Here is a 57,671-nt window from a genome sequence, read left to right as displayed (position 1 = left end):
GTTGCTGATTGGAAATCACATTTTTAAATTATTACGATATTAAATTATGAATCAAAACTCTAGCACTAGCGAAGATACAATCGACTTAAAAGAGTTATTTTTTTCTCTGATTGCTCAGTGGAAACTCATTGCTCTTTGTATTATTTTTAGTTTAATTTGTGCATTACTTTATTTAAGAGTCACTCAACCCATTTATGCTACAGATGCGATGGTTCTCGTTGAAGACAGCAAAAGTGCTGCCTCAGCAGCACTATTAGGCGAGTTAAGCCAACTCTCAGGAGCGATGGGGCAAAAATCACCAGCCGATGCAGAAATTGAAGTTCTAAGATCTCGCATGGTTTTGGGACAAGTGATTCGAGATCTCAACCTTGATATTGAAATCAAGGCCCCAGAAGACTCCGCATTTAATCGTTTGATTTCAGAGAAAAAGTCAACAGTTGATTACACTCCAACTGAAGTGGTTTATCAAAATAAATCATCCGTAGTTCAAATTAAACAATTGAATGTCCCTGATTTCTATCTAGATGAACCCCTTCAACTAAAATTCAAAGAATCAAACACATTTCAATTACTACATAAAGATGAAGTTGTTTTTGAAGGCAAAACCAATGTCAAGAATCAAGTGCCTAGTCCGTATGGCTTGTGGCAAGTGTATATTGTAAATAATAACAATCTAGTCCCAGAACTTAAAATCACAAAATACGCTCTACCAACAGCAATGAAAAACCTAATGTTGGATTATGGTGTTGCTGAACGTGGCAAAATGACGGGCGTGATTGGTTTAAATTACCAAGGCACAGATAAAGAACATATCACTAAAGTTCTCAATCATATTTTAAGTGTCTATCACAAACAAAATATTGAGCGGAAATCTCTAGAATCAACGCAAACGCTCGCTTTCTTAGACAAGCAACTGCCTATACTCAAGCAGCAGCTCGAAGACTCTGAAATTCAATTCAATAAATTCCGTGAAAAATATAATACGGTTGATGTGACGCAAGAATCTGAACTGTTATTAAAGCAAAATATTGAACTCGAACGTTTAATGATTGAGCTAAAGCAAAAACAAGCTGAGTTTTCTGCTAAATATACCAGCGACCATCCTTTAATGGCGGAAATTAATGCCCAATTAACGGAATTAAGCAGTAAAAAAGAACAGTTAAATCAAGCTTTGAAGCAACTACCAGAAACTCAACGTTTATATTTACAACTTTATCGTGATGTCAAAGTCAATGCTGAGCAATACACTGCGCTCTTAAATAACTACCAACAACTCAAAATTGCAAATGCAGGTGAGATTGGTAATGTCCGTATTGTTGATACAGCGGTTAAACCGTTTGAGAAGATTAAGCCAAAATCACTGATTGTGCTCATCTTATCCATCTTTGTTGGTGGTTTCCTGGGTACACTCTTGGCATTATTGCGTAACATGATGCGTACAGGCATTAAAGATTCAGCTCAAATTGAAAATGAGTTAGATTTACCGGTTTATGCGACTGTTCCTCGTTCTCCAGTACAGGAAAGCCGTATCAACATTCTGAAAAAGAAAAAGAATATTCCTATTTTAGCTGTTAAAAATAGTGATGATATTGCCATTGAAAGCTTACGTAGCATGCGTACTGCCATTCATTTTGCGCTCAGCTCTGCTAGGAATAATTTGATTACCATTTCAGGTCCAGCACCCGAAGTTGGAAAATCCTTTATTTCAACCAACTTAGCCGCAATTTTGGCGCAAAGTAATAAGCGCGTATTGATTATTGATGCAGATATGCGTCGCGGTTATTTGCATAAATATTTCAACACTGAAAATACCCCTGGTCTTGCTGATTACTTAAATAACCAACAGAATCTAGATGCGATTATCAAACCATCTGAAATTTCTGGCTTAAGTGTAATTACTCGTGGCAAGAGCCCAACGAATCCATCTGAACTTTTAAGCTCTGCACAATTTAAAGCGTTATTAGATCAGTTGTCGGAGAAATTTGACCATGTGATTATTGATACCCCGCCAATCTTAGCAGTGACGGATGGCATCATTATTTCTCAATACACAGGTGTTAACTTAGTGATTGCCCGTTATGCGAAAACGCAGATGAAGGAGCTTGAATTGACCCTGAATCGCTTCGAACAAGCTGGTGTGAAAGTCAATGGATTCATTCTAAACGATATTCAGCGTTCAAGTGCAGGCTATGGCTATGGCTATAACTATGCTTATGCCTATAAAGCCAATAAAGCCAATAAAGAATCAGACTAAATACATTCTCTAACCGATAAAAAGCCAGAACTTGATTTCTGGCTTTTTATTTTGTATGACAAACGTTTATATATTCAAATCCTTATAGTTTTTTTAAGGACTTCGGCATATATTAATTTGAAAATGTACTGGTGGTACAAAACACGTCATTCATGAAGTCTGCTAAGATGCTAAAAAACTTTTTGAATGTAATAGAATTAGGAAAAATTTCACATGAGTAAAGCCTTACCCATTGCTGTAGCTGTTATTCTAGGCGGTGCGGCACTTGTTCCCGTTTATTATGCATCTCAACACCCAGCTTCAGCCGAAGCCCAAGTTTCAAAAAATGCATCTGCCGTAGAAAAAATTAGCTATGCACTGGGTTATGAGGTTGCTCATCAAACTCCACCAGAACTCGATATTAACAGTTTTGTAACCGGTGTCCGCGCAGGTCATGCCCGTAGCCAACCCGCCTATAGCGAAGAAGAATTAAAACAAGCCTATGAGCAGTTCCAACAAGAAATGCAGCAAAAACAGGCCAATGATGCGAAGCAAGCACAAACAACCAGCGACAGCTTCTTAACTGAAAATGCGAAAAAACCTGGGGTGAAAACCACAGCGTCAGGCTTACAGTTCAAAATCACGCAAGAAGGCACAGGCAAGCAACCCACTGCCAGCTCTATCGTGACCGTGCATTACAAAGGCCAACTGGTCGACGGTAAAGTCTTTGATAGCTCACTTGAACGTGGCGAGCCAATTGAGTTCCCATTAAACCAAGTAATTCCAGGTTGGACTGAAGGTCTACAACTCATGAAAGAAGGTGGGAAAGCGACACTTTACATCCCTTCTAACTTAGGCTACGGCCCACAAGGTGTACCCGGCATGATCCCAGCCAACAGCACGCTTATTTTTGATGTTGAACTGATCAAAGTAAAATAAGACAAGTCAATCAAAGGAGAGCTTTTGCTCTCCTCTTTTTATTGAGAATACGATATGAAAATTCAAACAACATTACTCTGTGGCTTGTTACTTTCTACACCTGTTTTTGCAGCACCGATTAATAATAAAAGCAGTATCAACCAACAAGTCGGTTATAGCTTTGGCTACCTCATGGGTCGTAGCAATGCTGAATCAATTCAAGATTTAGATCTCGATGCTTTTGTACAAGGGTTACGTGAAGCCTCTAAAGGCCAAGCTGCGTCATTAAGCGATGAAGAAATGGCGCGTGTACTCACCCAGTATAAACGCCAAGCCGAGGCAAAACAGTTATTAGAAGTTAAACAACTGGCAGATAAAAATGCCAAAATTGGTGCAGCCTTTTTAGCTGAAAATGCGAAAAAAGCAGATGTAAAAACTACGGCTTCAGGCTTGCAGTATATGGTTTTACAACAAGGCCAAGGCAAGTCACCTAAGGCCAACAGCAAAGTCAAAGTCCATTATGAAGGACGTTTGATTGATCAAACTGTTTTTGACAGCTCGATTGCACGTCAGCAGCCTGCGGAGTTTCAAGTCAGCCAAGTGATTCAAGGTTGGACTGAAGGCTTACAGCTAATGAAAGAAGGCGCAAAATATCGCTTCTTTATTCCCGCTAAACTGGGCTATGGCCAAATTGGTTCAGGCGATGTGATTGAACCGAATAGCACCTTGATTTTTGATGTGGAACTGATTGAAGTGTTGCCAAAATAAGGTAGCAATGCAAAGGCAATGCTATACACAAAATAAAAAGCCTGATCTTCGTGATCAGGCTTTTTATTAATTTCAATCTATTTTCAAATCAAGCACTGCTTATTTTTAAGCTACGTGCTTCGCTTGTCTTTTGAAGCATAAAACAAAGAAGTACCTTGTTTTAGGCTTCATGTTTGAGGTGACGTGGTCTAAAGCCTGTAAGGAGTAAACCAACCGCATAAGCCACAACGCCGACCACGCACAGCCCGATCACTTCGGCAACGCGAATCCACTGTGACACGTCACCATTATACCAAGTCAATGCATACCACAAAGCCGCAATCATCACGGCGTTAGCAATACCAAACTGGATAAACAGTTTTTTCCAGTGTGCACCAAAACGGAAAATATCGCGTTTGTGTAAATAGAAATACAGCATCCCCGCATTCACCAGAGCAGAACCCGAAGAGGCTAAAGCCAAAGCCATATGCTCTGCCTGCCAGTCAATCAGTTTAAAGAAGCCAATAAACACCACGTTTAAAATCGCATTTGCAGCAACGGCCATTAAACCGACACGAACTGGTGTTTTGGTGTCTTGCTGCGCATAAAATCCAGGTGCAAAGACTTTAATCAACATAAATGAAATCACCCCAGCACTCATACATTGCAGCGCTAAAGCTGTCATTTGCGTATCTTCAAGGGTGAATTGACCGCGTTGGAACAGGGCCTGAATAATGGGGGTCGATAACATAAACAGCGCGATACTGGCAGGCACCCCCACCAAAACAATCACCTTCGCAGCCCAATCCATCATGCCACGAAACTTCGACATATCTTGTTCTGCATGACGGGTCGACAATGCGGGTAAAATCACCGTACCAATCGCTACCCCAATCAAGCCCAAAGGTAATTCAGTCATACGTTCCGCACTGTACAACCATGACACTGAACCGTCTTGCATAAACGAAGCCCAAATGGTGTTCAGGAGTAAGTTGATTTGCGTGACAGAAACACCAAATAGTGCAGGCAGCATCAATTTCATGATGCGATCCACCCCTTCATGTTTAAAATCAACTTTCGGCGGAATCAGTAACTTTTTATGCCAAAGTTCAGGAATTTGGATCGCCAGTTGCAATACACCCGCAGCAATCACCGCCCAACCGAGTGCCATAATCGGTTCTGCCATATACGGCGTCAGCCACCATACCCCCGCAATCATCGCAACATTCAGCAATACTGGTGAAAAGGCGGGTGATGCAAAGGAACCATAACTATTTAAAATACTGCTGGCAAATGCCGTCAACGACATAAACAATAAATAAGGAATGGTGAGGCGGAACATTGAAACCGCGAGGTCGAACTTCTCTGGATCGGCATGGAAACCTGGTGCGTATATATATAGCACCGCTGGAGCTGCAACCATGGCAATGAAGGTTAAAGCCGTCATAACCGTCATTAAACAACCAAAGACACGGCTAATCAGAATCTGAACTTCCGCATGGGTACGCCCAGTTTTATATTCGGTCAGTACTGGAATAAACGCCTGTGAGAATGCTCCCTCAGCAAATAGCCGACGGAAGAAGTTCGGGATACGAAAGGCCACCACAAAGGTATCAAAATCTTTCCCCGCACCAAAGACATTTAGTAAGACAATGTCTCGTACCAAACCCAAGACCCGAGAAAGCATGGTCATTGCACTTACAATTACGGTTGACCGCCACAGCGCCATCGTATCCACCTAGTTTTTCATTTGCCGCTATTGTAATGAAACTTCAGCGAATATTTGATTGTTTAATGTTGTTGTCGACTCTCAATTCATTGACTTTTTAACTGCTGCAAACGATTTCGATAGTCTAACCAATCAAAAAATGTGCCTGGATCGGTCTTACGTCCTGGTGCAATATCAGAATGTCCTGCCAAATGCTGCTGAATTTGAGGATAGGCCTGTTGTAAACAGGCCGTCACGTGTACCAATGTTTCATATTGGGCATCTTCAAAAGGCAAGTCATCACTGCCCTCAAGCTCAATGCCAATCGAATAATCATTGCACTCTTTCTTGGCCAGATAGCTTGAGCGTCCTGCATGCCATGCACGGTCGTTAAAATTGACAAATTGTAAGACTTCGCCACTTCTTAAAATCAGTAAATGCGCTGAGACTTGCATGCCTTGAATGGTTTGAAAATATGGATGTACTGACCAATCCAATTGATTTTGAAAAAATTGTTCAATATAACCGCCACCAAACTGTGAGGGAGGCAAACTGATATTATGGATGACAATCAGTTGAATCTCAGTATCAGCAGGGCGTGCATTAAAATTAGGCGATGGAATTTGTCTTGCTCCCAGCAGTTGCCCTGCTTGCACTTGAAACGACGGAATGACCTGCATATTTTTATTCCTCAAACCCATTGCGCCCTTTGGGCAATCTTTTTTAATGTCTCTCATGCTAAATCTTTCCCAGTCATTTCTCAAATTGGTCAGCGTTTGATTCTGAAATTTTCACGCCTTTTTCAGGAAAAATGCTAATATATTGCGCAATTTTCATGGCTTCTATAAAGATACGGACAATCGGATGAGCATATCGCAGCAACTGCTTGAACAATCTATTCAACTGAATATTCAACAGGCATTACAAGAAGACATCGGTGATGGTGACATTACGGCACTTTTGACACCTGAAGATGAACAAGCGACTGCGACCATTATTAGCCGTGAAGACATGATTCTTGCTGGTCAACCTTGGGTTAATGCATTAATTGCAGCTTTTGATCCAAGTGTACAAATCACGTGGCTCAAAAATGATGGCGATCTGGTTCGTGCCAATGAAACCATTTTTAAACTGGCGGGTTCAGCACGCAGCTTACTTACGGTTGAACGCCCTGCACTCAACTTTGTACAAACGCTATCTGCTGTGGCCAGCAAAACTGCGGAATATGTCAAACAGCTCGATGGCTTAAACACCAAGTTGCTCGACACCCGTAAAACCCTACCGGGTCTGCGTATTGCCCAAAAATATGCTGTCGCGGTCGGTGGTGGTCAAAACCACCGTTTAGGTTTATTCGATGCTTTTTTAATTAAAGAAAATCACATCATGGCAGCAGGTGGCATTGCTCAAGCCATTGCCAAAGCGCATCAAATTGCCCCAGGCAAACCTGTCGAAGTCGAAGTTGAAACTTGGGCTGAATTAGACCAAGCATTGGAAGCCCAAGCCGATATCGTGATGTTAGATAACTTTAGCCAGCAACAAATGATTGATGCGGTCAAGCATGTTGCTGGACGTTGTAAACTGGAAGCGTCAGGGAATATCACCATTGCCAACTTGCGTGAAGTCGCAACTACAGGCGTGGATTATATTTCGATGGGTGTATTGACCAAAGATGTCAAAGCAGTCGACCTTTCTATGCGTTTTAATGCTTAGTTTCAACAACTTGTATCAAACGACACCCAATAAAAAACGCACTCTCAAGTGCGTTTTTTTATTTGGTTAAAACTTACCAACCCAGTGCTTGCTGTTGTTTTTTCACCAATTCTTGAATGCCCTTTTCTGCCATTTCTAACATGGCATTGCACTGTACACGGGTAAATGGTTTATCTTCTGCCGTGCCTTGAATTTCAATAAATTCGCCAGCTTGGGTCATGACCACGTTTAAATCAGTTTGGCAGTTTGAGTCTTCTTCATAGCACAAGTCTAAAAGCACTTCGTCTTGGAAAATACCGACTGAAATTGCAGCCACTAAGCCTTTTAATGGATCTTGCTTAATTTTCTTTTTCTCAAGCAACGTATTCATCGCATCAATGAGAGCCACCGCAGCACCAGTGATCGCAGCAGTACGTGTACCGCCATCTGCCTGAATCACATCACAGTCGATGGTAATGGTGTTTTCACCTAATTTTTTTAAATCCACCATGGCGCGTAGACTACGGCCAATCAAACGTTGAATTTCTTGAGTACGACCACTTTGCTTACCACGCGCAGCCTCACGATCACTACGGGTATGCGTCGAACGTGGCAACATGCCATATTCAGCGGTTACCCAACCCTGACCCTTGCCTTTTAAAAAGCGTGGTACTGAGTTATCAATACTTGCCGTACAAAGAACTTTGGTATGACCAAACTCAACCAATACCGAACCTTCCGCATAACGTGTGTAGTTACGAGTAATGGTGACATCACGTAATTGATCTAATGTTCGTTGGTCGATACGCATAATACGCCCTTCATCTGACTTAATAGGTTGGCGCATAGTATAGCAGAAGCAGACCCAAAGCATTTGTAATTGATCGCCTGCTTCCCTACCCATCCATATTCTTTGTTAAACTGAAGCTTAAAAGAGGCTGAGGCAATCATCTATGTCGATTCGGGAAGAACGTAAACAACAAAGCCGCCAAGCTTTGCTGAATGCTGCATTACAACTCAGCACCTCGGGACGTTCCTTTGCTCGCATTAGTCTCCGTGAAGTCACTCGCCAAGTGGGTTTAGTGCCGACCGCTTTTTATCGCCACTTTAATGATTTGGATGAGTTGGGACTTGAACTGGTCGATCAAGCAGCGCTCCACATCAAAAGCATGTTAGCCCAATTGGGACAAAGCTATGTTTATGGTCCACATGCCACGATTGAGCATAGTCTAGACTTATTTTTTCATGCTGTAGAGCAATATCCTGAACAGTGGATTTTCTTGATTGGAGAACGTTGGGGTGGTTCAGCCTTGATCCGTGCTGCCGTTGAGCGAGAAATTGCCTTTTTAATCGATGACTTCGCCCATGAATTAACCCGTATTGAAAGCATGCAACATATCCATGACAGCGAAGACCTCAAAGTTTTGGCCAATATTTTAATGGATGCCTCCTTTAACTGGGCCATGCGCTGGATTGGTTTGAGTCGAGATGTGGCTCCCGAGAAACTACGACAGCAGCAGGCTGCATTTAAACTGCAAACCATCGTGCAGATTCAACTCATGTTCCGTGGAATCTCCAATTGGCAACGACCATCTGCTCAAACCAAACAAGCCAACCCGACCTTACATTAAGCCGCTCGCAGACGCAATTTTGGTGTATTACAAAATTTTTAATGCGCTTTACTCAAACTTGGATGCTTTTTCACTATCATAGAGCCAGTTTTTTCATCTGTAGCTCCTATGCGTTTTTTTCTTTTTTTAGCGGCGAGTGTCTGTATCGCCTTGGCATGGCTATTGCCCATTCATTATCGACCTTGGGTCACCTATACAGGTGAATTGTTTGCATTTTTATCTTTATTTGCACTCTCTGCCTTATTTTTAAAAGAAAAACTCTTGCTCCCTAAAGTGAGCCTGCCGCTATTGCTGTTGAGCCTCGTGCCCTTCATTCAGTACGGTTTTGGCGAGCTGTTCTTTTTCAGCAAAGCGCTAATGTGTGGCTTATATATCTTTGCATTTTGGCTGAGTATGGTTTTAGGTTTTAACCTGAGCCAAAAACCCTTGGAACGTGAGCAATTATTTAGTGGTCTGTGTAGTGTATTTTGGTCGGTCGGTCTGGTAACAGCGCTCATCGCCACTTGCCAATGGCTCAATATTGAACAGTACATTCCCGGCATGACTGCCTTAAAAGGCGATCGTCCTTATGCCAACTTTGCTCAGCCGAACAATATGGCGAGCTTTCTGATTCTATCCTTACTCGGCACACTGTACCTATTTGAAAAGAAAAAATTCAACTCGATTCTGCTGTGCGTCAGTGCTGCATTGATGTTATTTGCGGTAGCCCTGAGTCAGTCCCGTACATCATGGGTCGCAAGCATTTGTGTACTACTCTATTTACTCTATCAACAGTACAAGGGTGTGGTTCAACTGAAGTGGTATAGTGCCCTCGCATGGTTTGCGTTGTTCATTGCATTTACTGCGTTTATTCCACAGCTCAATCACCTGTTGGCTCAGCTGTCTAATGTCGAAGTGACCCAAACCCGTGATGCGGTTGCGCGAGCAACGGGCGATATGTCGCGTCTTGCCATTTGGCAACAGATGCTCCATGCCATTGCTGAGCGACCTTGGTTTGGCTATGGTTGGCATCAAACCAGTGTGGCTTACACCCTAATCAGTGATCAGTTCCAAGGCCCCGTTTGGGTGAAAAGTGCGCACAACTTCATTCTCGACTTTATGTTATGGAATGGATTAGTGATTGCGATTCCATTTTTTGCCTATCTCAGCTATTGGGGCTATCAACTGCAAAAGCATGCGACATCGCTGGAATCTGTGATTGGACTTCTGATGGTCGGCGCTTTACTGATTCACGGTATGCTTGAATTCCCGTTGTTCTATGCTTATTTCTTACTACCACTCGGGTTGATCCTAGGGATCATTCAATCCCAGCAAAAAGTAAAAACGTGGACTTTACCGAGCTTTGCCATGCCGATCACATTTACTGTCTGTGTGGTCTTGATCGCACTGATTATTCGTGACTATGAGTTGATGGTACCAAAGCTGAATCAAGCTTCTCGTTATGAACACACCCCTGAAAAGTTCACCAATCAAGATCACATTTTACTGCTGTCGGAGTTTAACCGCCGCATTGAATGGATTCAGTTAAATCCATACAGCAAAGTCAGCCCTGAGCAAATTCGTGACTATGAGGAAATGGTGCTGAACTACCCGATTCCCTATGATTTGACCAAATTTGCAAAACTCTTGGCCTTTAATGGCTATGAAGCCGAAGCTCGTCATCAACTTTGGCGCTTAAAAACCTTAAGAAAAATTGAGCTACGTTATGAGGATTTATTGCAGCCTGCATCAGCCGCGCAATAAACGTTTTTAACCCATAAAAAAGCCTGCTGACGCAGGCTTTTTAACTTAATAAGGACTTAAAACAGATTCAGCTTATTTGGCAGCACGTTCTTTTTCAATCAAGTAATCCACGACTTGAGTCACTTTAGCATCTTCGCCTTGCACAATATATTTACCATTCACCGTCACCGCAGGAACACCACTGAGTTGATAACGCTTGGCTAAGTCTTGTGCTTGTGCAATTTTTGAAGTGATCGCAAATGATTTATAAGTGCTGTTAAATTTCGCTTCTGGAATACCAAACTGAGTATAGAACTTGGCTAAAGCAGGTTGCTCTAGAATTGGTTGATTTTGATCATGAATGGCATGGAATAACGTCAAGTGGGTCTTTTTACGTACACCCAAGGCCTCAGACACATAATAAGCTCGCGCCGCTTGTTCCCACACTGGATTCATGGCTGCTGGGGTACGCACAAAGCGCACATCTTTCGGTAGTTTTTTCAACCAAGTCTGCATATGCGGTTCAAGTTTAAAGCAGTGACCACAGCCATACCAAAAGAATTCGCGGACTTCAATTTTTCCTGGCACTTCCACCTGTACAGGTGTTGGTACAACGATATAGTCCTGACCTGCCACGAAATTTGCAGCCAATGCGCTGCCCGAAATTGCGAAAACAGCGGTTGCTAATCCACTCAAAAGGAGTTTTTTCATTGAACTTATTGTCCTCAAAATCATTATGATAAGTTTATGCAAATACTATAAATCAAATATGCCAAATTCGTTTTCATTCTGTGAACTTTTTTCAGGCTTTTATCGCTTTTTCTAGAATAAACGCTACACTAAGCCCTATTGAACATTTTAAATATCATGACTTAAATTGAGGTGCCGACGATGTCGCAACTGAATGTTGATCCACAAGAAATTGCCAAATTTGAAGCATTTGCTGCCATATGGTGGGATCAGCACTCGGAATTCCGCCCTTTACATATGATCAATCCACTGCGCTTAAACTGGATTGATGAACATGCAGGTGGACTCAATGGAAAAAAAGTCCTTGATGTCGGCTGTGGTGGCGGAATTTTAGCTGAAAGTATGGCACGTCGTGGTGCAGATGTGCTCGGCATTGATATGGGCGAAGCCCCCCTGAATGTGGCACGTTTACATGCAGAACAAGAAGGTGTTGAGCATATCGAATATCGCCAAATTCCAGTGGAGCAGCTCGCAGAAGAACAAGCGGGACAATACGATATTGTGACCTGCATGGAAATGTTGGAACACGTACCCAATCCAGCCTCAATCATTGAAGCCTGCCATAAACTGGTGAAACCAGGCGGTCATGTATTCTTCTCTACCATTAACCGTAATCCCAAAGCCTACCTGTTTGCCATTATTGGCGCTGAATATGTACTGCGCATGTTAGCCAAAGGCACCCACGATTATCAAAAATTCATTAAGCCATCAGAACTGGCACATGATATTCGCGGCGCAGGGCTCAAACTGAAAGACATGACGGGTTTACATTACAATCCATTAACCAAACGCTATTGGTTAGCGCCAAATGTGGATGTCAATTACATGGTCTATACCGTCAAAGAAGGTGCTGCATGAAAGCCGTCTTATTCGACCTTGACGGCACACTGATCGACACTACCGCCGACTTTATTCGCATTATTCAAGACATGTGCCGTGAAAAAGGCGTCGCTGTGGTCGATGCAGACCTGATCCGTAGCCAAGTCTCTGAAGGTGCACTGGCGATGGTGAAATTGGTTTATCCAGAACTGGAAGTCGAAGACCCGGTTTTTCTGGCACATCGTCAGCGTTTTTTAGATATCTACGGTGCCGATATCGCAGTAGATACTGACCTGTTTTCGGGCATGTATCCGCTACTTGAAAAACTTGAAAGCCAAGAGATTCCTTGGGGCATCGTCACCAATAAACCGCGCTGGCTCAGTGAAACATTATTAGATGCGCTGAATTTGACAGAACGCTGTGCGGTTTTGGTCTGCCCAGAAGATGTCTCGCAGACCAAGCCTGATCCTGAGCCGATGTATTTGGCTGCCAAGCACATCGCGATTGCGCCTGAAGACTGTATCTATGTCGGCGATCATCCACGTGACATCGATGCAGGTCGTAACGCGCAGATGTATACCATTTTGGCGGCTTATGGTTATTTACCATTCGCGCACAAAGATGACTTAACAGCGTGGCAAGCAGATTGTATAGTGAAGTCTGTGGCTGAATTGGACGATGTTATCCAGTCTCTTGTGAGTCAAACTACACCGTCCAACTCACTGAATTGATCACAATTAAAAAATCAAAATAACGAGGAGGTAATGATGAAATATTCAGAATATCAACCTCGCCCCGATCTGCTCAAAGATCGCATCATCTTAATTACAGGTGCGGGCGATGGTATTGGTCGTGCTGCTGCATTAAGTTATGCCCTACACGGCGCAACTGTGGTGCTGCATGGGCGTACCTTAAATAAGCTCGAAGTCATTTATGATGAAATTGAAGGCTTAGGTGCGCCGCAACCTGCAATTTTACCCTTGCAGCTATCGAGCGCCTCTCCTCGTGATTATGAATTACTGGTCGACACTTTAGAGCGCCAATTTGGGCGCCTAGATGGCATTTTGCATAATGCGGGCATCTTGGGTGAGCGCACAGAATTGGAAAATTATCCTGTCGATGTCTGGGATGATGTCATGGCCGTCAACTTGCGTGCGCCATTCGTTATGACTCAAGAGTTAATGTCGCTCCTGAAAAAATCTGAGCATGCCTCCGTGCTTTTTGCCAGCTCAGGTGTCGGACGTGAAACGCGTGAACGTTGGGGCGCATATTCGGTGTCTAAGATCGCGATTGAAGCGGTCAGCCAACTGTTTGCTAAAGAAAATACCTCACCGAATATCCGCTTTAACTGTATCAATCCGGGGGCGACCCGCACTGCAATGCGTGCCAAAGCCTATCCCGATGAAGATCCAAAAACATTGCCAACACCTGAAAATATCATGCCTGCCTATCTGTACTTGATGGGCGATGACAGCTTACATATGAATGGTCAAAGTATTGATGCACAAGACTAAAATGTGTCACTCAAAAGGAAGCTTCGGCTTCCTTTTTTTTATGTATCAAACTGAAGCTTAGTCATCTGTAACATGATCTCAAGTTCAGAAAAGGTTGTCTTTTTTGAATTTTTGCGGATACTGATGTCCAACTCCATTTTTGAAGTATATACCATGACGGACTTGAGCAACATCACTCTACAACCCACTGAAGATGGTATGGTTAGCCTGTTGATTGACCAACAGCCGATTTCAGAAAAATATGGAATGAAGTTTGAAGCCAGTATTGTGGAGGAACTTCAAGCCCTGGAAAATGGCGCCACACTGAAACTTTTCGACCAGTTTGTTTTTGCCCATACCGACTTGAACTTTGAACATAGCTATCACTACGTCACGGTCATTGCTAAGAATGATGAACAATATAAAGCAAAGAAAAGCTTTGTTTATCGCATCAAAATTGACGGTCAGCCCGACATTGAGCATGCCATCAGCAAAAATGGTGAACCGATGACTGCAGCCGATGTACGTGAATTTATCCAAGCGCATGTACAGAAATCATTGACTGATTATACCGACCTCAACTACGCCTATTGACATACTCCCACCACCAAACTAAGAGTTATGGTGGGGGAATCTGTGCGACCTATGCAATCAAATTGATTACACCTTTCGATGCCACACTTGCGCTGACAAGTATTGTGGCATAGGAACTCTTTACACAGCACGAAGCCCTAGTGCATCAGCTAAAGCGAAATTACGGATATTTATACTCGCATTCACATCACGATCTTCAACCAAATTGCAATTTGGACATTCAAACAATCTGACACTTAGCGGTAACTTTTCCATCTTATAGCCACAGCAAGAACAAGTTTTTGAACTTGGAACAAATCTTCCAATTTGTAGAATATTCTTGCCAAACCATTTTGCCTTGTATTGCAATATCGTAAGAAATTGACCCCAAGCTACATCTGAAATAGACTTCGCTAATTTTCGATTCCTTACCATGTTTTTAATTCCTAAATCTTCTACTGCATACGTGGTCGCTTGGTTTTCACAGATCAAGTGATGCGTTAGTTTATGATGTAGGTCTAAGCGTTGCAAACGCACTTTTTCATGGATGAATGCAACACTTAACTTTTGACGCTGATAATTCTTAGATTCTTTCTGTTTTCGGGCAAATATCTTTTGCTGTATAGCTAAGCGGTTTTGAGCCTGCCGTAAGTGTCTTGGATTTTCAACTTTATCACCATTAGATTGAATGAGCATGTGATTCAAACCCATATCAATTCCAATAGTTTGATCGGGTTGAACTGTTGTTGGTGCAACAAGCTCTAACTCAGACTCAACTAAGATAGAAGCATAATACTTACCTGTTGCTGTTTTGCTAATGGTGACAGTTTTAATTTTCCCATCAAATGTCCGACTAAATACAGTTTTTATCCCTTTAATTTTAGGTAGATGTAGTAAACCATGCTCAAAGCTCACCGTTGAGTGCTGAGGGCATTGATAAGACCGTTGAGGTACTTTCTTGGATTTGAACCGTGGATAGCCAACAATATGACTCAATGGGCGTTTTTCATCAAGTTTTGGCTTGTAGCCTTTAATTTTCCTGAATTCAATCTTGCCTTTCTTCAATCGCTGAAAAAAATTGTTATAAGCAGTATGCAGGTGAAGTAATCCACTAAGAAGTGATTGACTGTTTACTTCATTCAACCATTCAAATTCAGGTTGCTTCTTCATTGCAACCAATTGGTCTTGAATATCCTTTTTTGATAATAATTTTTGAGTTTCTGAATGGACTTTGGTTTGAAGAGCTAAAGCCCAATTGAAAATAAAGCGAGTGCATCCGAAGTGCTTTTCAAACTGCACTTTCTGTTGAGAATTTGGATAGATGCGATATTTATACGCTTTCAAAAAAGTTTGTTTCATGGTTATAATTTAACAAATTAATTACTTAGTGTAAATATAATGAAATCACATTATCACTGTGTTTATAAGCTCATATATCATTTAGTGTTAGTAACAAAATATCGCAAGAAATGCCTTTCAAATGAAATGCTCAATCGGCTTGAAGAAATCGTAAAAAAGAACTGTGCCGATTGGGAAATTGACTTGCTTGAGTTTAATGGTGAAGCTGACCACATTCATTTATTACTAGAAATGCACCCGAATATCATGCCAAGCAAATTCATTAACAATCTAAAAACAGTGTCAAGCCGACTGATACGCAAAGAATTTGAGGAAGAACTAAAACCGTATTATTGGAAGCCTGTACTTTGGACGAGAGCATACTGTCTACTTACAACAGGCGGGGCTACAATTGATGTAATTCGGGAATATATAAAAAATCAAGAAAGACCTGAATAACGAAAAGTCGTGCTATCCATCACAATCTAAATCACAGATTATAGATGGAGAATTTCGCATAGTTAGTTAAGCCGAATCAGCCAAGTTGAAAACTCAGCTTGGCTAGTTGGATATTTTAAATCGTATTTTTAAATTATTTTAATAAAAATATTCGGTTTTTAAGATCAATATTTCCTATTTATCATTCTGATTGATCAAGAATTGAAAATAAGGATGCAGCATGGCTGATTTGCAACGTAAACATGACACCATTCGTCATATCCATAATTTACAACTACCCGAAAGCCTGATTTGTGCTTTGGAGGATGCCAAACAAGCTGAAGCAGTGGTTCATTCAATCCGTTCATTACAACATCTAACGCAGCAGTGGAATTAAATAATGCACTATAGTTAAATCACTATAAAACTAATACAAATAAGCCTATGAATTATTTATAGTTTTTTATAATACTGTATGGACAATAAAGTAGTTTGACTATATGCGTTCTTTGACAAAGGGAGATCTGAGCCCTCAAAATGAGTCAAAAATCAGAAGATACCGACTGTTTGCTTTGGCCTTTGGCGCAATTGATGATTTAATTCAGGCTTAGAATTGGGCATAATCTTCTTAATATCTCTGCATTTGTTAATAAATACCCAATTCATCTTCACAGTTTCTCTGCATTTTTTTCGTACATTATAGGAAAGAATGAAATTACCTTAATGAGGATTCAACATGAAAAAGATTTTGACAGTATTGGCAATCTCTTTCAGTGCTTTGATGGCAAGCAGTCTCAGTACTGCTGCCCCTCAGTTTGACCACGATCATCCACGCTATGGCAATGAGCCACGCGGACGTGACTTTCGCGATTCAGGTAATGACGATCAGCAAGATCGTCGACGTATGCGCGAAGAGCGCGGTGTCAAACGTTTACAACAGCATAAATGGCAACAAGGTTATGTCATGCCACAGCATTACCGTGGTAACGGCTATAAAGTCGAATATAAAGACCATAATCTTCCAAAGCCAAACAGAAACCAGCAGTGGTACAAAATCAACAATGACTACATCTTAGTCGACGCAGACAGCAACAATATTCTGCGCATTATGGGGCTTTAATCTGCGCTTCATTTTGTACAACTCCTCGACATTATTCTTGAGACCTGAATCAACACCCTTTCACCCGCTTTAGTACGACTGCATACTCCTCTTAAGAGACCACAGTCAGGCACAGCATGGAAGGCGTTGTTTCAGGTTTTTTTATGTGCCAAAGCTTTTGTTTGCAAGCATTGCAGAAAAACAACAATCTCCTCAGTCTCTTCATACATTTCACAATTCACCTAAATAGCCCTCACGCTTTCTCTAGAGTTATTCGCTAATTTTGAATGATTGAAACAAGACTCATACTGGACGAAAGCAATGAAAAAAATTCTGACTGCAATCACACTCTCTTTAGGCGCGCTCATGGCCACATCTGCAATGGCAGCACCACAATACTATGACCGCTCGCATGATCATGACTCGCGTTGGGATCATCGCGATGACCGCCGTTGGGACAATGACAACCGCTACCAAAACAAACGTGTTAACCCAAGCCGAGACTGGCGCTCAGGTCAAACTTTGCCACGCGGCTATGACTCATCGCGTTATCATGTTAGTGACCGCGAAGCACGTCGCCTACCCAACACTGGACGCTACCAACAGTGGTATAAGGTCAATGGTGACTATGTTTTAGTCAATGAACGCAATAACCGTATCCTACGTATTATCGGTTAATTCTGGCTGGTGTCGCAAAACCAATAGAACACCTGAACATTGCTTCAGGTGTTTTTCTATTTAAGACTTCCTCTTCTGCATTTTTTGATTAAAATCATGCTAAGCAGTTCATTTTGAGACAGGCATGCAAACGAATTCCATCGAAACACATCACAGTACAACTTTGCAGTATGTGCATTGGTTTCGACATTCTGCGCCTTATATCAATGCTCACCGTAATAAAACCTTTGTGATTATGTTCGATGGTGAAGCCGTTCAGCATGATAACTTTCAACATATTATTCACGACATTGCCCTGCTGCATTCACTCGGGATTCGCCTGATCTTGGTGCATGGCGCGCGTCCGCAAATCAACCACAACTTAAAACAAAGCCAACTACAAACGCCATTTCATCAACATCGCCGCGTGACCACGCGAGAATCACTAAGTTGCGTGATGAATGCGGTAGGCTCAATTCGTTTGCAAATTGAAGCCTTACTGTCTATGGGACTGGCCAATTCACCGATGTATGGCGCACGTATTGATGTAGTTTCAGGGAATTTTGTTACAGCCAAGCCCTATGGCATTCGCGATGGGGTCGATTTTCAGTTAACCGGCGAAGTTCGTACGGTCGATACCGATGCCATTCAACGCCATTTGGATAATCACAATATTGTGCTGCTCGGGCCAACTGGATATTCCACCACAGGCGAAGTTTTCAACCTACTGGCAGAGGAAGTGGCGACCCGCACAGCGATTCATCTTAAAGCGGATAAACTGATTTTCTTGGGCAAACAACATGGTCTGCTCAGTGAACATGGTCAGTTGCAACGCGAAATTTCGCCACACAAGCTCGATGCACAAATTGAGAAGTACCAAGATTCGAATCCAGACATTGCCGTGCTTTTACGCGGTGCTAAAAAGGCCTCCACACATGGCGTCCATCGTGTCCATCTGATTTCCTATGCTTATGATGGTGCCTTGGTTGAGGAGCTCTTCACGCGTGATGGTTCGGGCACCATGATTACCGATGCCCATTATGAAGAAGTTCGTATGGCCAACATTCAAGATGTCGGCGGACTGATTAACCTATTACGCCCACTTGAAGAAGAAGGCATTTTGGTTTATCGCTCACGTGAACGTCTCGAAAACGAAATTGGCCAATTTGCGGTGATTGAACGTGATGGCATGATCTTGGCCTGCGCCGCACTCTACCCACTGCCAGCAGCAGAGGGTGAAATCCGCAGCGCTGAAATTGCCTGTGTCGCAGTCGACCCGAGCTATCGCAAATCAAATCGCGGCAGCCAAATTTTGCATTATCTCGAAGGTAAAGCCCGCAGTATAGGCATTCAACAGTTGTTTGTACTGACCACACGTACTGCACATTGGTTCTTAGAACATGGCTTTGAAACGGCTAATGTCGATGAACTTCCCAATGCACGCCAAGCCTTATACAACTATCAGCGCAACTCGCTCGTCTTTAAAAAGCCACTTTAAGTGGCTTTTGCAGGATTATGGATATCTTTATTTCTCATATCTTTATCTAGAAAACACCGCAAAAATCGCTCAAAGCTATATTGCGTGAAACACTAAGCTTATTCCAAAAATAAAAATACCTTTTAAACAATAAATATCAATAAGTTAATCTCAATAAATTTTATATTTTATGTTTTTTATATTGCTGTTTTTTACATAAGTTTTGCACTTTTGTTTTTATCTTTTTTTTTCATGTCTAAAGCCCGATTTCTTATTTTTTCTGAAAAGAAATGCCCATTAGCGTATGTGTTCACCAACTCACTCACCTTATTTATTTGGAGTTATGAAACACATGAGCACTTCTCGAGCACAGTTCTGGATCAAAACAACCGTTCTTTCTGCAGCAGTCGTGGGTGCCATGATGTTATCTGGATGTGGGAAAAAAGAGGCTGAAACCGTCACACTCAATATTGGCTTTCAAAAATATGGCATTTTGCCCATCGTCAAAGAGCGAGGCACTTTAGAAACGGCGCTTAAAGCACAAAATGTCCAAGTCAAATGGGTCGAGTTTCCTGCAGGTCCACAACTCCTCGAAGGTTTAAATGTCGGCAGTGTGGTCTTTGGTGAAGCAGGTGAAGCGCCTCCAATTTTCGCACAAGCTGCAAATTCGAACTTGGTTTACATTGCCAACCAACCTGCTGCACCTAAAGCAGAAGCACTGATCGTACAAAAAGACTCAAAGATTCAGAGCATTCAAGATTTAAAAGGCAAGCGGATCACACTCAACAAAGGTTCAAATGTGCATTACCTGTTACTTAAAGTGTTAGAAGCGAATAACCTGAAACTTTCTGATATTGAAGCGGTGTATCTTCCGCCATCAGATGCACGTGCTGCGTTTGAACGTGGTGCAGTCGATGCTTGGGTGATTTGGGATCCCTTCTTTGCTGCCGCTGAACACCAAATCTCAGCACGTGTGATTGCTACTGGAGAAAACTTGGTGAGTAATCATCAGTTCTATTTGGCCGATCGTAAATTTGCCGAAACCCATCCAGAAGTTTTAAAAACGGTCGTTAATGAACTCAACAACACCACACAGTGGGTCAAACAGAATCAACAACAAGCAGCCAAATTGTTAGAAAAACCGACAGGCTTGTCTTTAGACATTTTACAAACCTCGATTGGTCGTATGGGCTTTGGCGTTCAACCCATTTCAGCCGAAGTCGCAAAAAAACAGCAGTACGTTGCCGATGCTTTCTATCAACAAAAACTCATTCCGAACAAGCTGAATATTGACGCTGCCATTATTAAATAAAAATATAGAGATCATCATGAAAACACTTAAAACAGTTTCTAGTATTGGCATCGTCACCTTGAGTCTTGGACTCGGGGGATGCCAAAAGCAAGACACGGCAGCAACAAATACTTCTGAAAAGCAGGCAACAGATCCGGTTAAAACCCTGTCGATTGGCTATCAAAAGTCGTCTTTAAACCTGTTGGTTGCGCGTGAGCAAAAATTATTTGAGCAACAATTTCCTCAAGCCAAAATTGAATGGAAAGAGTTCCCCGCTGGCCCACAAATGTTAGAAGCCTTGGCCGTCGGTGCAGTTGATTTTGGCTCTGTGGGCAATACCCCACCGATCTTTGCTCAAGCTGCTGACAAAGAACTCAGTTATGTCGGCTATGAACAAGTTCCAGCCAATGCTCAAGCGCTGTTGATTGCTAAAAATAGTACCATTGATTCAATTCAAGACCTAAAAGGTAAGCGGATTGCGGTACAACGCGGCTCAAGCGCACATGAGTTACTGGCGAAAGTCTTACAAAAAGCAGGACTCAGTTGGCAGGACATTCAACCGATTTGGCTGCCCCCTGCGGATGCGCGTGCCGCATTTGATAAACAATCCATCGATGCATGGGCCATTTGGGAGCCCTACCTCAGTGCAGCAGAGCAAGATGCACATGCCAAAGTCTTGATTGATGGCACAGCATTTCCGCAAACCTATTCTTTTTATATTGGTAACCCCAAGTTCATTCAGACCTACCCTGAAGCCACCGCTCAGTTCATTCATGGGCTGAATCAGGCCGATCAATGGGTGCTAAAAAACCAACCGCAAGCACTTTCTGTCTATACCCAAAGTACGGGTTTACAGCCTTCTATTGCTCAACGCGTCATCGACAAACGTCTGAAGCCTTCACCAATTCAAACCCTGACGCCTGAAGTGGTGCAAGCACAACAACAAATTGCGGATTTGTTCCAACAAGTCCAGCTCATTCCGAAACACATTCAAGTTCAAAGTACCGTTTGGGTTGCACCGAGCAAACCTTAAACGACTCTATCTAAGGATTTTTTAAAATGAAAATTTTCTGGTTTATCCCAACTCACGGTGACAGTCGCTACTTAGGTACCAGCAAAGGTGCTCGTCAAGTGGACCATGCATATATGAAACAGATTGCGGTTGCCGTGGATAATTTGGGCTATGAAGGTGTGCTGATTCCAACAGGTCGTTCATGTGAAGACCCATGGTTGACCGCAGCCAGCCTGATTGATGCCACAAAAAAATTAAAATTCCTAGTTGCACTGCGTCCAGGCGTGACCACTCCAGCACTGGCTGCACGGATGGCAGCCACCTTTGACCGTCTCTCCAATGGTCGGGTTTTATTAAACTTGGTGACAGGTGGCGATGAAAAAGAACTGCAAGGCGATGGTGTTTATGAAGACCATTCGACTCGCTATAAAACTGCCAATGAATACGTCAAAATTTGGCGTGAGATTTTAACCCGCTCCCATACAGGTGAAAGCTTTACCTTTCACGGCGAACGTCTAAAGGTAGATGATGCCAAACTGCTGTATCCACCGGTGCAACAACCCTACCCTCCACTTTGGTTTGGCGGCTCATCGGATGATGCCATCGAGTTAGCCACTGATCAGGTCGATACTTATCTGACATGGGGCGAACCCCCTGCTGCTGTTAAAGACAAAATTGACACTGTCCGTGCCAAAGCCGAAGCCAAAGGCCGTACGCTCAACTATGGCATACGTCTGCATGTGATTGTGCGTGAAACCAATGAACAAGCATGGCAAGCGGCGGAAGAGCTCATTCAATATGTCGATGATGCCACCATTGCTGCGGCACAGGCCAAATTTAAGAGCATGGACTCGGTCGGTCAACGTCGCATGGCTGAACTACATAATGGTGACCGCAGCAAACTTGAAGTGTCCCCAAACCTTTGGGTAGGCGTAGGTTTGGTTCGTGGGGGTGCAGGTACGGCATTGGTCGGTGACCCTGAAACGGTTGCAGCCCGTATTCAAGAATATGCCGACTTGGGCATCAGCACTTTTATATTCTCAGGCTATCCACATCTTGAAGAGTCGATTCGTTTTGCCGAATTGGTGTTTCCACTCCTGCCGCTTGAAACTCAAGCAAAGTTGGCTCAGCCAAATTTAACAGGCCCCTTTGGTGAGATTGTGGCAAACAACTACACACCCGATGAAAACAAAAAAGCAAAAGTGATTCAGGAGCCTGCCTAATGTCCAAAATCCTTTCAGTGCAAACCCTCCAGCAGGAAAAGGTTTCACGTGGAACTCAGTTAGGGCAGCTATTGCTGCCTTGGCTCTTTCCTATCGGCTTGATTGTGCTTTGGCAAATTTCCTCCAGCACAGGACTTTTAGAAAGTCGGATTTTACCTGCACCAACGGCGGTGGTTACTGCTTTCTGGCACCTGCTACTGAGTGGTGAACTATGGAAGCATGTGCAAGTTAGTTCAGGCCGTGCCTTACTCGGCCTATTGGTGGGTGGGGGGTTAGGGCTCTTTCTGGGTTTGTTAAATGGTTCATCGAAAACGGCGTCAACCCTACTCGACACCACCCTACAAATGATCCGAAACATTCCTGCACTGGCACTTATTCCGTTGGTGATCTTATGGTTCGGGATTGATGAAACCGCCAAGCTGTTCTTGGTTGCAGTTGGGGTCTTTTTCCCCATTTACATCAACACCTATCACGGCATACGTTCGGTAGATCCACAACTGATTGAAATGGGGAAAAGCTATGGTTTGACCCGTTGGCAATTATACAAAGAAATTATTTTACCAGGTGCGATGCCCTCTATTTTAGTCGGACTACGCTTTTCACTGGGTTTGGTATGGGTCCTGCTGATCGTTGCCGAAACCATTTCAGCCCAAGCCGGCATCGGTTATATGACCATGAATGCACGTGAATTTTTACAGACCGACATCGTCTTGGTGGGGATTTTACTGTATGCCCTACTTGGAAAATTGGCTGATGTACTGGCCGTCACATTAGAAAAATACCTGCTGCGCTGGCATGCAGGATACCAAAAATAAGGAGTTTGAGATGACTGATTTAAGCCTTGGTCGCCATGCCAATATTCCGTCGCTGCCAAATCACAATCAAGACATTAACCCTCAAGCGGTGCTTGGGGCCGAAATTATTATCGAACAACTGCATAAGTTTTATGGTTCAGTTAAAGTCCTTGAAGACTTAGATCTGCATATTCAGCCGGGTGAGTTTTTAGCCATTGTCGGACGCAGTGGTTGTGGTAAAAGTACCCTGCTGCGCCTGATTGCCAACTTAGAACAACAAAGCTACGGCGAAATTAAGTTTAAGTCCGCACGACACCTCCGCGAAGGGATTACCGCAGACGATATACGGGTCATGTTCCAAGATCCACGACTGCTGCCATGGCGCTCCATTGAACAAAACGTACAACTGGGGTTGCCGAAACAACAACATGCCACTGCCTCGGGTTTGCTTGAAAAAGTCGGACTCAAAGAAAAAGCGGGACTTTGGCCTTCACAGCTCTCTGGGGGACAGCGTCAACGGACCGCTTTGGCACGGGCTTTATCGCATAAGCCACGGATTTTATTGCTCGATGAACCTTTGGGAGCACTCGATGCCTTAACCCGCTTAGACATGCAGAATTTGATTGAAAAATTATGGACGGAACAGGGCTTTACCGCCATTTTAGTCACCCATGATGTTAGTGAGGCTGTTCAACTGGCCGATCGGATTATTTTGCTAGACCGTGGCCATATTGCCAAAGAGTTTCAAGTCGACCTGCCCCGCCCTCGTGTCAAAGATATGCAGTTCAATACCCTTGAACAGCAGGTGTTAAATGCGGTTTTAGCCACATAAGTAGACTAAAAAATCCTTAGCTTGGGGGGCTAAGGATTTTTTATGCTGAATTTCAGTAAAAAAAGCAGAAGACTGTCATATGACTTAAGCATACTTTAGTTTAAATAATGTCTCTGTACACGACAAATTTCATAGGACCCTTGTCCTATCAGGCTTTTTCTTTCTTAAAATTGCTAGCACTTTCTTAAATTCTTCTTTTTTTCCAAAACCAATCAAACGTAGAATAGCCATTTGAACATAGTCCAAACCGTAGCGAAATAAACTTACTGAAAGTCGTCCATGCTTCTTTATTTTTATCGCTTTTTTCCGATCATGTTGCCATTCACCTGTTAAATAGCACCAACAGAAACCGATAGCTAGCACTGCTATCAATTTCTTGACTCGTCTAGGGTCTGTTAAACGAGTATTTTCAAGATTGAATCCACGTCCTTTGAGACAACTAAATAACGTTTCGATTTCCCAGCGTAATGCATAATCACGAATAGCAGAAGCATTAAACATAGGAGAAACAACAAGTAAAAGTTCTCCATCTTCTAATCGTAGCGCACTAATATACAGTTTCACTCGACCAACCCAAATACGTCGTTTACGACATTCAGTTTGACCAACTTGAAGATGACGAAATAAATCACTAATTTTATGATTCTTGGCTAAGTGATTGGTCACAATAAAGTTTTTTGGTGGTGTTTTAAAAAGTATGCTGACATTAAATGAAGCCATTATTGATGTAAAAGAAGGTTAAGTCGAAGGCTTTAAAATGGTTTTCAAGCTTTTTGGAGAAATTGCAACTTCTTCTAAAACCACGCCTTATTCGATGCCTTATTTTGCAATTATTACCTTCAATTCCTACAGTAAACAACTTACCAATACTTTGCTTGCAGTTTTTAAAAGCAGTGATGAAACTGTCCCAATGATCACTTGCAATTCGGGTGTAGTGAATACCTAATTGTTTAAGCTTTGTCTTCAACCTTTGGACTGTAGCTAAATCTCTCTTACCCCAAACATAAGCAACAATCTCACCTGTTTTTCGATGGTAGGCGTAAATAAGCCATTGTTTATTATTTTTATTTCCAACAAAAGTCCAGAATTCATCTACTTCGAGAGATTCATAATGACTTTGTTTAGGCTGAATTTGATAGGCCGATTCAGTTAAAGTCCGTAAGACTTTACCGATACTAATGCGCTCAACTTCAGCGATATCTCGTATACCGCTGCCTCTGACCATTAACTGTAATATTTTACGAGTAATGCCAGAATTACATCCTAGATAGCTCAGAGCATGGTCACCAATAAACTGACGTTTGCAGTCTTTGCATTGGTAGTTTTGTTTCCCATCTACTTTGATGCCATTTTTCTTTATACTGTCACTGAGGCAGGTTGGACATTTGATTTCTAGAGTTATTTGCATTTCTCTATTTTATCAAAATTCAACCTGCTTTTTTTTAGCATACTTTTTGATACACCACCAGTTTTTTTAACACGTATACAGAAGTTAATGTCATTTTCAATTAACCATGTAAACCATTTCTCACCGATAAATTCTCTGTCTGCAAACACATTCACAATACGATCTTTACCAAAAATGGAGATAAAGCGTTGAATCAAAGCAATACGCTCTTTTGTATCTGAATTTCCACGTTTATTGAGCAATGTCCAAACAATAGGTATCGCTATTCCACGATAGACGATGGCTAACATCAAGATATTGATATCTCGTTTTCCCCATTTCCAATTAGTTCTATCCAAAGTTAATTGGACTTTATCAAATGAAAATATATTGAAAATTAACTGAGAAATTTGACGATAATCGAAATACTGACCTGCAAAGAAGCGTTGTATACGTCGATAAAATGATTGTGGTAAGCACTTGATGGGTAAGGCTTTAGATGCAGAAGAAAGATTACATGTCTGTTTTACAATTAATGCAAGCATAATCAGTGTAAAACATTTTGCATGTGACTTGTTCCACTTTAGATATTTGTTTAAGATGAGATATAACTCATTGAAATGTGTCATCATATTCGTCTTCAGAAAACAAGTATTATGCCATTATTTCAATGAGTTATCTTTTTTTGTCGTGTACAAAGAAATAATGTAATAAATTTCACGTTATTTTTATCAAAACATGCCACTTCACATTGAATCATTTCATATAGTTTAGACAAAATAGTTTTTATATAATTATATTTTATTGGACAACTTTTAGAATTTATCGCAATTTAAGAGCCAATCTACAGAATAAATGATCATTATTCAAAAAATTAAATTTCCACTTTGTGCACAAATCTGATGATTTGCCGTACAATTTGTCCTTCCCCCTTTTTATTGTTTTTTAAATTAGAGAATGGAACAGAAAAAGAGTACTCAAAAACGCCACCAGCTGCTGAATGCTGCACTAGACGTCTTCTCACTCTATGGATTTAATGGAGCAAGCTTAGATGAAATCGCACAGATTGCTGAAATGCACAAATCGAATATTTTCTATTACTATGAAAATAAAGAAGCTTTGTACGTTGAAGTTTTAACGACGGTTTTACAAAAATGGTTAGCCCCACTACAGATGTTAGAAGCTGACTTAGAGCCGGAAGAAGCGATCACCAACTACTTATTGCAAAAAATTGAGGTTTCTCGGACTCAACCGAAAGCGTCTCGCTTGTTTGCTTTAGAAGTGATCCAAGGAGCGCCGCATATTTTGGAAATCCTCAAAGGGCCTTTAAAGAAGTTGGTCAAACGTAAAGCCAAAGTCATTAGCAATTGGCAAGAGCAAGGTAAAATTTCAACTGAAATAGACCCTGAGCTGTTAATCCTCAACATTTGGGCATTAACACAAAACTATGCTGATTTTGCCACGCAAATGGAAATGGTAACAGGTAAAACCCTACGTAACCGCAGTATGCAACAACGAGTCATTCAACATACCGTGCATATGATGCTGTATGGCGTGATCCCGCGAACACCGTCTGCATTATTCAAAGCTGAGTAATTTTGGCATACGACCATAGCACTCTATGGTCGCCGAATTGAAAAAGACAGAATCAAAGCCTCAGATACTTTCAAATAATGCTAATAATTTCTGAGCTCCCAATAACAAATTGTCTTCCCAGTCCAAATGCGCGGTGTCGTTGGCACCATCTGAAATATATTTGACCGAAATCAGGCGGACACCCTGTTTTTTACAGACCTTTGCCAGCGCATATCCTTCCATATCAACCAAATGACACGGTACTTTGGGCTTACCTGTTTCAAAGCTATCCCCTGTTCCACAAATGCCGGTACGGAGCTGCTGGAAAAACGGTTCTAAGTGAATTTCCGCAGGATGCATGGTGTCAAATGGGGTAAAACCGACAGCGAAACCCAGTGGAGACACATCCATGTCGCGTTGTACAAATTGAGAGACTTCAACCAATTCGTGCTTATCAAAAAACGTACTGCCTGCTGTACCTAAATTAATCAGGGTTTTACAGCCTGTTTTTTGAATCACTTCAAATGCTTTATAAGCCGCGTTGACTTTACCAATACCGCTGTAGTGAACTTCAATCCCTGCTTGCTCAAACAATCCTTTAGACTCATTCGGCAAAGCCATGATTAGTGCAACATCCGACATAAAATACCCAAATAACAGACTTCATGCGTGCCATTAGAAAACAAATCGATCCGAAAGAAAAGCGCCTCTGGTCTCTGCTCAAACAACCTACATAAGATCAGATGGCACTTTAAACTGAAAGGATTTCTGACCTCATTTATACTGCTGTTCTAAATAGGTTTTTAAGCACGGCGAAAAGAACAAATGACCTTGATAAAAACCCTGTGCCGTTTTGGTTGCGACCAAACTCCATAACAACATCAGTATGGTTGCAAAAGCATAGCCAACAGCATACAAGAAAGCCAAGTTGAGTTGTTGGGCTAAGTTTAAGATTGCGAGTGTATACACGCCCAATGGGAAGGTCAGTCCCCACCAACCCAAATTAAACGGTAAGTCCTGTTTGGCATGGTGCAAAGTCGTGAGTACCGCAATCCCCAACCACCACAGCCCAAAACCCAGCAGAATTAAACTGGCCAAAATTCCCGCCTGCTGAAATAACTGACCCAGTTGTGCTAAGCCCAAACTCGCCATCAGCATCGGTGCCTGATGCCCCAGAACCAATAACGCCAAAGCAGCAGTGCCTATCGGTCCCAAAGCCAACCAACTGCTGACCGCCAACTCTTTTTCAGGCAATTTATGTAAAACCAAACGCAACATTAAAATCGTTAAAATTGCAAAGGCGGGTAATACTGAAACACCCCACAACACATAACTACCCAATAAAATCGCAACGGCGTGAGTATCAGCTGCCAAATGCCCCAGTAATAAACCACCACTGCTGGCTGCAACTTCACAGGCCACGATCGGCAATAACCACACCGCGGTCATCTGCTGTAAAGCATGCTCCTGATGTCGATACATGGCAAAAGGAACTGCCCACGCCACCAAGAGCGCCAAGACCACATCGACATACCAGAGCATTTGCGCAATCTGTACAGCTGTGTCGCCATAAATAGGCTGACCATACTTTAAAAAGCCATTGAGGATGGTGGCCAGCGCCATCGGAATCGTCCCTAAAAATAGGCTCATGCTTGGATGTTGAAAAATCTGTTTGGCTTCGTGCGAATAAAATGCCCAACGTAAGCCATATAACACACTAAAAAGTACGAACAATAAAATATTGAAATACCACAGCCCTGTGCCGAGTTGCCATGTGAGTGCCTTTAACATCGGAAACTCTGATACAATTAACGCCACAACACCTGTTCCCATACTGACAGTGAACCAGTTGGGGGTGAATTGACGAATGATATTGTGGCGCTGTCCAAGTTGTGTAAATGGTTTTTGCATGAGTTCGGCCTCATTTAAAATCTACATTTATACTAATCAAATCTATAAATAAGAAAAATTGATTAATTTATATTAAATAAATAAGTAAAATTGATATAAGTATACTTTGCACTAAATTTTTCGTTGTCAAAAAACAACCACAAGACGAATGCCCAAGAATATGGCAATATATAAGCCGTTCTTAATTCCAAGCACTTGATTTGCCCATGAAGCTGCTCCGTCTAAATGCTTTGCCTTCACATACCCAATTAGAAAAAACCGCTGTCACCATCGGTAATTTTGACGGGGTGCATTTGGGTCATCAAGCCATGATTCATCAGCTCAAAGCCGTTGCAAAACAACAAAATCTAAAAACTGTGGTGATGATTTTTGAGCCTCAACCACTTGAATTCTTTAAAGGTTATGATGCTCCACCGCGTATTTCATCATTGCGTGAAAAAGTCGAATATTTAACTGAGCTGGGTGTGGACTATATTGCGGTCGCGAAATTTGACAACAGCTTCCGCAGTTTAAGTGCAGAACAATTTGCCGATATTTTAAAAGAAAAACTCAATGCCCAAAGTTTAGTTTTAGGCGATGACTTTCACTTTGGTAAAAACCGCCAAGGCAACAGCGAATTTCTAGAAAACTATGGTTTTCAAGTCCACAATCTAGAAACCATCCTCTCAGAAGGTGAACGCGTCAGTTCAACTCGGATTCGCCAAACACTGGCCGCAGGGGACTTGGCGCTGGCTGCTCAGTTATTAGGGCGCCCTTATAGCATTACGGGTCGCGTACAATATGGCGACCAAATTGGCCGAACCCTTGATTTTCCAACCATTAACGTACGTTTAAACCGTCATAAACCCTGTTTAAACGGCATTTATGGTGTAGATGTGATATGTGAAACCACGTCTTTACGCGACAAAGTGAAAGCAGACCACCCTGATCGATTAGGAGTTGCAGGATATGACCATTCAGCGCTTTTTGGTGCGGGTCATGTCGGAACACGTCCAGCCATTCAACAAGCACAGCCAGAATGGCGATTAGAAGTACATTTCCCTGATGTTTCTGCTAATCTGTATGGCTTGTTAATGCGGGTCACTTTCTTAAACTATTTACATGGTGAAAAGAACTACCCTTCGCTGGAAGCACTCAAAGCGGGAATTGATGATGATGTGGTGAAACTGCTTGAGTTCCGCCAAAACACCCCCACATTTCCCTTTTAAATACCAATCAATTTTATGTAAAACGCGTCAGCCGAGCCGCTGATTAAATTGGAAGACATCTTGCATGAGCGATAAGCAAACTACTGAAAATGCAGTGGATTATAAAGCCACACTCAACCTCCCAGGTACCGAATTTGCCATGAAAGCAAACCTTGCGGTACGTGAAGCAAAATGGTTAGAAGAGTGGTATGCCGACAACATTTATCAGCAGATTCGTGCGTCGCGTATTGGCAAGAAAAAATATGTCCTGCATGACGGCCCTCCGTATGCAAATGGCCAAATTCACTTAGGTCATGCGGTCAATAAAGTTTTAAAAGATATCATTATTAAAAGTCGTATTCTCGACGGCTTCGATGCCCCTTATGTACCGGGTTGGGATTGTCACGGCCTTCCGATTGAACTGAAAGTAGAAGAGAAAGTCGGTAAAGTGGGTGTGAAGGTGGATGCTTCTACTTTCCGTAAAGCCTGCCGTGAATATGCTTACACCCAAGTTGAACTGCAAAAGAAAGACTTTGTGCGTATGGGCGTGTTTGGTGACTGGGACAATCCTTACCTGACCATGAACTTTAAGCAGGAAGCAGACATTGTGCGCTCTGTTGGCGCAATTGCGAAAGCAGGCCATATCGAACCAGGTCTTAAACCTGTGAACTGGTGTTTAGACTGTGGTTCAGCTTTGGCTGAAGCTGAAGTGGAATATGAAGATAAAAAATCTGACGCGATTGACGTTGGCTTTACGGTTGTCGACTTAAAAGACTTAAGCGCACGTTTAAATCTCAACGTAGACGCTGCAACAGATATCGTAATTTGGACCACCACGCCTTGGACTTTGCCTGCAAACCAAGCGGTTGCCGTCCATGCTGAAATTGAATATCAACTTGTTCAAGTCAGCACCGACCGTGGCGTGCAAAACTTTATTTTAGCTAAAGACTTGGTTGAATCAGCAATTGAGCGTTATAAGCTTGAAAAACCTGTGGTTCTCGCTGATTTTAACGGCTCAGTAATCGAAAACCTATTATTACAACACCCGTTACTGACCGATCGCCAAGTGCCTGTGATTTTGGGTGAACATGTCATTGCAACCAGCGGTACAGGGGCTGTACATACGGCACCTGGCCATGGTGTAGACGACTACAAAGTTGGCTTACAGTACAACTTAAAAGTTGAAAACCCAGTGGGTGGTAATGGTGTGTATTTACCAACTTCACCGATTTTTGCAGGCGAGCACATCTACAAAGCCAATCCAAAAATCATTGAAGCTTTGGGTGCCGTCGGTCGCTTATGGGCACATCAACCAATCAAACACAGCTACCCACACTGCTGGCGCCATAAAACACCGATTATCTTCCGTGCGACCCCACAGTGGTTTATCAGCATGGATGCACAAGGCTTGCGTCAAAATGCGTTAAATGCGATTGAAAACGAGATCAGTTTTGTGCCTGATTGGGGTAAAAATCGTATTCAAGCCATGATCGAAGGTCGTCCAGACTGGTGTATTTCGCGTCAACGTACTTGGGGTGTGCCAATCCCATTCTTCGTACATAAAGACACCAACGAACTCCATCCGCGCACAGCCGAGTTGATCGAAGAAGTCGCGAAATTGATCGAACAAGAAGGGATTGACGCTTGGTATAACCGTGAAGCGAAAGACTTTATTGGTGATGAAGCGGAACAGTACAACTGTGTTCGTGACACTTTAGACGTGTGGTTCGACTCAGGCACAACGCACTATGCTGTGCTACGTGAACGCGAAGAACTCACCGATCCTGCTGATTTATACCTTGAAGGTTCAGACCAACACCGTGGTTGGTTCCAGTCTTCATTGCTCACCTCGATTGCGATCAATGAACGTGCGCCATACAAAGGCTTACTGACCCATGGCTTCGTGGTGGATGAAAAAGGCCGTAAGATGTCAAAATCTTTGGGCAACATCATCACCCCACAAGACATCATTAAAGATATGGGTGCAGACGGCTTACGTTTCTGGATTGCATCGGCCGATTACCGTTATGAAATGACCGCAGGTAAAGAAATTTTTAACCGTGCATCAGATGGTTACCGTCGTATTCGTAATACTTTGCGTTTCTTGTTAGCGAACTTAAATGGTTTCAAACCATCGACGGATGCACTGCCTGTAGATCAATTGATCGCACTTGATCAATACATCTTGCAACGTGCAGCGGACGTACAGAAAACCATTCAGCAAGCCTATGAAGATATGAACTTCCATATCGTGGCAAATGCACTGACCAACTTCTGTATCAATGACTTGGGTGGTTTCTACCTCGACATCATCAAAGACCGTCAGTACACCACCAAAGCCGATTCACAAGCGCGCCATTCAGCTCAAACTGCGCTGTATCATTTGGTGCAAGCCTTTGTACGTTGGATGTCACCAATCTTAAGCTTTACCGCTCAAGAAGCATGGCCACTGATTCCAGAACAAACTGAGAAATATGTGTTCACTGCGGAATGGTATGACATTCCTGTGGCTTCAAAAGCAAACTTGTTGTCTGAAGCCGATTGGCAAACCTTGATTGCCGTGAAGTCTGCGGTGAACAAGTTCATCGAAACTGCGCGTACCGCGAAAATCGTAGGTTCAAATCTCTCTGCCAAAGTTGAACTGTGGGCAGATGCAGAACTCAAAGACGTACTGGATCGTCTAGATGATGAACTTCGCTTTGTTATGATCACTTCACAAGTCTTGGTTAATGCATTCGATGCAACTCAAGGTGAAGCCTCTGATCTGGCAGGTCTGAATGTTCAAGTCTCAGCGGCTGATGGTGAAAAATGTGTACGCTGCTGGCATGTTCTGCCAGATGTGAATACACATGTTACACATCCAGGTCTATGTGGTCGTTGTATTATCAACCTTCCTACAGGCCAAGGTGAAGAGAGAAAGTATGCCTAACCCACAACATAAAAAGGGCTTATTCCAATTCTATCCGCACAATTTAGTGTGGGTAGGTTTGGCTATTCTAGCGATTGTCTTAGATCAATGGACCAAATGGATTGCCAGTACCCATCTGAATTATGCAGATCCAGTACCAGTCCTGCCCTTTTTAAATTGGACTTTATTGCATAACTATGGCGCAGCCTTTAGTTTCTTGTCCGATGCAGGCGGCTGGCAACGTTATTTCTTTACCTCTCTTGCAGGTATTGTGTCTGTCATTTTTCTGTTTTGGCTGATGCGTATGCCTAAAACTGTGAAAGTGTTGCCCATCGCGATTGCCCTTATTTTAGGTGGTGCTATAGGGAATTTAATTGACCGTGTAACATTAGGCTACGTGGTTGATTTTATTCATGTGTACTATCAAAACAGCCACTTCCCTGCGTTTAATATTGCAGATAGTGCGATTACGCTAGGAACGATCCTTTTGTTGATCGATACCTTTTTTCTCGAAAAAAACCGTATCCAACGTGCCGAAGTAAACCATGACTGATTTTATTAATCCCAATGAAGAAACTCGCGTAAGCGAAGGTTCAAAAGTAGAGTTACATTTTTCTGTTTGCATTGAAAATGGCGTAGAAATTGATAACACACGTAGCCGCGAAGAGCCTGTGAGCTTGGTGATGGGGGATGGCAGCTTACTCCCTGGTTTTGAAAAAGCACTGTTCGGTTTACGTGCTGGCGACCGTCGTACGGTGAGCCTACCACCAGAAGATGCTTTTGGCCCTTGGAATCCTGAAAACGTACAACAGTTTGATACGGTTAAATTTGAACAGCGTCCTATTGAAGGGCACATGATTGAATTTGAGGACAAAGCCAAACAAAGTCTTTATGGTGTGGTTAAAACTGTAGGTGATAACATCACCGAAGTCGACTTTAACCATCCATTGGCAGGTAAAGATATTACCTTTGAAGTTGAAATCTTCAAAGTGACGCCTGCAGGCCAACAAGGCATTAAAATTATGTAAAGCCACAGATCGACTGTCTGTGTGTTAGCCAAAGCTCCTTCGGGGGCTTTTTTAATGCCTCAAACATTTGTCGATCAGATACACATTCAATCTATGCAAAGCCTATTTTTCATACTACCGTAGCGTAATCACATTTATTTCCCAAGGATTTTTCATGAAAATTCAGGTCATTATAGGTAGTGTTCGCGAAGGTCGGACTGCTATTAAAGTTGCGCGATGGGTGCAAAAAGGCTTTGAACAACTTGGACTCAGTACGGTCCAACTCAAATTGGTCGACTTAAAAGAGTGGGATTTGCCAATTTTTTCAGGTGCAAATCCCCCTATGACGGGGATTTATGATCAACCCAAACAACAAGCATGGGCCGACCACATTGCCCAAGGTGATGCCTTTATTTTCATTAGCCCTGAATACAATCATGGTTATAGCCCTGCACTTAAAAATGCTTTGGATTACTTAGGCAAAGAATGGCAAGGGAAACCTGCAGCCTATATCAGTTATGGTGGTACCAATGGCTCACGTTCCATCGACCAAATTCGCCAAGTCGGTACTCAACTCGGCCTGGTCGATACCAATGCGGTGATTGAAATTCGAGATATTTTTTCACGCAATAAAACCGAAGATTTTGAACCGAATCCTTTTGATGAGAAGAATCTAAAAGCAGCGATTGATAAACTTATTAAATATGTCAGCGCATAAGCATGAGATTCTTCTGTACGCTATTGCTTACAGTAACTTAAGTATTTGTCGGCTTTCCAATAAAAAGCATCGACGCTATAGTTAAATCATACAGAGACAGGATGTCTCAGATGAAAAACAAAAATAACAACATATCTAGCAGGATGCTGATCGGTAGGACAGGAGTTATACCGTTTGAAAGAATTTAAAAAAGCCCTCGACAGGATGTCGGGGGCTTTTTAATTGTATTGATTTTTAGCTCAATATTTATCTAAAAGCCCAAATCTAGATCAGATATTAACTAACCTCTTATATGCTTCAATACTTTAGAAGAAGCTCGTGAATACAAATTAAAATTGGTCTGACTGGATGTCTTTCTCAACTTAAATATTAAAAAAATAATGATATAAAACAAATACATAAAAACATAGGAAATTTAAAAAACATCACTTCCATCCATCGTACATATTTAAGCGCTAATCCATAAAATATTAAGACTGTCACCGTTTGTCAGTATGTTCTTCTGCACAACGAAATATTACATCTGCTGCTCGAACTACACTTTATACTCTCACCTACTGAACATTTGCTGCTTCAGCCAAAATACGTCAGTCCAATACAATAAATTAGAAAAACAAAAATAGAGAACATTCACATGCAACTAAACACCACACTTTTAAATGATTATTGCAAAATTTATGTCGCTGATCCCGAATATACAGATGTAGATGCTCTAACCGCTTACGTTAGAGTCCATCGCACAGAACTGATGCAAGAGTTGCATCAGTACGGCATCTTATTATTTCGCGGCTTTAAATTACAACGTCACTATGAATTTCATGAGTTGATCAAACATCATTTTCAGCTTGAACCTTGGCATACATTTACGCCTAAAAAATCAGGTTGGTTTGCCTCTTTCATTCGTAAATATAGCGAAAATCGTGCAGGTGATGATAGACCTTACCTCAACCACAATACAGTGCAATTAGGCTCTGTTGAAAACTCAATTCAAGGTCCACATGTCGAAGGTGGCCTATACTCGACTCGCTCGCGTTATATTGCCTTGTTTTGCCAAGAACCCGCGGACCACTTGCTTGAAACTGGGTTTAATAACCTCGAAAAAATTTGGGCACATTTTCCAGTCAGCTCACAACAAAAATACTTAGGCGCATGGAACCATTTTTCTTATATTTCAACACGTAAGCTTAATCTATTTGATCGATTGACCTTCAATAAAAGCTCATTTAGTTTCCAGAAAAAATCAAATAAAGAAAGCAAACTTACCTTAAAACGCTCACCGTTCGTTGTCATACACCCAAACACGCAAAAGTTGATAATCCAGCTGTGGGCTTTTGCAAACAATACCAATTCTTTTGCCCACCAAGCTGCACAAAAAAGCTTTAAGCATCGAGGAAAGCTTCTACCAGACCCTACGGCTCATTGCATGCAACTGTCATGGGAACTTTTCACCCATGAAGGTGAAAAAATTGAATGGACCGATCAGGAAAAACAGCACTTCTTTGAAGCCTTATATCACGATGCACTCTTGCTCCAGTGGCAAAAAGGGGATGTCGCCTTGATCGATAATATTAAAATTGCCCATTGGCGGATGAATGGCAAACAAGGGCAACGAAAACTGATACAGATCCAAGCGAATGTCTTCAATGCCGATCGACATGCTGCGCTTTAAGACCATCTTTCTTAGCAACGCTCTGTTTGGGTGATTAATGTGAAAGCAGCTGAATTAAATCTGCATGTTTCCCATCCTCAATCACCCAAATACTGCCATCTTTCGCTTGTTGTACACCACGGATACGTTCTTTCATATCTATCCGTTGGAGTTCTTTTACTGGCTGTACTGTGGTGTCTACAATAATTAATGCTTCAGATGAAAGCCCACCAATGATGGCTTTATTCTGCCACTTTGGAAACATCGGTCCCGTATAAAAAATCAAACTCGATGGAGAAATCACAGGGGTCCAGTCTAATTTCGGTGCTTCAAACTCAGGTCGTGTGGCATGGTCAGGGATATTCACACCACTATAATGATCACCATTCGAAACAATTGGATAACCATAGTTTTTAGACTTTTGAATTAAATTGAGCTCATCCCCACCCTTGGGGCCCATTTCAACCACCCAAAGTTGTTTTTTTAAATCCAAAGCCATTCCTAAAGGATTACGATGCCCCAAACTCCATATTTGTTTTGCGATATCCCCCTGCGTCTGAAATGGATTATCTAAGGCAAGCGAACCGTCATCATTCAAACGAATCATTTTCCCAAGGTTCGATGTCAAATCTTGTGCAGGATCAAACTTTTGCCGTTCTCCTGAACTAATCCATAATTTTCCTGCGCCATCAAATAACATCCTATGTGCATAATGTCCTTGCCCCCGCACCTTAGGTACTTGTTTCCATATCGTTTTAAGGTTATCTAATTGTGGCTGTGCCAGATCTAAATTCAAATTAGCACGAATCACAACCGAACCATAACCATCTTGCCCTGCTTCTGCATAACTGAGATAAATTTGATGGTTTTGTGCAAACTGAGGATGTAAAGCAATATCGCCTAACCCACCCTGGCCACCATAAGCCACTTTAGGTATATTCCTAACGAGAGTCTTTGTCTGATCTATAGGATTAAATAAAATCAACTGCCCAGATCTTTCTGTAATTAATAATCGCCCATCGGGCAATACCGCTAATGCCCATGGCTCATTAAATTCAGCAATACGTTTGAGGTGTATAGATGTACCTAAAGAAGTGGAACTGTCCTGTTTGTCTTGTTTATCCTGTGCTGCTGATTCCGTCTGACTTTCGGCATGACATGCCATTAAGCCCAAAAATGTACTCACTGTAATCAACAAACAAAAAGCTTTTTTGCTCAGCATCTCCTTCCCCATTAAATGCATGATCACCATTCATTGTAGAGAAATCATAAGTACAACGTTATCCACTTTAGTAACAAGATGAATCTGTGTAAGTCAAAGCTTACAAATACTGAGGAAAGCGACCACTAGCCTTAAAACAGTTTACGACATATATTAAACAAATGAGGAAACAGGACGTTTCCCAAACTTAAAACAACAATAATCAGTTTGAGCATCAGGATGTGAGATATGACAGGAGTTATATCTAAGCACTGAAATACAAAGAAACCTCGACAGGATGTCGGGGTTTCTTTTTATTGAACACATTAGAACCTGTTTTGACATATTTTGTATAATCACGAGTTAAATATAGTCATTCTTTTGTCCAATGAATATTGATGGAATAGCTATTCAAATTGCTCAAAATATATTCGCAGACTTAGTTATGATCTCTTTTAGTGAGTGATAAATAATCAAATTTAAGTGTAAACCGAAGCCTATTAAATTTTAAAAACCATTTTTTAGCCAATCCTTTATTATCTAACATTATTTAGCCTTTCATGCATAAAAAAATCCCCCTCAGCCTTAAGCGGAGGGGGATTTGAATTAATGAGCTGGCGATGACTTACTCTCACATGGATAACTCCACACTACCATCAGCGCTAAGAGGTTTCACTTCTGAGTTCGGGAAGGGATCAGGTGGTTCACTCTTGCTATTGTCGCCAGCACAACTGTTATGGACTTGTTCGGGTCTTATTTCAACTGTACTTACAGTCTATGCCTTACTTCGTTCCAAATAGAATACATTAACAGGTATATCTGAGTTTCTTGCGATAATCTAAAGCAGTGCTTTATCTTATCTCATTGCGCATTGTACTTAGCTTTATAACTAAATCAAGTTGTTTGCAGTGATTTGAACCACAACACCAACTGTTTGGGTGTTGTATAGTCAAGCCTCACGAGCAATTAGTATTGGTCAGCTTCACATATCACTATGCTTCCACATCCAACCTATCAACGTCGTAGTCTTCAACGGCTCTTTAGAGGACATAAAGTCCTAGGGAAATCTTATCTTGAGGTAGGCTTCCCGCTTAGATGCTTTCAGCGGTTATCCCTTCCGAACATAGCTACCCGGCGATGCGACTGGCGTCACAACCGGTACACCAGAGGTTCGTCCACTCTGGTCCTCTCGTACTAGGAGCAGATCCTCTCAAATTTCCAACGCCCACGGTAGATAGGGACCGAACTGTCTCACGACGTTCTAAACCCAGCTCGCGTACCTCTTTAAATGGCGAACAGCCATACCCTTGGGACCTGCTTCAGCCCCAGGATGAGATGAGCCGACATCGAGGTGCCAAACACCGCCGTCGATATGAACTCTTGGGCGGTATCAGCCTGTTATCCCCAGAGTACCTTTTATCCGTTGAGCGATGGCCCTTCCATACAGAACCACCGGATCACTAAGACCTACTTTCGTACCTGCTCGACTTGTGGGTCTCGCAGTTAAGCGCGCTTTTGCCTTTATACTCTACGCGTGATTTCCGACCACGCTGAGCGCACCTTCGTACTCCTCCGTTACTCTTTAGGAGGAGACCGCCCCAGTCAAACTACCCACCAGACATGGTCCTCGTCCCGGATAACGGGACAGAGTTAGAACCTCAATATTACCAGGGTGGTATTTCAAGATTGGCTCCACCGAAACTAGCGTCTCGGTTTCAAAGCCTCCCACCTATCCTACACAAGTAAGATCAAAGTTCAATGTCAAGCTGCAGTAAAGGTTCACGGGGTCTTTCCGTCTAGCCGCGGGTACACCGCATCTTCACGGCGAATTCGATTTCACTGAGTCTCTGCTGGAGACAGCGCCCCCATCATTATGCCATTCGTGCAGGTCGGAACTTACCCGACAAGGAATTTCGCTACCTTAGGACCGTTATAGTTACGGCCGCCGTTTACTGGGGCTTCGATCAAGAGCTTCGCTTACGCTAACCCCATCAATTAACCTTCCAGCACCGGGCAGGCATCACACCCTATACGTCCACTTTCGTGTTTGCAGAGTGCTATGTTTTTAATAAACAGTTGCAGGGGCCTGGTTTCTGTGGCTGCCAATAGCTCAAGGAGTAAATCCTATCACCGTCGGCAGCGTACCTTCTCCCGAAGTTACGGTACCATTTTGCCTAGTTCCTTCAGCAGAGTTCTCTCAAGCGCTTTGGTCTACTCGACCTGACCACCTGTGTCGGTTTCGGGTACGATTCCTGTGTAACTGAAGCTTAGAGACTTTTCCTGGAAGCATGGTATCAGCCACTTCACTGTACAAGTACAGCTTGCTATCAGTTCTCAGCATAGAGTACCCCGGATTTGCCTAAGATACATGCCTACAACCTTTCACCTGGACAACCAACGCCAGGCTGACTTAACCTTCTCCGTCCTCTCATCGCATTACATAGAAGTATTGGAATATTAACCAATTTCCCATCGACTACGCCTCTCGGCCTCGCCTTAGGGGTCGACTCACCCAGCCCCGATTAACGTTGGACTGGAACCCTTGGTCTTTCAGCGTGCGAGTTTTTCACTCGCATTGTCGTTACTCACGTCAGCATTCGCACTTCTGATACCTCCAGCATACTTCTCAATACACCTTCATCGGCTTACAGAACGCTCCCCTACCACTTGCAATAAATTGCAAATCCGCAGCTTCGGCATATAGTTTTAGCCCCGTTACATCTTCCGCGCAGGCCGACTCGACTAGTGAGCTATTACGCTTTCTTTAAAGGGTGGCTGCTTCTAAGCCAACCTCCTAGCTGTCTATGCCTTCCCACATCGTTTCCCACTTAACTATAATTTTGGGGCCTTAGCTGGCGGTCTGGATTGTTTTCCTCTTGACTACGGACGTTAGCACCCGCAGTCTGTCTCCCGGATAGTACTCATTGGTATTCGGAGTTTGCATCGGTTTGGTAAGTCGGGATGACCCCCTAGCCGAAACAGTGCTCTACCCCCAATGGTATTCGTCCGAGGCGCTACCTAAATAGCTTTCGGGGAGAACCAGCTATCACCGAGTTTGATTAGCCTTTCACCCCTATCCACAAGTCATCCCCTGGCTTTTCAACGACAGTGGGTTCGGTCCTCCAGTTAGTGTTACCCAACCTTCAACCTGCTCATGGATAGATCACCCGGTTTCGGGTCTACACCCAGCAACTAAACGCCCTATTAAGACTCGATTTCTCTACGGCTCCCCTATGCGGTTAACCTCGCTACTGAATGTAAGTCGCTGACCCATTATACAAAAGGTACGCAGTCACCGAACAAGTCGGCTCCCACTGCTTGTATGCATGCGGTTTCAGGATCTATTTCACTCCCCTCACAGGGGTTCTTTTCGCCTTTCCCTCACGGTACTGGTTCACTATCGGTCAGTCAGGAGTATTTAGCCTTGGAGGATGGTCCCCCCATATTCAGACAAGGTTTCACGTGCCCCGCCCTACTCGACATCATCATATCAGCCCTTTCGTGTACAGGACTATCACCCACTATGGTTGCACTTCCCAGAGCATTCCACTAAAACTGATATGACTTAATGGGCTTTTCCCCGTTCGCTCGCCGCTACTGAGGGAATCTCAATTGATTTCTTTTCCTAAGGGTACTGAGATGTTTCACTTCCCCTCGTTCGCCTCGTATGACTATGTATTCATCATACGATACCTGCCTTATGACAGGTGGGTTTCCCCATTCAGAAATCTCCGGATCACAGGATATTTGCCGCCTCCCCGGAGCTTATCGCAGGCTATTACGTCTTTCATCGCCTCTGACTGCCAAGGCATCCACCACATGCACTTAATTACTTGACTATACAACCCCAAACAGTCGATCGTTCCTACAAGTGAGAACGTTCAACATTACAGTTTGAAGTACTGTGCACTTAAGCACCGTACAGCTTCAATTCAATTCACATACCAAAACGCTTGATTCAGTTAATTTCGCTAGTAACTCATTTCTTCAATCTTCATCAATCAGTAATAAATCACTGTTAATGTCAATCTTAAAAACGAGTATGAACAAATTATTTCAACTCAAATATATTCTGTTAATGATTTTTCCAGCCTTCGTCAGGTCAGGAAACTGTGATAAATCACAGAAGTTAATAAGCTTCAACTTACTAAATTCTATAATCCAACCTATCTGCGCGAAGCATAGCTTCTTGCTTAAATTTCAAGGAAAAGCCTTAAAGCAGTGCTTTAAGTTTTCTTGTCTTGAAATTTGGTGGAGACTAGGAGAGTCGAACTCCTGACCTCCTGCGTGCAAAGCAGGCGCTCTACCAACTAAGCTAAGTCCCCAGCTTATCAATAAGTCAATGTCTCTGTTTTTCTGTATTCAGCATTTAATAATGCTTGTTAGTCAGATTTGGTGGGTCTGACAAGACTTGAACTTGTGACCCCACGCTTATCAAGCGTGTGCTCTAACCAACTGAGCTACAGACCCTCAGATACATCGTCATGAAGAACAACTTGTTGTGGATTCTTACCAATCGTCAATCTTTCGTTAAGGAGGTGATCCAGCCGCAGGTTCCCCTACGGCTACCTTGTTACGACTTCACCCCAGTCATCGGCCACACCGTGGTAAGCGTCCTCCTTGCGGTTAGACTACCTACTTCTGGTGCAACAAATTCCCATGGTGTGACGGGCGGTGTGTACAAGGCCCGGGAACGTATTCACCGCGGCATTCTGATCCGCGATTACTAGCGATTCCGACTTCATGGAGTCGAGTTGCAGACTCCAATCCGGACTACGATCGGCTTTTTGAGATTAGCATCCTATCGCTAGGTAGCAACCCTTTGTACCGACCATTGTAGCACGTGTGTAGCCCTGGTCGTAAGGGCCATGATGACTTGACGTCGTCCCCGCCTTCCTCCAGTTTGTCACTGGCAGTATCCTTAAAGTTCCCGGCTTAACCCGCTGGCAAATAAGGAAAAGGGTTGCGCTCGTTGCGGGACTTAACCCAACATCTCACGACACGAGCTGACGACAGCCATGCAGCACCTGTATGTAAGTTCCCGAAGGCACCAATCCATCTCTGGAAAGTTCTTACTATGTCAAGACCAGGTAAGGTTCTTCGCGTTGCATCGAATTAAACCACATGCTCCACCGCTTGTGCGGGCCCCCGTCAATTCATTTGAGTTTTAGTCTTGCGACCGTACTCCCCAGGCGGTCTACTTATCGCGTTAGCTGCGCCACTAAAGCCTCAAAGGCCCCAACGGCTAGTAGACATCGTTTACGGCATGGACTACCAGGGTATCTAATCCTGTTTGCTCCCCATGCTTTCGTACCTCAGCGTCAGTATTAGGCCAGATGGCTGCCTTCGCCATCGGTATTCCTCCAGATCTCTACGCATTTCACCGCTACACCTGGAATTCTACCATCCTCTCCCATACTCTAGCTTCCCAGTATCGAATGCAATTCCTAAGTTAAGCTCAGGGATTTCACATCCGACTTAAGAAGCCGCCTACGCACGCTTTACGCCCAGTAAATCCGATTAACGCTCGCACCCTCTGTATTACCGCGGCTGCTGGCACAGAGTTAGCCGGTGCTTATTCTGCGAGTAACGTCCACTATCCTAGAGTATTAATCTAAGTAGCCTCCTCCTCGCTTAAAGTGCTTTACAACCAAAAGGCCTTCTTCACACACGCGGCATGGCTGGATCAGGCTTTCGCCCATTGTCCAATATTCCCCACTGCTGCCTCCCGTAGGAGTCTGGGCCGTGTCTCAGTCCCAGTGTGGCGGATCATCCTCTCAGACCCGCTACAGATCGTCGCCTTGGTAGGCCTTTACCCCACCAACTAGCTAATCTGACTTAGGCTCATCTATTAGCGCAAGGTCCGAAGATCCCCTGCTTTCCCCCGTAGGGCGTATGCGGTATTAGCATTCCTTTCGGAATGTTGTCCCCCACTAATAGGCAGATTCCTAAGCATTACTCACCCGTCCGCCGCTAGGTCAGGTAGCAAGCTACCTTTCCCCGCTCGACTTGCATGTGTTAAGCCTGCCGCCAGCGTTCAATCTGAGCCATGATCAAACTCTTCAGTTAAAAATCATTAGTAGCTTATGGCTACAAATCTTGGCTCATCAATTTTCTGACAAATATTTCTCAAATAAACTTCGAGTAATTCTTACCATCAATCAATGAAATATTTTCGATCGATCAATCAGTAAAAATCCACACAAGTTGTTCTTCATAATCTCTTAATGATCTTTCTAACACCTCGTCAGTGCTAGAAGCTGGACTCAATATACTTAACAACTCAGCACTTCGTGCTTCGTTCGTTTCCGTCTATCTCGTCGGTATGGGGTGCATTCTAGACCATTACGAAATCTTTGCAACCCCCAAATTCACTTATTTGAAACGGGCGTTGGTTTTTTCTACAAAACTTAAGAAAAATCGTATTTTTCATCTATTTTTTGATCATATTTATCATTTTTTCTCTTATTTCTTTCAACAGGAGCATTTCATTTCCAATCTTTAAAAGTCTTTTAAGTTTGAAATTTAAGCCTTAGCATTTATTTTTTCTTTCAGCAGAGTCTTACCAATCTTCTAGCAATGTTGTTTTCAGACTTAAAATCACTCTGTATTCCGTCCATCTCTGTATTTTTGATAAATCATCTTTCTAAAGACGTAGTTCTTTTATATTTGATACATGCCTAAGCTGAAAAACTGCCACACCGCTATAAAGGCACCTAATTATTTAACAAGAATACAATGCTTAGTCTGTTTTTATTTCATTCGCGTAATAGCAAAGCCCTCTTCTACCCACATCTCAATCAAAATAATTCAAGACAGAGCTGAAATAACAGCCACGATAAAGCTGGATGATAAGAAGCATCTGAATATAAGTAGAAAACGCAGTGTTATATACCTGTGAAGGTGATGACCAGCTTTATTTAAGAGTCTGTTGCACCTAACTTTTATGACAACTCGTTATTTGTCTGCGAGAAATTGATTTTAAAAAACTAAATTTTTGCCAATAAAAAAGGAAGAGATCTCTCCCAAAACCTCTTCCTCGGAGTTAGATCGTTATCTGATCCATAGATGTCATTATTATAGTTATCTTAAAAAAAGTCCCTTGGGGAAGAGACTTGAAAACTGTGGAGAGTTATTCTTATTGACCCTGCTAGCGATGTTAAAAACATCGACTAGACGTTGAAATCTTATACACACTCATTTTAAATTGCAATATTTTTGGAAAAAATTAAGCATTGTTTTTATAAGGTTTTTTTTGAATTTGCTTATTTGATTTTTTTATAAAGATTAAAAAATTAAAAGCAGACCGAAGCCTGCTTTTATATCAATAACTTAAAGCATATATATGTACTGACTTAGTCCGTAAAAGTGACTTTCGCAATGGCTTTTTTACCTGACTGGATAATTAAAGTCACATTATCTTTGACAGAGAAACTCATATCGACCACGTTCCAATCGACTTTGACCGCACCACGACCCACGGCATCCTTTGCTGCTGCTGCATTTGGGTTTAAGCCCACTACGCGAAGAATCGTTGCAATAAACAACTCACCACCAAATTCAGCGCGTGAAATTGTCACTTCTGGTGTCCCTTCGGGTAGTTCACCCTCAGTAATCAGGTTGCCTGCACCTTTATGTGCATTTTCTGCAGCTTCTGCACCGTGGAAACGCTCTACCAACTCAAGGGCTAGAATTTTCTTCACTTCTTGTGGATTACGCCCTTCAGCAATTTCGTTTAGCAGGACTTTAATGTCTTCAACGGATTTAAAGCTGAGTAAATCGAAATAGCGTTCAATTAAAGCATCTGGCATCGAAAGAACTTTTTGATACATCGCCCCTGGTGCATCAAATACCCCAATATAGTTACCCAAAGACTTAGACATTTTGTTCACACCGTCTAAACCTTCAAGGATTGGCACTGTAATGCAGACTTGTGCTTCTTGATCATAACGACCTTGAAGTGTACGTCCCATCAATAAGTTAAAGGTTTGGTCTGTACCACCTAACTCAACATCTGCCTCAAGGGCAATCGAGTCATAGCCTTGAACCAATGGATATAAAAACTCATGAATTGCGATTGGCTGATGGTTGTTATAACGCTTGGTGAAGTCATCACGCTCAAGCATACGTGCAACCGTTTGCTGTGATGCCAACTGAATTAAATCAGCCGCTGTTTTGGTTGCAAACCATTCTGAGTTGAAGCGCACTTTAGTTTTATTCGGATCAAGAATTTTAAACACCTGTTCTTGATAAGTTTTTGCGTTTTCAAGCACTTGCTCACGCGACAATGGTGGACGCGTTGCACTTTTTCCAGTCGGGTCACCGATCATCGCGGTATAATCCCCAATCAGGAAGGTCACGTCATGACCCAAGTCTTGGAAAGTTTTCAGTTTATTAATTAAAACCGTATGCCCCAAGTGCAAGTCAGGCGCAGTCGGGTCAAAGCCCGCTTTAATTTTTAAAGGACGATTTTCTTTTAATTTCTTCAGAAGATCTTCTTCAGAAATAATTTCATGCGTGCCTCGTTGAATGAGAGCAAGTTGTTCTTCAGCCGGCAGGAAATTTGACATCACAAAACCCAAACACATCAGTTATTCAATTTGTGCGATATACTAACACTTTTTCAGCACATTGCAGGCTTTAGAATAATCATGACAGCGATCTATATTGGGGTAATGACCGGCACCAGCATGGATGGTGTTGATATTGTTGCTGCTTCTTTTGATCCATTGCAGCTTCACGCCACCCTCACTCTTTCTTTCGACCCAGATTTACGCGATGAACTGATGGCACTCACTTTGCCCAGTGACAACGAAATCGACCGTATGGGCAAGGCAGATGTGGCTTTAGCAAAGATGATTGGCGAAGGCATCAATCAGCTGATTGAACAAAGTCATTTAGATCGTAGTCAAATCAAAGCGATTGGCTCACATGGACAAACTATTCGCCACCGCCCAGAGCATGGCTTTACCCTGCAAATTGGTGACCCAAACATCATCACTGAAATCACCCAAATTCCTGTGATTTCAGATTTTCGACGTCGTGATATGGCCGCAGGTGGCCAAGGTGCCCCGTTGGTTCCTGCGTTTCACCAAGATATGTTCCAACATGAGAGTATTCATCGCGTCATCTTAAACCTAGGCGGCATCGCCAATGTCAGCATGTTGCCCGCAGGCCAACCTGATGAGGTCTACGGTTTTGATACAGGCCCAGCCAACATTTTAATGGACGCTTGGTGTGAACGTTTTACTGGGCAGCCCTACGATGAAAATGGCAATTGGGCAGCTTACGGCCATCCGATTCGCAGCCTGCTCGATCGCCTACAATCACATGAGTATTTTTCCAAAGAACCACCGAAAAGTACTGGTCGTGAAGACTTCAACCTCGAATGGTTAGATGAACAAATTGCCGACTGGCGCAATGACCTTGAATATGACGAGCTTGAAGACAGTCCTGAAAATGTTCAAGCCACCTTAATGAAACTCACCACACGCGCCATTAAAAAAGCCATCTATCGCTCCGATATGGATACCGGTGAAGTCTACGTCTGTGGTGGTGGTGCATATAATTCACACCTTTTAGAACAATTACGTTGGCGCTTACGTAAGCACAATTGGTCTGTACAAACCACCTCCGCTATTGGCTTAGCCCCAACTTGGGTGGAAGCGACTGCCTTTGCTTGGTTGGCTATGCGCTTTATCCAGCAACTCAATGGCAACTTGCCGACAGTGACAGGTGCACGGGGCGACCGTATTCTCGGGACAATTACCGCGGTTTAAACATCAAAGCGCTTCTGACCTTTTAGTCGCAACCCGAGCAAATCAAAAAAAGCCAGTCTGGTGAATAACCGACTGGCTTTTTATCTATATCAGCAATTTTTTTGCTGTTAATGTTAACGCATCATCAACTTGGCATTTTCCTGCCGGAAGGCTTTTAATATTTGCTGTCCCGCTCGTCCCGTCGGGCTTAAACCTAAACGGATTTGCTCCTGTCGAATGGCTTGACGAGTTTTATCACCAATCAAACCATCTACTGCGCCAATATCATAGCCACGATTCAGTAAAAACTGCTGAATTTCACGACGTTCGGAACGCGAAGTGCCTGCATCATCGGTTGGCCAAGTTGTACTAAACCCACCTTGCCCTTGTAAGCGGTCTGACAAATGCGCAATCGCTAATGCATAACTTTCTGCTGCGTTATAACTATAGATTACATCAAAGTTTTTAAACACTAAAAACAGTGGACCATTTTCACCAGCGGGCGCCATCAACCCCGCTTGCGAGCTAGAAGATAAATTGCCTTGAATTAACGCTGAGCCATCTGCGCGTACCAAGCCATTTTGCATCCAGTAAGACAATGACTTCTTATTGCGACGACTTTCACCACTCAGAGAGATCGCTTGGGGATTTTTCACTTCAAATCCCCAAGGTTGCCCAGTTTGCCAACCGCGTTTTTTGAGGAAATTGGCTGTTGATGCCAAAGCATCTGTGGTACTCGACACCAAATCACGGCGTCCATCACCATCAAAATCAACGGCCAGCTCTTCATACGTCGATGGCATAAACTGGGTATGGCCAAATGCTCCTGCCCACGAGCCTTTCAGCTGTGATTCAGTTAAATCGCCACGCTGTAAAATACGCATAGCGGCAAAAAACTCTCCACGGAAATAGCTTTGGCGGCGACCTTCACAGCTCAATGTGCCTAAAGCTTGTAATAATGGATATTTACCTGAAATATCGCCAAAATTACTTTCAACACCCCACACAGCAACCACTGTCTCCGCAGGCACACCATACGCTGCCGCAACACGATTCAACACTTCACGATGCTGCGCCAATTTTTGCTGACCCACCGCAACACGCTCATCATCCACCAATCCTGACAAATAATCCCAAATCGGCGTGGAAAATTCAGGTTGGTAATTTAATTTTTCAATCACAGAATAATCAGGCGCTAAATTTTGTGTGTAGCGATCATAAGTGGACGCAGACACACCATTCGCCATCGCTTGGCTTTTTAAATTGGCAATACAGCTTTGAAATGAATTCTGAGGGCTATAATCGGAAGTTGCGACATTTGAACTGCCTGTAACTTTTTGACCATTAATAATAAGCTCAGCATTCGCCTGAGTCGCCGCTAAAAAAAATGAACCTAAAAGAAAAGCAAAACGGTGCATAAAATCCCTAATGATTCTTTATCTCTGAATTATGCTTTTAACCTTAACACTTTCGATTTCACTTTTCTGAATCAAAACGTAAATGAATATTCATTTTGGTTTAAATTCAAAACCATCTTTTAAATTTAAAACCACTTATCCACAACACTACAGATCTCAACTTTTGAATTCAAAAACAACCTTTAGTTCAGCAAGCACTTTAAATTCAATCATCTTGTTTTAAATTTATTTTATCCACATTTTTATTTAACCTTCATAATCAACAATATAAAGAAAATAAACCATCACAACTAAAGCTCAATATTTTTAAATTCAAAACTTTAAATTCATTCAGTAGTCTTTAAATTTATTGTTTTGAATTTAAATTCAAATAGCATCAGAACTTTGAATTTAAACACTCGATTTAAATTTAAAACTCACTTTTAAATTCAAAATTCTACTTCTATTTTTTAAATTCAAAACAAACTTAAAAAGATATCCACACACCAAAGTTGATAGAGATCTCTGCTGTTTCACTTTCTTTTAGGTGAAAACCAGTGTCACATTCAATTGTGGGCTCTGTTTTAAACGTGCTTCTCTGCACAAAACTCGCTTTATTTTGCTTTCAGTTTATTTTTCTATAGGCTGATTTTATCTAAACGGATAAAAAACACGCAATTTATTTTAATTTTGATCCGATTAACGGTCACTTTTTTCAAAGAGGCGCAATCATGCCTGAATGAATCCAAATAAAAAAGCGACCACTCTTGTGATCGCTTTTTTTAACAACAACTGAAGCTTTAGATGGTCATATCTTCGCTCAGTGCCAAGGGATTTGGTAAGATTTTAGCCAACTGGCGACATAGCATCGTGAGTTGAGCGGTATCATTCGGCATTAAAGTCAGGTGACCAATCTTACGACCTTCACGTTCTTCCTTATTATAAAGATGTAGATGTACACCTTCTAAGGCCAAGACTTGTTCAGACTGTGGATACTGACCAATAATATTGATCATGACCGTAGGGCGAACCACTTCAGTTGAACCCAAGGGTAAGCCTGCGACTGCACGAATATGGTTTTCAAACTGAGAGCATACTGCGCCTTCAATCGACCAGTGTCCTGAATTATGCACACGTGGCGCCATTTCATTGGCATACAAACCTTTGTCTGTGACAAACAGTTCTAAGGTCAACACGCCAACATAATTCAAATGATTCAATAGGCGAGTGATGTAGTCTTGTGCAACGGGTTGTAAGTCCGCACTATTCGGTGCAGGAACAATCGAATGCGACAAAATACCATGATGGTGATGGTTTTCAGCCAATGGCCACGTTTTCACATCGCCATTTTGACCACGTACCGCAATGATCGAAACCTCACGCGAGAAGGTCACAAAGCTTTCTGCAATTAAACTTCCAGCAGGGCCTAATTCAGCCCATGCTTGTTCAATTTGCTGCTCAGAGCGCAATACGAACTGACCTTTACCATCATAGCCACCTGTGGCTGTCTTCAGCACAATCGGTAAACCCAGCTCAGCAACCGCAGCGCTTAAATTTTCTAGGGAATCTACCGCTTTATAAGGCGCAACAGGAATCTCAAGCTCATCAAATAATGCTTTTTCAGACAAGCGATGCTGTGCAATAGCTAAAGCCTGACGCGGCGGATGCATATCTTTTTGCTTGGTCAACACATCAACATCAGACAAAGGCGTATTTTCAAACTCAAGGCTGAAGACATCTGCACTGGCAATAAAGTCTTGTAAACCGTTTTCAGTTTTGCTTGAAATCACCGTTCCTAAAGCCGCTGAAGGGCAGTGGGTACTGCTATCAAAAAACGTACATTGAATATTTAGTGGCAAAGCCGCTTGTGCCATCATGCGACCCAGCTGCCCACCACCAAAAATACCGATGGTTTTATTCATGAGGAATGCCCCGTATTAAGCTTGGCCTGGAATATTGCTGCTTGCGACTTTGTCGGTTTGTGCAGCACGGAAATCTGCTACATTTTTTGCAATTTCAGGACGTGTCAGACCTAAAATTTGTGCTGCCATAATCGCGGCATTGGTTGCGCCTGCTGGACCAATTGCTAAAGTACCCACTGCAATACCTGCTGGCATTTGCACAATCGATAACAGTGAATCGACACCGTTTAAAATCGAAGACTTCACTGGCACACCAAGTACAGGCAAATCAGTTTTCGCCGCACACATTCCTGGTAAATGCGCCGCACCGCCTGCACCCGCAATAATCACTTGGATACCACGGTCACGTGCTTGTTCAGCATATTCAAAAAGACGATCTGGCGTACGGTGCGCAGACACAACTTCCGCTTCAAATGGGACACCAAGTTGCTTAAGCATATTGGCAGTGTGTTCGAGAGTGGCCCAATCTGATTGAGAACCCATGATAATTCCAACGAGAGGAGTGTCTTGTGAAGCGGCCGCATTCATTGCAATGTTTCCAGAGATAGTTAAGAGAGATAAATCTCGACTAGCGCCAAGCTTTAATAAGAGCCCCGTATTATAGACTGAAAATTCATCTCAATAAAATTTAACGGTTGTCTTTAAAGAGAAAACTCCATAATATTTTTATGAAAATATTTTTATTTTTTTCAATTTTATAAAAACTTTTATTAAATCAATATTCATAAGAGCCTTTAAACATGAAACAGATCTTCATCCTGCTCGCTTTAGCCATAAGCTCACAGAGTTTTGCCCAACTAATTCAGCTCAATACTAGCCAATTTGAAAAAGACTTTAGCCTATTACAGAAACAAAAAGGCTATAACGGCCAAATTAAGAGTAATGGCTACATCCAAGAAAAATTTTTAGTGACCGGAAAATCGGTCATTGATGAACGTGAGCCGGTCATGATGACAGGCTATTACAAAGCAGATGATGGCAAAGATAAAATGTATTCTATTTCAGAATATCGTGTGTTTTGTGATGACAAAACCTATGGTTATGCACTCATCAACTTTGAAGCAGACGGTCAAATGAGTGTGCTGACCAGTGATAGTGATTATGCCTTTGACTATGAGGATCCCACTGCACGAGACCGTGAGTTTAGTAAAGTCCTAAAAAACGCCTGCAAACACGCATCTCTTAAATGATGAGACCTGTGCTGTATTAAATCAATTAAGCACTGCGAAATACGAAATAAACACAACCAAAAAGGCATAAACCTGCCCACAAATAATCCAATTTAAGGGGTTGTTTAAAAAGAAAAATCATAAATGGGACAAAGACCAATAGAGTCACGACTTCTTGTGTGATTTTCATTTGACCCAAAGACCACCCGTGTTTGGCCAACAATCGCGTTGCTGGAATCATAAAACTGTATTCGAGTAACGCAATGGCCCACCCAAATAAAATGGCTTGCCAAAGCGGCACACCCGGCAAAAATTTTAAATGTCCATACCATGCGAGTGTCATAAAACAGTTGGCAATAATCAATAAAATAAAGGGCAGGGACATGAAGCAAGATCGCCGAATTTAGAAGCATTTTATTCTACGTTTTTTGCTAGAAAATTCAGCAAATATTGCACTTTTCAGCCGACTTTTTTACAGAATAAAAGCGTTGTTCAAGCCGCAGAATAATTAAACGATTAGATACAAGAATCACTATCTTTTCGCTAAGCGCCTTGCTATGGTTGCTTTCACATCGAATTAATCACGACAACAGCACCAACAATACGTGATGTGTCTATAAAAGCAGTGGAGTGAGGCGGAATGCATCTGCATATTTTGGGTATTTGTGGCACCTTTATGGGGTCTTTAGCGCTTTTAGCACGTGATCTTGGCCACACAGTGACGGGTTCGGATCTAAACGTTTATCCTCCTATGTCCACCCAGCTCGAAAATGCAGGCATTACCTTAATGCAAGGTTATGACCGCAGTCATTTGCAACCTCATCCTGATTTGGTCATCGTCGGCAATGCGATGAAACGCGGGATTGATGCAGTTGAATACATGCTCAATGAAGGCTTGCCGTATATTTCAGGCCCACAATTTTTGGCCGATCATGTGCTCCAAGGCAAACACGTACTTGGCGTAGCAGGAACCCATGGTAAAACCACCACCACAACCATGTTGGCTTGGGTGTTGGATCAGGCGGGTTTAGAGCCGGGTTTCCTGATTGGCGGTGTACCTTTAGGTTTCTCTGAAAGTGCACGTTTAGGTGCTGGCAAGTACTTCTGTGTCGAAGCCGATGAATATGATTCTGCCTTTTTCGACAAACGTTCGAAGTTCGTGCATTACCACCCAAAAACAGCCATTTTAAATAACCTTGAATTTGACCATGCCGACATTTTTGATGATCTAGCAGCGATTCAAAAACAATTCCATCACTTGGTTCGTACCATTCCAAGTGAGGGTCGTATTATTGCTCCGATTACTGAAAGCAATATCGATGAAGTTTTAGAGCAGGGCTGTTGGACACCTGTGGTTCGTACCTCTTTAGAGGCCCACGACAAGTCGGAATTGTATGCCGAACAACTCAGTGCTGATGGTTCACACTTTAAAGTACTCCAACACGGCGTGGTGAAAGGCACGGTGCAATGGAACATGACAGGGCAGCACAGCGTAGCCAATGCATTGGCGACTATCGCTGCGGCTGAACACGTCGGCGTGAGCATTGAAACAGCGTGTGAAGCCCTATCTAACTTTGGCGGCGTGAAGCGCCGTATGGAGCTTTTAGGCACGGTGCGTGGTGTTGAAGTCTATGATGACTTTGCCCATCACCCAACCGCAATTGATACGACGCTGGAAGGCGCACGTAAGCGTTTAGGCGAACGTAAGTTGTGGGCGATTATTGAACCACGTTCAAATACCATGCGTATGGGAAGCCATAAAGATGGACTTGCGCACTCTGCACGTTTGGCCGATGAAGTGATTTGGTATCAACCAGAAGGTTTAGACTGGGACTTACAACCTGTCATTGCGGCTGCACCCAACAAGGCAGTAGTTGCACGCACTTTGGATGACATTATCCATACCATCGTCAGTGAAGCAGGCGAGGGCGATGCTGTCGTGATCATGTCCAATGGTGGCTTTGGTGGTTTACACCAAAAATTGATCAGTGCCTTAAACGCAGAATAATTTGTTCCCACTTAGATGAAAAAAACCGCATATGGCGGTTTTTTTTACAAACTTATCCAATTAAAAACCAGACATCGTACCCGTATATTCAAAGTCTTTTAGTTTTGCCCAACCTTGAACCGTGTCTCCCAAGCGTTTGCTGAAATACATGATCGAAACCCACTGTTCTTGGCCATCATCATAGGTGCTATAAGCAGTGATATGGTCATTTTTAATCATAAACAGATCTTTGATTTTACAAGCATTGCTCGGTGCTGAATGAAAATACACTCTGGTTGGAGCAATCACTTTCATGCCCCAACGTGGAATGATCTGGACTTCTTTTTGTTCTGCCTTTTCCTCAAGTTTTACACAATCTTCAGCATGCAATAAGGGGGCAACTGAACAGAATAGGGCAATAGATAAAAGCGTCTTCATATACTTTAATTTCACCATCATTCAGCGCTGCAAAACACAAAATAGAACTGTAATGGCAGCTATATCAATCTCATTTTAGCTTAACCTTTAGAATTGCGATGAATGGCGAACAATTAAGCCGCAACATCCTCAAAACTTTTCTCACGGCGAAACATCACATCGACATAAGAGCAGGTCGGGATAATCTTCAGGTTTTTCTCACGTGAAAAATCAACCAGAGTATCCAACAGCAAACGCGCCACACCTTGACCCCGCAGTGAATCATCGACCCAAGTATGGTTGGCATCAATGGTTGTCTCGTCCCGCCAAATATAACTAATTTCAGCAATGCGCTGACCTTCTACATTATTTAAAAAAAACTCACCTTTTTGATCACGATCTACATGTTGAAATTGCATAGCATACTCGTTGAATGGATTGATTTATCGTTCTCTATCTTAGTGGAATAAAACATCATGAATAGATGGATCTTTGTCGAATACCGATTTGGAAAAGGGACACAAGGGTAAAATTTTCACGCCCTTATCACGGGCAAAGTTAACCAAAACATCCAATAACTGACGCCCCACATGTTGCCCACGGAGCAACTCACTGACCCAAGTATGGTCAATGATAAATTTATCGTCCCCAGCCCAACTATAGGTCATTTCCGCTACACGCTCATGATCTTGCTCAACAAAAACTTCGCCTTTACTACCTGTTTCTTGATGTTGAATTTTCATTATTATTCCTCTTTAGTTTACTGTTTTTTTTAGCTTGCCATAAATTTAACCAAAATTTTGTCTCATTTATATTTCATCTACAATTTTCTTTAATATTTGCTCAAACCATAAAAATATGCGATGCTTAGATCACTTTTGGATCAAATCCAAAACCAAATTTATGTTGAACAAGGGGAGTAGCCTCCTCCAAACGTGAAAAATCAATGCCATGCATCACTTTCACGTGTCAGATTATCGTCATTACACTTTGCAAAAAGTCGGTATCTGAGCATTTTAGCGCACAAAATACATACGCTAAAATGTAGGCAAGACCTTGATCATGTTGTCACAGATGTTTTATTTCATCTGGCAGCAGGTCAAGGTTTTTTTGTGGCCGATTACTGGATGTGGAGGATTTCATGGAATCTATAGGCAATTTATGGCTATACATTGCTTTTTTCGGTATTGTTACCGTGATGCTACTGATCGACTTTTTAGGCTTTAAACAAAAAGAAGGTCAAGAAGTTAAAATCAAAACAGCCGCGTTATGGAGTATTGCGTGGGTTTCCGTCGCATCACTCTTTGGTGCAGGTCTTTGGCTTTATTTACAACAAACTGCAGGTGTCACTGTGGCCAATACCAAGGTCATGGAGTACTTCGCAGGTTATTTACTTGAAAAATCTTTAGCCGTCGACAACGTCTTTGTCTGGCTGATGATCTTTGCTGCTTTTGCCATTCCACCTGCACTACAACGCCAATTACTGCTTTACGGTGTCTTGGGTGCGATTATTCTACGTACCATCTTTATTTTTATTGGCGCGTGGTTCGTGCAAGAGTTCTCATGGATTCTGTATATCTTCGGTGCGTTCTTGGTGTATACGGGCTTCAAATTCTTCAAAGGGCAAAACGAAGAAGAAACCAATATCGAAGATATGGCGATCTTAAAATGGCTACGTAAACATATGCGGATTACCCCGCAAATGCATGGCAACAAGTTCTTTGTCCGTCAAAACGGGATGTTGTGGGCAACGCCGCTGTTCTTGGTGTTGATTCTAGTTGAAGCGTCGGATGTAATTTTCGCGGTGGATTCCATTCCTGCAATTTTCGCAGTGACCTCTGATCCGTTTATTGTGTTAACTGCAAACTTAATGGCGATTTTGGGTCTACGTGCGATGTTCTTCTTGTTGTCTGGTGCAGCAACCAAGATGCATTATCTCCCGTATGGTTTAGGTATTATCTTGGTATTCATCGGCTTTAAGATGCTCATGCTGGATGTGTTCCATATGCCAATTTGGATTTCACTGGGCTTTATTGTGTTGGTGCTGACTATTACTGCGATCCTATCGATTCGATACAGTAAGAAACATCATCAAACCACCCTATAATGTTTTAAAAAGCCTTCCTCTGTGAAGGCTTTTTTTATGACCAAATTTTAGTATGCACAAGACTTAATCCTATGATTTTCTGTGTAAATGCACTGTACTTTATGCAAACAGCTCCCTATGATAAGCGGGCTTAAAACCCTTGGTTTTACCAGTAAAAATAAAAGAACCTGAAGGTTGCTCATCCATGCGTACCAAAAAATTAACTCTTGTTGTAGTGCCGGTTTTACTCACGGCATGTAGCGGTTCTAAAACCCTACAACAAGATGTTTACAATAACCAATACAACTGCTACCAAGACTGGCATTTTGAACTGTGCGAACCTGCTAACGAAAATGGCGAATCGAGCTATAGTGGCTCTGCTGGGGTTTATATCGGCCCTCAATATTATAAGAACAACCGTAAAGTCCGTTACATGGGCCAAGTCTTGAAAGCTCGCGGACGTCATTCGACGGGCGCACCTAAAATCTCGACTTACGTTTTTAGCCATGCCAAATCCCAGCCCATTCGTGGAGGCTTCGGCCGTGGCGGAGGCTCGTTCGGAGGTTAATACATGAAACGAGTTCTATTCCCTGAGCGTGCAAACTGGCAACAGGCGCATCAAGAGATTGGTTTTGACTACTACAACTTGCCGTCGCGCGATGGTTCAATGTATTGGTCAGAAGGAGTGGCTTATGAGTTTAGCCTCAAGCAAATTGAACAGCTTGAAGATGCCTCAAACGAATTACACCAGATGTGCCTTGAAGTGGCAGGGGATATGATTCAACGCGGTCATTATCCCGAATATTTTCAAATTCCCCCAGCAGCGATTCCTCTGATTGAGCACTCATGGAAAAACCAAGCGCCGATGCTGTATGGTCGTTTCGATTTTGCCTATGATGGTCAAGCCATCAAAATGCTGGAATACAATGCCGATACGCCAACGGGTTTA

The 57,671-nt window shown here is 42.6% G+C and carries 51 protein-coding genes, 2 tRNA genes, 3 rRNA genes and 2 pseudogenes (2 of these 58 running past the window's edge); 34 read left to right on the top strand and 24 right to left on the bottom strand.

What is annotated here, in order from left to right:
* From AC4CUX_RS07275 to bamJ (AC4CUX_RS07260), 4 genes are all read left to right on the top strand, one after another.
* Window positions 1–27, top strand: partial view of a low molecular weight protein-tyrosine-phosphatase gene (locus AC4CUX_RS07275; RefSeq protein WP_490792267.1) — the 3' portion only. 402 nt of this gene lie to the left of the window's left edge; the window shows 27 of its 429 coding nt (coding positions 403–429); the start codon falls outside the window, past its left edge; the stop codon is at window positions 25–27.
* A 19-nt stretch (window positions 28–46) separates the two neighbouring features.
* Entirely contained in the window at window positions 47–2,254 is a 2,208-nt protein-coding gene (locus tag AC4CUX_RS07270) for a polysaccharide biosynthesis tyrosine autokinase (RefSeq protein ID WP_490792266.1), read from the top strand.
* Between the two features lie 213 nt (window positions 2,255–2,467).
* Window positions 2,468–3,172, top strand: coding sequence for a BamJ family beta-barrel-assembly machinery protein (gene bamJ, locus AC4CUX_RS07265; protein WP_130235560.1), 705 nt, complete (start codon window positions 2,468–2,470; stop codon window positions 3,170–3,172).
* Window positions 3,173–3,226: 54 nt separating this feature from the next.
* Window positions 3,227–3,919 (top strand): BamJ family beta-barrel-assembly machinery protein, encoded by a 693-nt coding sequence (bamJ, locus tag AC4CUX_RS07260; protein WP_234963247.1) that lies wholly within the window; start codon window positions 3,227–3,229, stop codon window positions 3,917–3,919.
* A gap of 160 nt (window positions 3,920–4,079) precedes the next feature.
* Here the strand turns inward: bamJ (AC4CUX_RS07260) and murJ are convergent, their stop codons facing one another.
* Both murJ and ampD read right to left on the bottom strand, forming a co-directional pair.
* Window positions 4,080–5,636, bottom strand: a complete 1,557-nt coding sequence (murJ, locus tag AC4CUX_RS07255; protein ID WP_490792265.1) for a murein biosynthesis integral membrane protein MurJ — start codon at window positions 5,634–5,636, stop codon at window positions 4,080–4,082.
* A gap of 77 nt (window positions 5,637–5,713) precedes the next feature.
* Complete coding sequence (ampD, locus tag AC4CUX_RS07250) at window positions 5,714–6,286, bottom strand: 1,6-anhydro-N-acetylmuramyl-L-alanine amidase AmpD (protein WP_010325555.1); 573 nt, start codon at window positions 6,284–6,286, stop codon at window positions 5,714–5,716.
* A 184-nt stretch (window positions 6,287–6,470) separates the two neighbouring features.
* Here ampD and nadC point away from each other — a divergent pair, with 184 nt between their 5' ends.
* Window positions 6,471–7,316 carry a carboxylating nicotinate-nucleotide diphosphorylase gene (gene nadC, locus AC4CUX_RS07245; RefSeq protein ID WP_148827017.1) on the top strand — a complete coding sequence of 282 codons (846 nt, stop codon included), beginning with the start codon at window positions 6,471–6,473 and terminating at the stop codon, window positions 7,314–7,316.
* 73 nt (window positions 7,317–7,389) lie between these two features.
* Here nadC and rph read toward each other — a convergent pair whose 3' ends face one another.
* Complete coding sequence (gene rph, locus AC4CUX_RS07240) at window positions 7,390–8,106, bottom strand: ribonuclease PH (RefSeq protein ID WP_004684198.1); 717 nt, start codon at window positions 8,104–8,106, stop codon at window positions 7,390–7,392.
* Window positions 8,107–8,248: 142 nt separating this feature from the next.
* On the opposite strand from rph, the gene AC4CUX_RS07235 reads away from it, so the two are divergent.
* Both AC4CUX_RS07235 and AC4CUX_RS07230 read left to right on the top strand, forming a co-directional pair.
* On the top strand, window positions 8,249–8,926 hold the full coding sequence (locus AC4CUX_RS07235) for a TetR family transcriptional regulator (protein ID WP_490450800.1): 678 nt from the start codon (window positions 8,249–8,251) through the stop codon (window positions 8,924–8,926).
* A 108-nt stretch (window positions 8,927–9,034) separates the two neighbouring features.
* Entirely contained in the window at window positions 9,035–10,669 is a 1,635-nt protein-coding gene (locus AC4CUX_RS07230) for an O-antigen ligase family protein (protein ID WP_490792264.1), read from the top strand.
* A gap of 72 nt (window positions 10,670–10,741) precedes the next feature.
* Here the strand turns inward: AC4CUX_RS07230 and AC4CUX_RS07225 are convergent, their stop codons facing one another.
* Window positions 10,742–11,359 carry a thiol:disulfide interchange protein DsbA/DsbL gene (locus tag AC4CUX_RS07225; RefSeq protein WP_004684194.1) on the bottom strand — a complete coding sequence of 206 codons (618 nt, stop codon included), beginning with the start codon at window positions 11,357–11,359 and terminating at the stop codon, window positions 10,742–10,744.
* A gap of 180 nt (window positions 11,360–11,539) precedes the next feature.
* Between AC4CUX_RS07225 and ubiG the strand changes: the two genes are divergently transcribed.
* From ubiG to AC4CUX_RS07205, 4 genes are all read left to right on the top strand, one after another.
* Window positions 11,540–12,256 carry a bifunctional 2-polyprenyl-6-hydroxyphenol methylase/3-demethylubiquinol 3-O-methyltransferase UbiG gene (ubiG, locus tag AC4CUX_RS07220; RefSeq protein ID WP_087014906.1) on the top strand — a complete coding sequence of 239 codons (717 nt, stop codon included), beginning with the start codon at window positions 11,540–11,542 and terminating at the stop codon, window positions 12,254–12,256.
* Window positions 12,253–12,948 (top strand): HAD family hydrolase, encoded by a 696-nt coding sequence (locus AC4CUX_RS07215; RefSeq protein ID WP_490792263.1) that lies wholly within the window; start codon window positions 12,253–12,255, stop codon window positions 12,946–12,948. Before ubiG ends, AC4CUX_RS07215 begins: the two co-directional genes overlap by 4 nt.
* A gap of 36 nt (window positions 12,949–12,984) precedes the next feature.
* Entirely contained in the window at window positions 12,985–13,731 is a 747-nt protein-coding gene (locus AC4CUX_RS07210) for a YciK family oxidoreductase (protein WP_419381211.1), read from the top strand.
* Between the two features lie 153 nt (window positions 13,732–13,884).
* Window positions 13,885–14,304 (top strand): hypothetical protein, encoded by a 420-nt coding sequence (locus AC4CUX_RS07205; RefSeq protein ID WP_411935306.1) that lies wholly within the window; start codon window positions 13,885–13,887, stop codon window positions 14,302–14,304.
* 120 nt (window positions 14,305–14,424) lie between these two features.
* Here the strand turns inward: AC4CUX_RS07205 and AC4CUX_RS07200 are convergent, their stop codons facing one another.
* Window positions 14,425–15,642 carry an RNA-guided endonuclease TnpB family protein gene (locus tag AC4CUX_RS07200; RefSeq protein WP_419381212.1) on the bottom strand — a complete coding sequence of 406 codons (1,218 nt, stop codon included), beginning with the start codon at window positions 15,640–15,642 and terminating at the stop codon, window positions 14,425–14,427.
* 39 nt (window positions 15,643–15,681) lie between these two features.
* Between AC4CUX_RS07200 and tnpA the strand changes: the two genes are divergently transcribed.
* The 10 genes from tnpA (at window position 15,682) to AC4CUX_RS07150 (ending at window position 24,444) form a co-directional block, all read left to right on the top strand.
* On the top strand, window positions 15,682–16,080 hold the full coding sequence (tnpA, locus tag AC4CUX_RS07195) for an IS200/IS605 family transposase (RefSeq protein ID WP_279683219.1): 399 nt from the start codon (window positions 15,682–15,684) through the stop codon (window positions 16,078–16,080).
* A 220-nt stretch (window positions 16,081–16,300) separates the two neighbouring features.
* Complete coding sequence (locus AC4CUX_RS07190; protein WP_004684184.1) at window positions 16,301–16,456, top strand: hypothetical protein; 156 nt, start codon at window positions 16,301–16,303, stop codon at window positions 16,454–16,456.
* Window positions 16,457–16,795: 339 nt separating this feature from the next.
* Window positions 16,796–17,179 (top strand): RcnB family protein, encoded by a 384-nt coding sequence (locus AC4CUX_RS07185; RefSeq protein WP_004684183.1) that lies wholly within the window; start codon window positions 16,796–16,798, stop codon window positions 17,177–17,179.
* Window positions 17,180–17,479: 300 nt separating this feature from the next.
* On the top strand, window positions 17,480–17,836 hold the full coding sequence (locus AC4CUX_RS07180) for an RcnB family protein (RefSeq protein ID WP_058952456.1): 357 nt from the start codon (window positions 17,480–17,482) through the stop codon (window positions 17,834–17,836).
* A gap of 124 nt (window positions 17,837–17,960) precedes the next feature.
* Entirely contained in the window at window positions 17,961–19,313 is a 1,353-nt protein-coding gene (gene argA, locus AC4CUX_RS07175) for an amino-acid N-acetyltransferase (RefSeq protein WP_114836725.1), read from the top strand.
* Window positions 19,314–19,644: 331 nt separating this feature from the next.
* On the top strand, window positions 19,645–20,604 hold the full coding sequence (locus tag AC4CUX_RS07170; protein ID WP_419381214.1) for a sulfonate ABC transporter substrate-binding protein: 960 nt from the start codon (window positions 19,645–19,647) through the stop codon (window positions 20,602–20,604).
* Window positions 20,605–20,620: 16 nt separating this feature from the next.
* Entirely contained in the window at window positions 20,621–21,616 is a 996-nt protein-coding gene (locus AC4CUX_RS07165; RefSeq protein ID WP_419381215.1) for an aliphatic sulfonate ABC transporter substrate-binding protein, read from the top strand.
* Window positions 21,617–21,642: 26 nt separating this feature from the next.
* Window positions 21,643–22,818 carry an FMNH2-dependent alkanesulfonate monooxygenase gene (ssuD, locus tag AC4CUX_RS07160; protein ID WP_419381216.1) on the top strand — a complete coding sequence of 392 codons (1,176 nt, stop codon included), beginning with the start codon at window positions 21,643–21,645 and terminating at the stop codon, window positions 22,816–22,818.
* Complete coding sequence (gene ssuC / locus AC4CUX_RS07155; RefSeq protein ID WP_419381217.1) at window positions 22,818–23,633, top strand: aliphatic sulfonate ABC transporter permease SsuC; 816 nt, start codon at window positions 22,818–22,820, stop codon at window positions 23,631–23,633. Before ssuD ends, ssuC begins: the two co-directional genes overlap by 1 nt.
* 10 nt (window positions 23,634–23,643) lie before the next feature.
* Window positions 23,644–24,444, top strand: coding sequence for an ABC transporter ATP-binding protein (locus tag AC4CUX_RS07150; RefSeq protein WP_259234094.1), 801 nt, complete (start codon window positions 23,644–23,646; stop codon window positions 24,442–24,444).
* Window positions 24,445–24,573: 129 nt separating this feature from the next.
* On the opposite strand, the pseudogene AC4CUX_RS07145 reads toward AC4CUX_RS07150, so the two are convergent.
* From AC4CUX_RS07145 to AC4CUX_RS07135, 3 genes and pseudogenes are all read right to left on the bottom strand, one after another.
* Window positions 24,574–25,122, bottom strand: a pseudogene (locus AC4CUX_RS07145) (IS4-like element ISAba33 family transposase); the annotation flags it as partial.
* A gap of 28 nt (window positions 25,123–25,150) precedes the next feature.
* The gene (locus AC4CUX_RS07140; RefSeq protein WP_490792262.1) at window positions 25,151–25,852 is read right to left on the bottom strand and encodes an IS1 family transposase; all 702 of its coding nucleotides are present in this window, start codon (window positions 25,850–25,852) and stop codon (window positions 25,151–25,153) included.
* 17 nt (window positions 25,853–25,869) lie between these two features.
* A pseudogene (locus tag AC4CUX_RS07135) lies at window positions 25,870–26,460 on the bottom strand (IS4 family transposase); the annotation flags it as partial.
* Between the two features lie 328 nt (window positions 26,461–26,788).
* Here AC4CUX_RS07135 and AC4CUX_RS07130 point away from each other — a divergent pair.
* On the top strand, window positions 26,789–27,427 hold the full coding sequence (locus AC4CUX_RS07130; protein WP_058868590.1) for a TetR/AcrR family transcriptional regulator: 639 nt from the start codon (window positions 26,789–26,791) through the stop codon (window positions 27,425–27,427).
* Between the two features lie 60 nt (window positions 27,428–27,487).
* Here the strand turns inward: AC4CUX_RS07130 and AC4CUX_RS07125 are convergent, their stop codons facing one another.
* Complete coding sequence (locus AC4CUX_RS07125) at window positions 27,488–28,048, bottom strand: phosphorylase family protein (protein ID WP_058868589.1); 561 nt, start codon at window positions 28,046–28,048, stop codon at window positions 27,488–27,490.
* A gap of 132 nt (window positions 28,049–28,180) precedes the next feature.
* Window positions 28,181–29,317 (bottom strand): TDT family transporter, encoded by a 1,137-nt coding sequence (locus tag AC4CUX_RS07120; RefSeq protein ID WP_490792261.1) that lies wholly within the window; start codon window positions 29,315–29,317, stop codon window positions 28,181–28,183.
* A gap of 206 nt (window positions 29,318–29,523) precedes the next feature.
* Here AC4CUX_RS07120 and ribF point away from each other — a divergent pair, with 206 nt between their 5' ends.
* From ribF to AC4CUX_RS07090, 6 genes are all read left to right on the top strand, one after another.
* Entirely contained in the window at window positions 29,524–30,525 is a 1,002-nt protein-coding gene (gene ribF / locus AC4CUX_RS07115; RefSeq protein WP_336957172.1) for a bifunctional riboflavin kinase/FAD synthetase, read from the top strand.
* A gap of 64 nt (window positions 30,526–30,589) precedes the next feature.
* A complete protein-coding gene (gene ileS / locus AC4CUX_RS07110) occupies window positions 30,590–33,433 on the top strand; it encodes an isoleucine--tRNA ligase (RefSeq protein ID WP_490792260.1) in 2,844 nt (947 codons plus the stop codon).
* Window positions 33,426–33,965, top strand: a complete 540-nt coding sequence (lspA, locus tag AC4CUX_RS07105) for a signal peptidase II (protein ID WP_010325539.1) — start codon at window positions 33,426–33,428, stop codon at window positions 33,963–33,965. The genes ileS and lspA overlap by 8 nt, the downstream gene beginning before the upstream one ends.
* Window positions 33,958–34,440 (top strand): FKBP-type peptidyl-prolyl cis-trans isomerase, encoded by a 483-nt coding sequence (locus AC4CUX_RS07100; protein ID WP_078390019.1) that lies wholly within the window; start codon window positions 33,958–33,960, stop codon window positions 34,438–34,440. The genes lspA and AC4CUX_RS07100 overlap by 8 nt, the downstream gene beginning before the upstream one ends.
* 154 nt (window positions 34,441–34,594) lie before the next feature.
* On the top strand, window positions 34,595–35,137 hold the full coding sequence (locus tag AC4CUX_RS07095) for an NADPH-dependent FMN reductase (protein WP_308469594.1): 543 nt from the start codon (window positions 34,595–34,597) through the stop codon (window positions 35,135–35,137).
* 634 nt (window positions 35,138–35,771) lie between these two features.
* Complete coding sequence (locus AC4CUX_RS07090) at window positions 35,772–36,806, top strand: TauD/TfdA family dioxygenase (protein WP_490792259.1); 1,035 nt, start codon at window positions 35,772–35,774, stop codon at window positions 36,804–36,806.
* Between the two features lie 34 nt (window positions 36,807–36,840).
* Here the strand turns inward: AC4CUX_RS07090 and AC4CUX_RS07085 are convergent, their stop codons facing one another.
* From AC4CUX_RS07085 to tyrS, 7 genes are all read right to left on the bottom strand, one after another.
* Window positions 36,841–38,007, bottom strand: a complete 1,167-nt coding sequence (locus AC4CUX_RS07085; protein ID WP_279744334.1) for a PQQ-dependent sugar dehydrogenase — start codon at window positions 38,005–38,007, stop codon at window positions 36,841–36,843.
* A 591-nt stretch (window positions 38,008–38,598) separates the two neighbouring features.
* Window positions 38,599–38,713, bottom strand: a 5S ribosomal RNA gene (gene rrf, locus AC4CUX_RS07080).
* Window positions 38,714–38,931: 218 nt separating this feature from the next.
* Window positions 38,932–41,825: ribosomal RNA gene (locus tag AC4CUX_RS07075) — 23S ribosomal RNA — on the bottom strand.
* Between the two features lie 410 nt (window positions 41,826–42,235).
* A tRNA-Ala gene (locus tag AC4CUX_RS07070) sits at window positions 42,236–42,311 on the bottom strand.
* A 68-nt stretch (window positions 42,312–42,379) separates the two neighbouring features.
* Window positions 42,380–42,456: transfer RNA gene (locus AC4CUX_RS07065), tRNA-Ile, on the bottom strand.
* 61 nt (window positions 42,457–42,517) lie between these two features.
* Window positions 42,518–44,055: ribosomal RNA gene (locus tag AC4CUX_RS07060) — 16S ribosomal RNA — on the bottom strand.
* The 16S, 23S and 5S rRNA genes sit together here with 2 tRNA genes alongside, the layout of an rRNA operon.
* 1,286 nt (window positions 44,056–45,341) lie before the next feature.
* A complete protein-coding gene (tyrS, locus tag AC4CUX_RS07055; protein WP_490792258.1) occupies window positions 45,342–46,574 on the bottom strand; it encodes a tyrosine--tRNA ligase in 1,233 nt (410 codons plus the stop codon).
* 63 nt (window positions 46,575–46,637) lie between these two features.
* Here tyrS and AC4CUX_RS07050 point away from each other — a divergent pair, with 63 nt between their 5' ends.
* Window positions 46,638–47,765, top strand: coding sequence for an anhydro-N-acetylmuramic acid kinase (locus tag AC4CUX_RS07050; protein ID WP_490792257.1), 1,128 nt, complete (start codon window positions 46,638–46,640; stop codon window positions 47,763–47,765).
* A 113-nt stretch (window positions 47,766–47,878) separates the two neighbouring features.
* Here the strand turns inward: AC4CUX_RS07050 and AC4CUX_RS07045 are convergent, their stop codons facing one another.
* The 3 genes from AC4CUX_RS07045 to purE all read right to left on the bottom strand — a co-directional run bounded on the left by AC4CUX_RS07045 (window position 47,879) and on the right by purE (window position 51,591).
* The gene (locus AC4CUX_RS07045) at window positions 47,879–49,162 is read right to left on the bottom strand and encodes a lytic murein transglycosylase (RefSeq protein WP_490792256.1); all 1,284 of its coding nucleotides are present in this window, start codon (window positions 49,160–49,162) and stop codon (window positions 47,879–47,881) included.
* 779 nt (window positions 49,163–49,941) lie between these two features.
* Window positions 49,942–51,063, bottom strand: a complete 1,122-nt coding sequence (locus AC4CUX_RS07040) for a 5-(carboxyamino)imidazole ribonucleotide synthase (protein WP_489774354.1) — start codon at window positions 51,061–51,063, stop codon at window positions 49,942–49,944.
* Between the two features lie 15 nt (window positions 51,064–51,078).
* The gene (gene purE / locus AC4CUX_RS07035) at window positions 51,079–51,591 is read right to left on the bottom strand and encodes a 5-(carboxyamino)imidazole ribonucleotide mutase (RefSeq protein WP_058870640.1); all 513 of its coding nucleotides are present in this window, start codon (window positions 51,589–51,591) and stop codon (window positions 51,079–51,081) included.
* Window positions 51,592–51,803: 212 nt separating this feature from the next.
* On the opposite strand from purE, the gene AC4CUX_RS07030 reads away from it, so the two are divergent.
* Window positions 51,804–52,253, top strand: coding sequence for a hypothetical protein (locus AC4CUX_RS07030; RefSeq protein WP_490792255.1), 450 nt, complete (start codon window positions 51,804–51,806; stop codon window positions 52,251–52,253).
* 25 nt (window positions 52,254–52,278) lie between these two features.
* Here AC4CUX_RS07030 and AC4CUX_RS07025 read toward each other — a convergent pair whose 3' ends face one another.
* Window positions 52,279–52,617 carry a DMT family protein gene (locus tag AC4CUX_RS07025; RefSeq protein WP_490792254.1) on the bottom strand — a complete coding sequence of 113 codons (339 nt, stop codon included), beginning with the start codon at window positions 52,615–52,617 and terminating at the stop codon, window positions 52,279–52,281.
* Between the two features lie 255 nt (window positions 52,618–52,872).
* On the opposite strand from AC4CUX_RS07025, the gene mpl reads away from it, so the two are divergent.
* Entirely contained in the window at window positions 52,873–54,240 is a 1,368-nt protein-coding gene (gene mpl / locus AC4CUX_RS07020) for a UDP-N-acetylmuramate:L-alanyl-gamma-D-glutamyl-meso-diaminopimelate ligase (RefSeq protein ID WP_160362282.1), read from the top strand.
* 60 nt (window positions 54,241–54,300) lie between these two features.
* On the opposite strand, the gene AC4CUX_RS07015 is transcribed toward mpl, so the two are convergent.
* From AC4CUX_RS07015 to AC4CUX_RS07005, 3 genes are all read right to left on the bottom strand, one after another.
* The gene (locus tag AC4CUX_RS07015) at window positions 54,301–54,678 is read right to left on the bottom strand and encodes a hypothetical protein (RefSeq protein WP_347881196.1); all 378 of its coding nucleotides are present in this window, start codon (window positions 54,676–54,678) and stop codon (window positions 54,301–54,303) included.
* Window positions 54,679–54,770: 92 nt separating this feature from the next.
* Window positions 54,771–55,055 (bottom strand): GNAT family N-acetyltransferase, encoded by a 285-nt coding sequence (locus AC4CUX_RS07010; protein ID WP_279683056.1) that lies wholly within the window; start codon window positions 55,053–55,055, stop codon window positions 54,771–54,773.
* Between the two features lie 39 nt (window positions 55,056–55,094).
* Window positions 55,095–55,379 (bottom strand): GNAT family N-acetyltransferase, encoded by a 285-nt coding sequence (locus AC4CUX_RS07005; RefSeq protein ID WP_279683058.1) that lies wholly within the window; start codon window positions 55,377–55,379, stop codon window positions 55,095–55,097.
* Between the two features lie 398 nt (window positions 55,380–55,777).
* Here AC4CUX_RS07005 and AC4CUX_RS07000 point away from each other — a divergent pair, with 398 nt between their 5' ends.
* From AC4CUX_RS07000 to AC4CUX_RS06990, 3 genes are all read left to right on the top strand, one after another.
* On the top strand, window positions 55,778–56,743 hold the full coding sequence (locus AC4CUX_RS07000; RefSeq protein ID WP_392453177.1) for a TerC family protein: 966 nt from the start codon (window positions 55,778–55,780) through the stop codon (window positions 56,741–56,743).
* A 184-nt stretch (window positions 56,744–56,927) separates the two neighbouring features.
* Window positions 56,928–57,290: a hypothetical protein gene (locus tag AC4CUX_RS06995; protein ID WP_005401784.1), complete on the top strand. Its 363-nt coding sequence runs from the start codon at window positions 56,928–56,930 to the stop codon at window positions 57,288–57,290.
* A gap of 3 nt (window positions 57,291–57,293) precedes the next feature.
* Window positions 57,294–57,671: the start of a glutathionylspermidine synthase family protein gene (locus AC4CUX_RS06990; protein WP_490792253.1), read on the top strand. It continues 783 nt past the right edge of the window; only the first 378 of its 1,161 coding nucleotides appear in the window; it begins with the start codon at window positions 57,294–57,296; its stop codon lies off the right edge, out of view.

The organism is Acinetobacter sp. 231_lipA (assembly GCF_058243005.1).
Note: the sequence above shows the minus strand (reverse complement) of the source record. Positions and strands in the feature narration are given on the sequence as shown.

Coding starts and splice junctions, on each gene's coding strand:
- AC4CUX_RS07270 (WP_490792266.1), top strand. CDS start 47: ATGAATCAAAACTCTAGCACTAGCGAAGATACAATCGACTTAAAAGAG.
- bamJ (WP_130235560.1), top strand. CDS start 2,468: ATGAGTAAAGCCTTACCCATTGCTGTAGCTGTTATTCTAGGCGGTGCG.
- bamJ (WP_234963247.1), top strand. CDS start 3,227: ATGAAAATTCAAACAACATTACTCTGTGGCTTGTTACTTTCTACACCT.
- ampD (WP_010325555.1), bottom strand. CDS start 6,286: ATGCAGGTCATTCCGTCGTTTCAAGTGCAAGCAGGGCAACTGCTGGGA.
- nadC (WP_148827017.1), top strand. CDS start 6,471: ATGAGCATATCGCAGCAACTGCTTGAACAATCTATTCAACTGAATATT.
- rph (WP_004684198.1), bottom strand. CDS start 8,106: ATGCGTATCGACCAACGAACATTAGATCAATTACGTGATGTCACCATT.
- AC4CUX_RS07235 (WP_490450800.1), top strand. CDS start 8,249: ATGTCGATTCGGGAAGAACGTAAACAACAAAGCCGCCAAGCTTTGCTG.
- AC4CUX_RS07230 (WP_490792264.1), top strand. CDS start 9,035: ATGCGTTTTTTTCTTTTTTTAGCGGCGAGTGTCTGTATCGCCTTGGCA.
- AC4CUX_RS07225 (WP_004684194.1), bottom strand. CDS start 11,359: ATGAAAAAACTCCTTTTGAGTGGATTAGCAACCGCTGTTTTCGCAATT.
- ubiG (WP_087014906.1), top strand. CDS start 11,540: ATGTCGCAACTGAATGTTGATCCACAAGAAATTGCCAAATTTGAAGCA.
- AC4CUX_RS07215 (WP_490792263.1), top strand. CDS start 12,253: ATGAAAGCCGTCTTATTCGACCTTGACGGCACACTGATCGACACTACC.
- AC4CUX_RS07210 (WP_419381211.1), top strand. CDS start 12,985: ATGAAATATTCAGAATATCAACCTCGCCCCGATCTGCTCAAAGATCGC.
- AC4CUX_RS07205 (WP_411935306.1), top strand. CDS start 13,885: ATGACGGACTTGAGCAACATCACTCTACAACCCACTGAAGATGGTATG.
- AC4CUX_RS07200 (WP_419381212.1), bottom strand. CDS start 15,642: ATGAAACAAACTTTTTTGAAAGCGTATAAATATCGCATCTATCCAAAT.
- tnpA (WP_279683219.1), top strand. CDS start 15,682: ATGAAATCACATTATCACTGTGTTTATAAGCTCATATATCATTTAGTG.
- AC4CUX_RS07190 (WP_004684184.1), top strand. CDS start 16,301: ATGGCTGATTTGCAACGTAAACATGACACCATTCGTCATATCCATAAT.
- AC4CUX_RS07185 (WP_004684183.1), top strand. CDS start 16,796: ATGAAAAAGATTTTGACAGTATTGGCAATCTCTTTCAGTGCTTTGATG.
- AC4CUX_RS07180 (WP_058952456.1), top strand. CDS start 17,480: ATGAAAAAAATTCTGACTGCAATCACACTCTCTTTAGGCGCGCTCATG.
- argA (WP_114836725.1), top strand. CDS start 17,961: ATGCAAACGAATTCCATCGAAACACATCACAGTACAACTTTGCAGTAT.
- AC4CUX_RS07170 (WP_419381214.1), top strand. CDS start 19,645: ATGAGCACTTCTCGAGCACAGTTCTGGATCAAAACAACCGTTCTTTCT.
- AC4CUX_RS07165 (WP_419381215.1), top strand. CDS start 20,621: ATGAAAACACTTAAAACAGTTTCTAGTATTGGCATCGTCACCTTGAGT.
- ssuD (WP_419381216.1), top strand. CDS start 21,643: ATGAAAATTTTCTGGTTTATCCCAACTCACGGTGACAGTCGCTACTTA.
- ssuC (WP_419381217.1), top strand. CDS start 22,818: ATGTCCAAAATCCTTTCAGTGCAAACCCTCCAGCAGGAAAAGGTTTCA.
- AC4CUX_RS07150 (WP_259234094.1), top strand. CDS start 23,644: ATGACTGATTTAAGCCTTGGTCGCCATGCCAATATTCCGTCGCTGCCA.
- AC4CUX_RS07140 (WP_490792262.1), bottom strand. CDS start 25,852: ATGCAAATAACTCTAGAAATCAAATGTCCAACCTGCCTCAGTGACAGT.
- AC4CUX_RS07130 (WP_058868590.1), top strand. CDS start 26,789: ATGGAACAGAAAAAGAGTACTCAAAAACGCCACCAGCTGCTGAATGCT.
- AC4CUX_RS07125 (WP_058868589.1), bottom strand. CDS start 28,048: ATGTCGGATGTTGCACTAATCATGGCTTTGCCGAATGAGTCTAAAGGA.
- AC4CUX_RS07120 (WP_490792261.1), bottom strand. CDS start 29,317: ATGCAAAAACCATTTACACAACTTGGACAGCGCCACAATATCATTCGT.
- ribF (WP_336957172.1), top strand. CDS start 29,524: ATGAAGCTGCTCCGTCTAAATGCTTTGCCTTCACATACCCAATTAGAA.
- ileS (WP_490792260.1), top strand. CDS start 30,590: ATGAGCGATAAGCAAACTACTGAAAATGCAGTGGATTATAAAGCCACA.
- lspA (WP_010325539.1), top strand. CDS start 33,426: ATGCCTAACCCACAACATAAAAAGGGCTTATTCCAATTCTATCCGCAC.
- AC4CUX_RS07100 (WP_078390019.1), top strand. CDS start 33,958: ATGACTGATTTTATTAATCCCAATGAAGAAACTCGCGTAAGCGAAGGT.
- AC4CUX_RS07095 (WP_308469594.1), top strand. CDS start 34,595: ATGAAAATTCAGGTCATTATAGGTAGTGTTCGCGAAGGTCGGACTGCT.
- AC4CUX_RS07090 (WP_490792259.1), top strand. CDS start 35,772: ATGCAACTAAACACCACACTTTTAAATGATTATTGCAAAATTTATGTC.
- AC4CUX_RS07085 (WP_279744334.1), bottom strand. CDS start 38,007: ATGCTGAGCAAAAAAGCTTTTTGTTTGTTGATTACAGTGAGTACATTT.
- tyrS (WP_490792258.1), bottom strand. CDS start 46,574: ATGTGTTTGGGTTTTGTGATGTCAAATTTCCTGCCGGCTGAAGAACAA.
- AC4CUX_RS07050 (WP_490792257.1), top strand. CDS start 46,638: ATGACAGCGATCTATATTGGGGTAATGACCGGCACCAGCATGGATGGT.
- AC4CUX_RS07045 (WP_490792256.1), bottom strand. CDS start 49,162: ATGCACCGTTTTGCTTTTCTTTTAGGTTCATTTTTTTTAGCGGCGACT.
- AC4CUX_RS07040 (WP_489774354.1), bottom strand. CDS start 51,063: ATGAATAAAACCATCGGTATTTTTGGTGGTGGGCAGCTGGGTCGCATG.
- purE (WP_058870640.1), bottom strand. CDS start 51,591: ATGAATGCGGCCGCTTCACAAGACACTCCTCTCGTTGGAATTATCATG.
- AC4CUX_RS07030 (WP_490792255.1), top strand. CDS start 51,804: ATGAAACAGATCTTCATCCTGCTCGCTTTAGCCATAAGCTCACAGAGT.
- AC4CUX_RS07025 (WP_490792254.1), bottom strand. CDS start 52,617: ATGTCCCTGCCCTTTATTTTATTGATTATTGCCAACTGTTTTATGACA.
- mpl (WP_160362282.1), top strand. CDS start 52,873: ATGCATCTGCATATTTTGGGTATTTGTGGCACCTTTATGGGGTCTTTA.
- AC4CUX_RS07015 (WP_347881196.1), bottom strand. CDS start 54,678: ATGATGGTGAAATTAAAGTATATGAAGACGCTTTTATCTATTGCCCTA.
- AC4CUX_RS07010 (WP_279683056.1), bottom strand. CDS start 55,055: ATGCAATTTCAACATGTAGATCGTGATCAAAAAGGTGAGTTTTTTTTA.
- AC4CUX_RS07005 (WP_279683058.1), bottom strand. CDS start 55,379: ATGAAAATTCAACATCAAGAAACAGGTAGTAAAGGCGAAGTTTTTGTT.
- AC4CUX_RS07000 (WP_392453177.1), top strand. CDS start 55,778: ATGGAATCTATAGGCAATTTATGGCTATACATTGCTTTTTTCGGTATT.
- AC4CUX_RS06995 (WP_005401784.1), top strand. CDS start 56,928: ATGCGTACCAAAAAATTAACTCTTGTTGTAGTGCCGGTTTTACTCACG.